This window comes from Parabacteroides sp. AF21-43, from assembly GCF_003635435.1.
In the GTDB taxonomy this organism is placed as follows: Bacteria; Bacteroidota; Bacteroidia; order Bacteroidales; family Tannerellaceae; genus Parabacteroides; species Parabacteroides distasonis.
The window spans coordinates 1-57,125 of the sequence record NZ_QTMG01000035.1 but is presented as its reverse complement, the minus strand read 5'-3'; the positions used below and the strand labels follow the sequence as shown (position 1 = coordinate 57,125).

The window sequence follows — 57,125 nt, the reverse complement described above, 5'->3', positions numbered from 1 at the left end:
CTTGAGAATCGAATTTTCCGGGAGATTATACATATAGTTCCGTAAAACGAGAAAAAATATTCGCAAGTAGTTATTCCATAACAAGATAACGGAATATGCCCTTTCATTCTGGCGAAAATTATTCATCCTAATTCATATTCTTAAGGCTAAAACCTGTAATTCACCCGTATGTGAAGGCTATTTCTATCGTATGCGATGGGGATTACTACCGTATGTATCACCTAACGCATACGGTTGCGTCGGCTAACGCATATATTCGCGTGGGCAAACACCACCTTTCTCACCGGAAAAGCGACCTTTTACCTATAAATAAGAGACAAAAAGGCCCTTTTCACCTATTACTTCTCTCTGGTTAGACTTCTCCAAAGAAGAGGTATGTCACACAAACAGCCTTGTTTCGCGCAAACTGTCATGATTATCGCCGCTTCGCTTACCATCCATCCGCAAGGGCTACAATAGAATAATCGACATAGAAAAGCCCCGCAGGATAACTGAAGCGCACCCCAAAAGTCGCTGAGAAGACCTTGTTGGTTCCAGTATAAAAAGGCTTTCCTAGTGATTAGTTATTCACTTCCCAAGCCGTCAGTTAGCGGCTAGGTATAGCCGCCAGTTATTCACTCGACAAGCCGTCAGTTATTCACTTCAGCAGCCAATGAGAGGGCCCGTTTCTTGGTTATCAGGGCCTGTAAAGCACATGTTTCCCGTATTTTCAAAAAACACTCAAATCTCACAAAAGTGAAACTTTTGGCACACCAGCCCTGCCTCCTTTTAAAAAAAAGCGTATCTTTACCGCAAAGGATGAGATAGGATCATCCGTTTAATCATTTAATCATTTAATCATTTAAACCTATAAGCACTATGGGAAAATTTATCAATCCCTTCACCGATTTCGGCTTTCACCGGATATTCGGGCAGGAGGTACACAAGGAGTTACTAATCGATTTCCTGAACCAGTTGTTCTTCGGAGAGCACTACATTGAGGATATCACGTTCCTTAACCCGATTCAGACCCCCGAGACGCTGGATGACAGGGGAATCGTTTTTGACGTGCATTGCAAGGACAGCAACGGAAACCTATTCGTCGTTGAGATGCAAACCGGGGCACAACCCTATTTCCACGACAGGGGACTGTACTATCTGGCGAGGGCCATCAGTAACCAAGGACAAAAAGGGAAGGACTGGAAATTCGTGTTACAACCCGTATACGGGGTATTCCTACTTAATTACAAGATGGACGTGAACTCAAAGTTCCGGACCGATGTTATATTGGCGGACCGGGAAACCGGAAGGATGTTTAGCGACAGGATACGGCAAGTCTATCTCGAGCTACCTTACTTCCAAAAAGAACCGGACGAGTGCGAGAATGATTTTGAACGTTGGATTTATTTATTGAAGCATATGGACACTTTAGAGAGAATGCCGTTCAAGGCAAAAAAGGCGGTCTTCGATAAGTTGCTGGAAGTAGCCGACGTGGCAAACCTCAGCAAGGAAGAACGCATACAATACGACGAGGCTCTGAAACGATACAGGGATTATAAGAATACGATCGATTACGCAGAGGAGAAAGGGATATTGAAAGGGAAAGAATCTACGGCCCGCAACATGAAAGCGGATGGATTATCCCCCTCAATTATCCAAAAATACACTGGGCTCTCCCTTGAGGATATAGAGAAACTATAAAATAAACCCTCCAGCCCTATTCTCGCTAACCGAATGGTTAGAAGAACAAAGGCTGGAGGGCTTGTTTAATATCTATAAGGAAAGAGATCCTTAGATTCTCTCCAATGCAGCTGTAATAAACTCCCAGATCTTCTGTACGGAATGAATATTCACTCGTTCGTCCGGTGAGTGCGGATATTCCAAATCCGGTCCGATAGAAACCATATCCATATCCGGATAAGCACCTTGGATGATACCGCATTCCAATCCGGCATGCATCACCTTCACCTCAGGTTCCTTACCAAATAAATCCAGATAGGTAGATTTCATCAAGTTCAAGATCGGGGAATTGATATTAGGCTGCCAGCCATTATAATGACCGGACTCCTCCACCTTAGCCCCTGCCAAAGCGAATACACTTTCCAGACTTGAGCAAACAGAATCCCTGCGAGACTCGGATGAGCTACGCACCAAGATCTTCACCTCGATCAACTCATCAGATGTCTTCACGATCGCCAAGTTAGAGGAAGACTCAACCGTACCCGGGAAATCATGCAACATGCTAATCACACCATTCTGGCAACCTTCGATCGCATTGATCAAATCATCCTGTATCTCCTCCGGAATCAACGTAGACGGCAATTCAACCATCTCCGCAACGAAATCGATCTTATCCTCCACACCCATATACTCCGTACGGAACATATCTTGGTAATCAGCCACTAGCTCCCAAAGAGACTCCACGTTATCACCCGGAATCGTTATCACGGCAAAAGCCTCACGAGGGATAGCGTTAGGCAAGGAACCACCCGCCACAGAAGACAAACGAGCGCCATAATCGCATACCGCCTCTTTCAAGAAACGGAAGATCAACTTATTCGCGTTCGCACGCCCTAAATGAATATCCACACCGGAATGACCACCTTTCAAGCCAGCCAAGCTAACCTTGACAGCCACGTCACCTTCCGGAATATAAGTATCCTCCTTAAATTGGAAAGAGACATTCACGTTAGCGCCACCTGCGCAACCTACGAACAACTCCCCTTCCTTCTCGGAATCACAATTCAATAAAATATCACCCTTTAAGAAATGCGGCTTCAAGCCGAAAGCGCCGTCCATTCCCTGCTCCTCATCAATCGTAAACAGGGCCTCGATCGGTCCGTGACGCAAGCTATTGTCCGCCAACACGGCCATCGCCAGAGCGGCGCCCATGCCATTGTCCGCCCCCAAAGTCGTCTCACGGGCCGTCACCCAATCACCGTCTATGTAAGCGTCGATCGGATCTTTCTCGAAATCATGCTTTACGGAAGAGTTTTTTTGGGGAACCATATCCAGATGAGACTGCAATGTCACGGTCTTACGACCTTCCATTCCGGGCGTAGCCGGCTTACGGATCAATACGTTACCCACCTCATCTTGCAGGGTTTCCAGTCCCAATCCTTTACCAAAGGATATCATAAAACGGGTTACTGCCTCCATATGTCCGGTCGGACGGGGGATTTGCGTAAGGTCATAAAAATAACCCCATACATGCTTCGGAGATAGATCTTTGATTTCTGCTGACATAGATGTTAATAATTTAGTTCAGTTCATATTTAATACATATCTTGTATTCATCACGAAACAGCGACCGGAATCTCTTTGTTCTCCCGGTTGGTGAGCGGCAAAGCCACCACGCCGAACAATCCGCACAATCCCGTCCATACCGTCTGTACCGTATGAACGACCAAGGCGAACGCCGCCGCGTCATTCTCGTTCACGCCAAAACAAACCAAGGTAGCGATCACCATGAAATGCCACGGTCCGATACCGCCTTGAACAGGCACCGCCACGCCGATACTACTCATCGTAAACGTGATCAGCCCGACCACGATACCCAAGTCCTTGGTAAAGTCGAAAGCATAGAACGTAATATAAAAGTAACAGAAATAACCTCCCCAAATCAATAACGTCTCTATCACGAAACGCATCTTATGCTCCATGTACCAGATACTCTTCATACCGGTCCATACATTCTTCAACATGCCTTTGGCTTTCTGTACCAGCGTAAAGTTACTCATATAAGTGAATACAAACCAAATTACAGCGACAAAAATTATCACCGCCACGTAAATCCATATCGAATTAAACATGGACTGGAACCCTTCGAGCAAAGCCGGGTTCTTGGCGAAGAAACTCGTAAAGAAGCTTATATTAAATATGAATATCATCAAGGTTATCAAACCGACCATGATCGTATCGCTCACACGGTCGATCAACAGCGTACCTAACAGCTTGGTAAACGAGATCTTATCGTATTTCGTGATCATGCCGCAACGCCATACCTCGCCGACACGGGGCAACACCAGATTCACCGCGTAATTACCCAGCACGGCGTAAATCACGTTACTCATCTTGAAGCGCTCGCCCAAGGAACTGATCAGCAATCCCCACCGTAAGCCACGGACGATATTGGCGAACAAGCCGAACAATAAAGAAACCAGAATAATATCATAACGAACCCCCTCCTTGACTACTCGCCAAATCTCAGTGATATCCATTTTCCGATACAAAAACCAAAGGAGTAAACAGCCGAAGGCTAAAGGTAGAATTATCTTCAGAAACGTACGTAGAATGCTCTTAAAATCCATTAGGTATAGGGAACTTTAAATTATTTATTGTACTTTTGTGCATCCGCAAAGATAAGCATAATATTTAAAAACAAACACATTACACCGAAAAGTGGATGAGATTAGTTAAGCCAAAAAAAGCATTAGGGCAACATTTCCTAAAGGATCTGCAAATAGCACAGCGCATTGCGGACACACTCGATACTTTCAAATCCCTGCCGGTCTTGGAAATCGGACCGGGAATGGGAGTCCTTACCCAGTTCTTGCTGGAGGCGGGACATGATTTGACCGTTGTCGAGTTGGACATGGAATCCGTAGATTACCTGAACCAGAATTTCCCCGATCTGAAAGGGCGTATCATCGCCGAGGATTTCCTAAAATTGGATCTCTCGAAGCTATTTCCGGGGCAGTTTTGTGTGATCGGTAATTACCCCTATAATATCTCCAGCCAGATATTCTTCAAGGTCCTCGATTATAAGGACCAGATTCCCTGCTGCTCGGGGATGTTACAAAAAGAGGTAGCGGAACGCCTAGCGGCGGGTCCCGGTAGCAAGACGTACGGGATATTGAGCGTACTGTTGCAAGCTTGGTACGACGTGGAATACCTCTTTACCGTCAGTGAGAAAGTATTCGATCCGCCTCCAAAAGTGAAAAGCGCCGTATTGAAAATTACCCGTAACGACCGTAAGGAGCTGGGATGCGACGAGAAGTTATTCAAGACTGTAGTAAAGACCTCATTCAACCAACGAAGGAAAACGCTTCGTAATTCCATGAAACCCCTATTGGGTAAAGATTGCCCGGATTACGCCTTGCCGATATTCGACAAGCGCCCGGAACAGTTATCCGTGGAGCAATTCGTGGAACTGACCTTGATCAGCCAAAAGCATTTGGAGAAGTAGGCTGGTGATGTCCTATAATAATATAAGAGTCCAATGATCGAACTGACGAAAGATTACATCGAGAACCTGAAAAGCATCATCGAGGCCAAAGATGACGCGAAGGCACAGGAGGTACTTCATGAACTATATCCTGCCGATATAGCCGAGCTTTATCAAGAACTGAACTTGCAAGAGGCCATTTATCTCTATCTATTGATGGATGGCGACAAAGCGGCGGATGTCTTGATGGAGCTGGATGAGGAAGACCGTCATAAATTATTGAAGGAACTTCCCAATGAGCTTATCGCCAAGCGTTTCGTCGATAACATGGAAACGGATGATGCCGTTGACTTGATGCGTGAGTTGGACGAGGATACCCAAGAGGAGATCCTTTCGCATATCGAGGACGTAGAGCAGGCCGGTGATATCGTGGACTTGTTGAAATACGACGAGGACACCGCCGGCGGTTTGATGGGTACCGAGATGATCGTGGTGAACGAGAATTGGAGTATGCCCAAATGTATCGACGAGATGCGCAAGCAAGCGGAGGAGATGAGCGAGATCTATTATGTATATGTAGTGGATGACGACGAGCGCTTGAAAGGTGTGCTCCCCTTGCAGAAACTGATTACCCACCCATCCGTCTCCAAGATCAAGCATGTCATGAAAAAAGACCCGATCTCCGTTCGCGACAGCGACAGTATCGAGGAGGTTACGGAGACGATCGAGAAATACGACTTGGTAGCCTTGCCCGTAGTCGATAGTATCGGACGTCTGGTAGGACGTATCACGATCGACGACGTTATGGATGAGGTACGCGAGCAACACGAGCGTGATTACCAGTTGGCATCTGGTATCTCGCAAGACGTGGAAACCTCGGATAATGTATTCACCCAAACCGCCGCCCGCCTACCTTGGCTGCTGATCGGCATGATCGGAGGATTGGGAAACTCCGTTATCCTCGGTGGTTTCGAGAGCAGTTTCGCCACTAACCCGAAGATGGCGCTATTTATCCCGCTGATCGGTGGTACCGGTGGAAACGTAGGCATACAATCTTCCGCTATCGTGGTACAGGGCTTGGCAAACAATACCTTGAAGGAAGGGAATATCGTACCGCAAATCCTAAAAGAGTCTGTAGTCTCGTTAATCAATGCCAGCATTATCAGTCTGGTCGTGTTCATTTACAATTTCTTCATGCTGGGAGACCGGGGGATTACGGCCTCCGTATCTTTAAGCCTATTCGCCGTCGTAATGTTCGCCAGTATATTCGGCACGCTAGTTCCCATGACCTTAGATAAGATGAAGATAGATCCGGCCTTGGCGACCGGACCGTTTATCACCATTACCAACGATATTATCGGTATGATGATTTATATGTTCATTACTTCCGCGTTAGCTTGATGCCACGGGTGGGCGAACCCCGCCCCTATTATGTTAAAATAATATGTTATAGAACATATCTACGAAATAGCTGTTATCTTTGTAGCGGTTATCAAAAAAGGTAGAAAAACTATGCTAACAGAAGCATTTTACATTCTCTTCTTCTATTTCACGGGAGAGTTTATCAGCTACTTTATCGACGGTTTCATACCGGGTAGCGTAATTGGGATGGTGCTATTGTTCTTAGCCCTTGCGTTCAAGAAAGTAAAACCTGAAAAGGTGAAACGTCTTTCCACGGTTCTTACCCAAAACATGGGATTATTCTTCGTTCCTGCCGGTGTAGGGCTTATGAATTCCTTCGGGATCATCTCCGAGTATTGGGCAGTCCTGCTGATCGCTTCCGTAGTAAGTACAATTTTAGTCATCGCCAGCGTAGCGTTGGTGCAACAAAAACTGGAAAAGGGAAAATAGACCATGGATAATCTGGCGCATTCCGAGATTTTCGCTCTTACCTTGGTAATTGGTACCTACCTGACTTCCTTGGCTCTTTACAAGAAAGTCCATATCAGTCTTTTGCATCCTTTGCTTACGACCATCTTCGTGATTATCGTGGTACTGGAAGTCCTAGGCATTCAATATGAGTCGTTCCAGCAAAGCAGTCATTTGATCCATTTTATGCTGGGGCCTTCCGTAGTGGCCCTTGGCTATGTGTTATATGAGCAAATCCAATATCTAAAGGGAAATGTCGTTTCGATCTTGACTTCCGTATTTGTCGGGGCCATTGTCGGAATCGTAAGCGTAATCATCATCGGTAAATTGATGGGAGCCGACCAAGCGTTGATCGCCACGCTCCAGCCGAAATCCGTCACCACCCCGATCGCTATGGGGATAGCGGAGAAAGCGGGCGGCATACCTTCACTTACCGCCGTCATCGTCGTAGCGGTAGGAATCTTTGGCAGTATAGTGGGCCCTATCGTGATGAGGGTACTGGGAATAGATAGCCATATCGCTAAAGGACTGGCGTTAGGGGCTTCCTCCCATGGAGTAGGAACAGCAGCGGCCATTCAAATCGGGGCCATCGAAGGAGCATTAAGCGGACTGGCGATTGGCTTGATGGGTATCATGACAGCGGTCTTGGTTCCGGTTATTCGGTTGATTTGCAACTATTTTTCCATATAAATACGCAAAACTTTTTGCTACTTTAGCAGGAATGTACTACTTTTGCACCCGAAAAACGTTACGGATTACTCTATAACATATATAAATAAAGAAAATAAATATGATCAATTCACAAGACATTAAGAAAGGAACTTGTATCCGTTTGGACGGAAAACTCTATTTCTGCGTCGATTTCCTTCACGTAAAACCGGGTAAAGGTAATACCATCATGCGTACCACATTGAAAGATGTTGTAAAAGGCGGTCAGATCGAGCGTCGTTTCAATATCGGTGAGAAGTTGGAAGATGTACGCGTAGAACGTCGCCCGTATCAGTTCACTTATACGGAAGGCGAGCATTATCATTTCATGAACCAAGAGACATTCGATGACGTGATCATCGACAAAAACTTGATCAACGGCGTTGATTTCATGAAAGAGGGAGAAATTGTAGACGTTGTTTCTGATGCATCTACCGATACGGTTCTTTTCGCCGACATGCCTACAAAAGTTCAATTAAAAGTTACTTATACAGAACCGGGTATTAAAGGTGACACTGCTACTAACACCTTGAAACCGGCAACCGTAGAGACTGGTGCGGAAGTTCGCGTTCCGTTGTTCATCAACGAGGGCGAGGTTATCGAGATCAATACGACTGATGGTTCTTACGTAGGCCGTATCCGCGAGTAATCCGGGTCTTGTCAAAATATACGGTTCCCGCTTGATAAGCAGGCGGGAACTATTTTTTTAACCAAATCATAAACCTTTCCCGACTATGAAAGAAAAGACAGGAAAACTTTCCATCAAGGAATGGGCCGAAGAAGACAGGCCCCGTGAGAAAATGCTTCAAAAAGGCGCTTCCGTATTAAGCGATGCCGAATTGATCGCCATACTGATCGGATCCGGCAACAATGAGGAGACGGCCGTACAACTCTCTCAACGGATACTTCACTCCGTAAACAACAATCTGAATACATTGGGTAAACGTTCCATCAAAGAATTAACTTCCGGCTTTAAAGGTATCGGAGAGGCGAAGGCGGTCACGATCTGCGCCGCTATGGAACTAGGGAAACGGCGGGAAACCTCAGAGGCGTCTCCTCAAGATGCTATCCGAAGCAGCAAAGACTCCTATCTCCTATTCCGTACCCAACTATGCGATTTACCTTATGAGGAACTCTGGATCGCTCTAACCAATCCCTTAAATAAGGTGATACAAAAGGTAAAAATCAGTCAGGGCGGAGTAAACCAGACTTCCGTGGATATCCGTTTGGTATTAAAAGCGGCGATCAACGCCTTGGCCTCCGGTATAATCCTATGCCATAATCATCCATCCGGCAGCCTCCGCCCCAGTACGCACGACGATGCCTTGACCGAGCGTATCCAAAAGGCGGCGAAGCTGATGGATATTAGGATACTGGACCATATCATCCTGTCCGATAGCGGTTATTATAGCTATGCGGATGAAGGAAGGCTGGTCCGGTGAAACAAATTCTCTTTTCCCCCGGTTTAGTATATAGAAGTATTAATGTATATTCGCGTATAAAACAAAAGAAGATGAACAACGAATTTCTCCAAACAGAAGAAGCGATCGTCGCTATGCTGAAGACGGTATACGACCCGGAAATACCCGTAAACGTATACGATCTTGGGCTTATATATAAGGTAGATATCGATGAGGAAAAAAATGTACGCATCGATATGACCCTCACCGCCCCGAACTGTCCGGCGGCCGATTTCATATTGGAAGATGTCCGTATGAAGGTAGAAGCGGTCGATGGGGTGAACAATGTAGAGGTAAACCTCGTCTTCGAGCCGGAATGGGACAAGGACATGATGACGGAGGAGGCTAAACTGGAATTAGGTTTTCTATGAAAATATATTTCGCCTCAGACGCACATCTGGGAGCCCGTTTCCACAAGGACCCTTTAGCCATCGAAAAGAAACTGGTACGTTGGCTGGATAGCATCAAGGAAGACGCTTCCGCCATTTGGTTTCTGGGAGATCTATTCGACTATTGGTACGAATACAAATACGTCGTGCCGAAAGGCCATGTACGTTTTCTGGGGAAATTGGCCGAGTTAGCGGACAGAGGCATAGAAATACATATCTTTATCGGTAACCATGACATCTGGATGTTCGACTACTTGCCGAAAGAGATAGGCGCCATCATCCATCGGGATACCTTGACAGTCGATTTATTGGGGAAACGTTTCTTCCTCGGGCATGGCGATGAGGTAGATTTCCGGAGTAAGGCATTCCGTCTGATCAGGGCCATTTTCCGAAACAAGTTCTGCCAATGGCTATACGCGGGAATACATCCCCGCTGGACGTTCGGGTTCGCTTTAGGTTGGTCGCTCAACAGCCGGAAGAGTGGACTGGAAAAGCAAGAGGCTAAAAAGTATCAAGGGGAAGACGCTGAATATATGGTTGTTTTCGCCAAGGAATATCTAAAGACGCATCCCGATATAAACTTCTTCATTTTCGGCCATCGCCACATCATGTTGGACTTGATGTTAAGCCGTACCTCCCGTATTCTCATAGCCGGGGATTGGATGCAATTCTTCTCTTATATCGTATGGGATGGCGAGAATCTGTATATGGATCAGTTTCTGGAAGAGACGGACGGACAATCTTATCCCAACACATAAGACAGCGTTGTCTTAACACCTTAGACAGTACTGTCGAAGCACCTTAGACAGCGTTGTATGATGTGCTCATACAACGCTGTCCGGATTCTCCGCTTACTTTACCGGGATATAACCAACCTTCTTCACCGTCGCTTGTCCTTCGGCAGACATCACATAATCGATGAACGGTCGCACCTTTGAGGCATTCTTCGTCTCATAGTAGTAGAACAACGGACGGACAACCGGATAGGTCTTATTCCTTGCGTTCTCCAACGAAGGCTCCACGTAGGATTTTCCGGCATCATACGATACATGGATCGGCTTCACTTCTTTATTCAAATAAGCAAGACCTACATAGCCAATGGCTCCTTTCGTCTGGCTTACGCTTTGGATAATGGCACCTGTAGCCGGCATGCTCAAGATACCGTTCATATAGTTCTTATTTTTCAACACGCTCTCCTTGAAGAACTCGTAGGTTCCGGAAGAAGTCTCGCGGGAATAGGCCACGATCTTCATATCCGCACCACCCACTTCTTTCCAATTCTTGATCTTGCCGGTAAAAATGCCTTCCAATTGCTCCCGGGTCAGATTGGATACCTTGTTGGAAGGATGCACGACAACAGCCAGAGCGTCATAGGCGATCACCTCCTCTTTCGTCTTCTTTCCGGCTTCTTGCAACTTCATGCGCTCGTCGAATTTCATCTTACGGGAAGCCATCGCTATATCCGTAGTGCCTTCCATCAAAGCGGAGATCCCCACGCCGGAGCCACCACCCGTCACCGTTATCTTAGCAGCTTTGTTCTTATTCATGAAATTCTCGGCTTCAGTCTGGGTAAGAGGCAAACAAGTATCGCTACCCTTTATCTTCTGGGCAAACACATTCGTAGCAAACAAACACGCTGCCATGGCAGCTAATAAAATCGTCTTCTTCATTACTTTGTATTTATCTTTTATTTACGATACAAAATAAATACTTCGGTATTTCAATGGGATGAAACAGATATTACAATCCTATGAATTAAAACTTATATTGAAGACGGACTGTCAATACATTATCCTTCCAGTCGTTCTCGTAGCCCTTCACGAGGTTACTTTTCTCATTGAAGTTAAACTCGTAGTAAGCTTGTAGACGGATATGTTTATTGAAATTATAGATACCGCCGATACCTATCGTGCTTTGAGCCAAATCGGTTTTTGAGGTGAAGCTATTTTCCGCCCCGACCTCATTTCCACTCACCTTCGTATTCGGATCGTAAACGTCATATTTCAATACGGCGGAGAAAGGAGAGGCACCTATATCCTGTACCAAATAAAAGAAGTAACCAAGGAAAGGGCGCTTGAACAAAGAATTTTCCGGCAAATTCTCCGGTCGGGTACTGTAGTTAGGGCTTTTACTGCTTCCGGCAATACCGGGTTGGGTACCGATCAAACCTTCCGCACGGAAAGTGGTCTTTCCTAAAGATGAAAGAAAACTAAACTGTCCATCCAAACCTAAATACTGGCGCTTCATATAAGTACCCGTCTCTCCCATATCCCTCTTAACGAAATGATTGCCACGCATCTCATACGCCTCGGTAGTCGGGTTGTAGACAAAACCATGGTAATAGGAGAAACCGGCTCCCCATTTTCCCCAGTCGCCTATCGCCTTCTCGGCACCCAGACGCCCGATGAAATCTTTCCGGCTATCCGTCTCCCGGTTGATACTGTTTCCGGCAAACAGACCGGCATCCAATCGCAAGAAACTCAATGGGCTGGTAGTCTTGGTACGTAAGGTAAGCATCGCTCCCAAGTCACGCTCATCCGGGAAGAAATACTGGATAATAGTCGCTCTCTCCGGAGATTCGAGAGAACTCGTGGAATAACAGACCTCATAACCGAAAGGACGGTTGAACACACCAGCCATCAACTGGCTACGCTTCGTCCAAGGGTCCTTGATACCGATATACAGATCACGGAAACTTACTCCCTTATCATTCACCTCGATCTGGACAGCACCTGTTCCGATCCCATCATTGTACTCGAACTTCATACGGCCCCGGCGGATACCGATCCGGTTAAACCCTTTATCCAAGTTCTCGTTCTTATCGCCCACCTTCAAGGTAGCGTCCTCCTGTCCATATTGGTATTGTCCTTGGATATAAGCGGAAACATTGAATTTGCTTAGCTTCTGGACTACCTTATCCAAGGTAGTCACTTCCGTAGCCAAGGAATCGATACGTTTTTCCACCGACTGATCCACCTCCTGCGCTCCCATACTGAATGGAAGCAGCACTAACATGAGCGCTATAACTTTTCCTAATTTCATTCCTAACTATAAAAACTATATTTGCGTCGCAAAGTTACAACGCTCCTGTTTCACACCCGTTTCACATACATTACAATCCTGTTACAGACGTCTTGCCTAATTATTCAGGGACGAATTTACATAAAATAATCGGTTCGTTCCATACATTGCACATGACTAGAATATTTGCGCGATAATTCTGGTCCATTTCGCACATTTATTGGGATATTGTGCTACCTTTGCCTCGATTATTGAAACACTATATTTATTTTTTTAATGAAGACATTAACAATCGGAGACCTAAAGGCTCGTATTCCAATCATCCAAGGTGGAATGGGCGTAGGCATCTCTCTTTCCGGCTTAGCCTCGGCCGTCGCAAATGAAGGTGGGATCGGCGTTATCTCCGCAGCCGGTCTCGGACTTTTATATAAGAAATTGTCACCCAGCAATTATACGGAAGCTGGGAATCTTGGGTTAGCGGAAGAGATCCGCAAGGCCCGGGAAAAAGCGAAAGGTATCATCGGCGTAAACGTAATGGTAGCTCTTTCCGACTTCGCTGAACTGGTGAAGACCAGTATAGCGGAAAAGGTAGACATCATTTTCAGCGGTGCTGGACTGCCTTTGGACTTGCCTTCTTTCCTCAAGAAAGATAGCGTCACCAAGCTGGTTCCCATCGTTTCCAGCGCACGTGCCGTACGTATCATCTGCGAGAAATGGAAGAATAACTATGATTATCTTCCGGATGCGGTGGTACTAGAAGGCCCGAAAGCGGGTGGACATCTGGGATATAAGGAAAACCAGTTGGAAGACCAGCATTTCTCATTGGAAGAATTATTACCTCAAGTCGTAGAGGAAGTCTCTCATTTCGAGCAGAAATACGACAAAAAGATCCCGGTAATCGCGGCAGGAGGCATTTATACGGGTGAAGATATCAAACGCATGATAGACCTTGGAGCATCAGGCGTTCAGTTAGGAACCCGGTTCGTTACCACCACGGAATGCGATGCCTCGGAAGCCTTCAAACAGACCTATATACAGGCCGAGGAGAAGGACATAGAGATCATCAAAAGTCCCGTCGGCATGCCCGGACGAGCCATCCATTGCAGTTTCCTTGAGAAAGTAAAGGCGGGAATCAAGCAACCGAAAGCTTGTCCCTTCAACTGTATCAAGACGTGCGATATATCACGCAGCCCGTATTGTATCGTCACCGCCTTATACAACGCCTTCAATGGGAATTTCGAGAATGGATACGCTTTCGCCGGCAGTAACGCTTGGCGAGCGAATAAGATCACTTCGGTACGAGAAACCATTACCGAGTTGATGAATGAATGGAAAGCGAAATTATAAGCACAAAAAAAGCCTCCGGGAACGGGGGCTTTTTTTTATATTCGAAGGTAAGTATCTCCATTATTGCTCGGCTAACCAAGCAGCCAGCTCATCCCGGTTCGCAGCGGCATCTTGCACGCCGGCTTGGGCAGCTTGATCGAAATATTGCATAGCGGTCGTATAATCCTTCTTCATCGCATAAGCGACACCTAGGTTATTCCATGCTTCCGGCAAATTAATACCTTGCAAACGACTGATGGCCGGATCGTAAGCACCAGTCTCAATCTCAAGGGCCGCCGTATTTAATTGAGCGATCGGGTCGGTCGGATAAAGACGAACGGCGATATCGAATACCTCCTTGAACTGATCGCTACCTTTATCATAAGAATTGGCTACCAAGAACATCTCATTCAAACTTAAATATTGAGGTTTCGTCTTGATCACTTGCTTGGCCTCGTTCACGTCGAACGGACGTGCGATATAAGCCAAGGTATAATCAATACGTCTTAAAGGAGGATAGTATTTATCCAATAATATCTTATACGTCCGACCTCCGTTCAAGGCATGTAGTTTAGCCTTGCGCTTGTTTATATCTTGAATATCCAAGATCTCCAGAATCTCCTTCTTATTCGCCAAATCCGATTTCGTAACCTCTTGACGTAATCCGATCCAATCCTCACCCATCCAATTTACTTTCATCAAGGAAGGGTCCATCTTCTCCTTATCTTTCATGTAAGCGACAAAAGCCTTGGCACGGCTCTCGGACAATCTCATATTATAATCGTAGCCACCTTCCGGGGAAGCGTATCCGGTAACCTTAAATTCGGTAAAGCTAAGATTCTTATCGTTACGGACTTCCGTTACAATCTTATTCACCTCATTCAGCACGGTAGCGTTATCCTTGAAATCACGTAACAATACGGACTTGCCTACCTCAAAGTTTAAATAAGCGGAATGCGTCTCGCTCCGTTGTTTCACTGGCTCTACCGGAGGAGTAACATAGCTAAGCTCATAAACGGGAGGGGCTAACGGAGGCAATACACGGCTCATCACCCCATAGATGTCATTTGAGACCTCACAAGAAGCGCATCCCGTGGTATTCTCATCCACCATCAAAGTAGCGTTTCGCATCCATCCCGCATAGGGTACGGACAATTCCACCGGAATCAATTCCGGCCCCTTCTTCGTCTGACGGATAATCAAGCTAGGAGTTTGGGGAAATTCATAACTATTGAAACCCAACTCACGGTTCAACGCCTTCATACGTGCCCGCCCGGTAATCACGATCGGGTTAAACTGGTAAGACTGCGATTTATCCACCGATTGCAATACCGGTGTCAGGATGACCATCTCTTGGGATTTCAAACGCAGATTGCTCAGATTGGTCGTAAAATTCATCATAAGCTGGCTTCCGTCCTTCTTTGCGCTTACATTCTCGAAACTAACAGTTCCCCGCACACCGTTCTGTGCCTGTAGGCTCACACCTCCGAGGAACAATAAAGCGATACATATACTCAATAAATGTCTCATATCTCTCTAGATCGTTTTTTAGTGGATAAAATAAATGATAGAAAGGGCCGCTTTCGTTACACCCCAATAGTTCGAGTTCTTGGTCTCGATCTTGGAGCCACATTCCCCGCAATTATACTTATCATAATGTACACGGGCATAACCGGCGCCGATAGCGGCTTCTATACTCCAACGCTTATTCAGTATCCATTGATGTCCCAACGTAAGTCCGCCACCGTACAAATAACCATCATAACGATGGTCCTTCAAATTAGGGAATATGCCAAAGGGTAATTTAATCCCGGCGATATTATACTGTCCGCCCAACGCATGCACGCCAATAAACGTACCGTTGAATTTCTCGCAAGTCCAATAACGCACTTCCGGCATGACAAGCCAATGCTTCAGTTTCTTACCGTCATTGAACTTGAAAGGATTATATCCCGCCGAGACATCCAATGTAACCTTTTTGCTTAAGCCCACCTCGAATCCTAAGTTCGGAGTCGTAGTCGCGTCGTAGAGAAGATTGTTCTTCAACGCGAAATGTTGTGCGCTCATAGATAAGGAAAATAACAATGCTAATCCAAGTAAAAATGCTTTCTTCATTTCTTATAAGCTTAATGATTTGAAGAAGAAACAGGAATAAACGGGTTTTAGTTTTCGATAAGCGTTAATAAGATATGATCATTAAATTTAATTATATTAATAGTAAAGGGAATGCGGAAGGCGCTTTTATCGCTTATCCACATTCCCTTTAACTTACTTATAAATATACGATTACTGTTTAATGTCGCCTAATTCGACCAGCTTATTGACAATCGCATAGATCGTAAGACCGCTGGCACTATGAATTTGAAGTTTCCGAGCGATATTACGGCGGTGGGTGATGACCGTATGCGTAGAAAGAAACAAACGATCCGCTATCTCCCGGTTTGTCATTCCCTTCACGACGCAGACTACGATCTCTTTTTCCCTCGAGCTTAACGATTGTTGCTCGTCATCCCCTTCCGGCTCGTCATCCGGAAGTACCTCGGCGTTCAACCGTTCCAATTTGTGCTTGATCTCATCAGGGCTATCGTATATGTTAATTTGTTCATCATAAGAACGCAATAACACACTGTCTGAGACAGAATATAATAAAGCGATACATTTCATCTCGGCACAGCCGCTTTCCTCCTTCAAATGTTGCAACGTGAAATAGCCGGGCAAAGCCGGATTCACGATCAACACATCCGGTTTGTGCATACGAAGCGAGTCGAAAAGAGATTCCACCGAATGAATCTCCACCATCTGGATACGGAAACCCGGTAACCGTTTCAACAGGTTCTCCAGTCCGCTCCTTATGATAACAGAAGGTTCGGCTATCGCAATCTTTAGATTTGTACTCATCGATTCATGCTTATAATTGTTTTTCCAAAGCCAATATGGCCGGTACAAACAAATAATCCTCCACACGGGTATGTGAAGCCAAGTCTTCCTCCGTGGCAAAAATATCGAACAAGACACTATTCAGCATATTCGTACCCGCTCCCGGATAGTATTTGATCAGGATATTTTTCAACTCCGTGATCTTCATCTCGATCTGATCATGACGCTTACGGAAGATCGTAATATTGTATTTCGGATCTCTCTTTCCTTCCAACAAATTACGGACATAAGGGAAAACAGCACGTTCCTCATAAGACATATGTTTATTTACCTCCTCCGCATACTCATCGAAAAACTTCGTGATCACAAAAGCGACATCCTCCGGGCACCCGGATATAGCGTCTACCAATTTACGACGGATATGTGGCAAGCGGAAGTTCAAGAAGTAATCATGGGCATTATGCAAATAGCGGATCAAGTTCTCGATCGACAGGCATTTGCTGATATTCTCGACAGGCGTATTCACTTCCTCGACCAAGAAATTCACGACCGTCAGGAAAGTACAAGCATCCACCCCATTCTGCCGGCAAACCTCCCCGATATTCTTCTCTCCGAACCCGAGCGCTATACCAAAGCGGCTCATGACTAAAACCATCGGATAGTTCTCGCAGATCAGATCACTCATTTTATCGGTTTCCCGGTACATTCCATTTTTATACATAGGCTTCTTTCTAACTTGTCTTGGTGTTTGAATAGCCAAATATACTCCTTTTTCTTCCATATCTCGTACATTTATTATTATTTCACAAAGGCTTAAAGGACGACTCCGTCGGCACGACCGCTATACACTCAGTCTCTATCAACCATCCGGGACGGCAAACGGGGGCCAAGACTATCAAATGTGGCAAATCCGGGTAATGCGCCTCAAAATACTTCTTAACCACCGCATAATCAGCCATATCTCTCAAATAGGTGATCGCCTGCGTAATATCACGAGTAGTAGCGTCCGCCTCTTTCAGCAACACGCTGATATTTTCCATCATCCGCTCGGTTTGTTTTACGATATCGCCCGGATAGACAATCTCTCCCCGGTTATCTATACTCGCCGTACCCGAGATGAAGACCTGTTTACGATCCCCATACGTAACAGCCGTACCCCGCTCGAAGGTTACTCCATATTCATAAGTAGGATTCAAGTGCGTGGGAGCGTAAAGGAACTGAATCTGTCCCGGCTCCAACCCATCCACCGCATAACTGTCCATCTGTACCAACACCGAGGGATCGGCATGACGTCCCTCGATACCCGTACTAGCGATATAATGCGTCTTCTCCGTAAGATTCTGCGTGATAAAAACTTCTTTCCGGGCTTTCACCACACCGGCGTAATTCACGTCTACGTTTTGCACAAAGAACCAAGTACGGACACAATGAGAGGCCAACGCACAACGCTGCCCCATCAATTGCATCACATAGTCATTCAATAAAAGCCGGGTCTGGTATTCCGAATTGGCCGCCTTATTGAAGGCACCTCCCCCCCAGAGGTGCCTATAACCGTTATGCGACGCTTCCAGCAAACCGGAATCGTGCGTTTGTACCGACATGCCCGTTTGCAAATAAGTCCACATAGCGATCTTTGTTCCATTCAAAGGCGGTTGCTGCACGATAGAGAGCGGACAAAAGGCGCTCTCGCACTCCCACTCCATCACGTTATCCGTCTGATTAGCCGCGTCACTTAAAAAATAACGGCGGAAAACGGCGGTAGCGTCATTCGATAGCTCTTCCTTCACGACAGTCACATAAACCCGCAAAAGGTTTTGTAATTGCTCCACGAAAGACAAACAAGGGTCTGTAATCGATACCATCACCTGATATTCCGTTGTTCCACCTTTGCCCGTGAATGAAGAGATCTGAACCTCTACCGCTTTATCCGTATCTATTTTTCTCGTATAATTCATCATTTTCTTTCTTATCAATTATCCAATGCCCCTCCTAAGATCCAACCTTGGATCAAAGCAAGGACCTCCTGTTTCCCAGAACTATTGAACATATCCTTATGTACCGGATTATCCTCCAATATATCCAGCAAGAAACTATCGTTTATATCACCCGGGGTCACGTAGTTCTTACCCTCTTCCGAAAGGGGCGCCTTGACATTCACTAAGGATTTATAGGCTACATCGTCCCTAAGATCCAGCTGACCGGCCAATCCCGATCCCCCGCCATGACAAGACAGGCAATTCAAGTCGAACACCTGCGCTTGTACACGTTTGAAGCTCGCTAAATCCAATTCGCCCACAGACAAATCAAGCGGTTCGTCCGAATCATCCACCGGAGACGCATAATAGGAGTAAACCAACCGCAATCCCCTACTAATCACAGCGACCTCTATACTCCTCGTATCCGGAGTGACATTATTCAATCGGAGTTTTAGTCTTTTGCCGTCTTCCGCCGGCTTACTGATACGCTGGGTTTGCAAAGGTTTCGACTTATCCTCGCCAAAAGCGCATAACGAGAGCATATTCTCCTTCGGCCAAGCTTTCAGGCCAGTGAAAGAAAGTGACACGGTAGCGGTTCGCCCGGAATCAACCGTCTCATCCGGATAAATCTTACCCTCATCACAACCCAGCCCGAATAACAGGAATAAGGCATACATTATATATAGACTATATAGTTTCATACCCAAAGATTAGAACGTGAACTGCAACATAGCCGTAGCGGAGTGACGAGCCAATCCAATAGCGTCCTCATCCCGGTCATTCTGCGTAGCATGACCGCTACGACCTAAATATTGATACATAACCTGTAGTTTCAAATTATTATTAAAGAAATAATAATTCAAACCAGCGGCGGGCATATTTAACAAACCACCCTCATCCGTAGCGTTTCGATCATAGAAATCATATCGCAAAGCACCCTGTAATTTCGGAGTGATGAAATAGCCCAATTGAGCGTAAGCTCCCCAGAAATTCTTATCCGGCTTTTGCATGATCTTGGTAAAATGCATATTCATATAATAACCTTCGGCTGCTACATACCAGCGGTTCTTGATCCATGCGAACTCAACGCCCACACGGGTGTCGCTACTGGTCAAGAACTCAGCCTCCGCATTATAAGAGGCAGATACGGCGATAGACATCTTATCGTCGTTCAGATTCTCCGGCGAGCCTTGAGACGTTGGCATCTCCCCCTTCGGCATAAAGGCCAGACGACCCGCATATAACAGCGAAGGCAACCATTTATGATCATCGCAGTTTGTCTTAGTCGCCAAATTCACGTCGATACCCGTACCATTAAAAATACCGACTTGATAATTCCATTTATCATGGATCAAACCATGTACCTGTACACCCAAGTCGAATCCCGTGGACATATTCGGTATAACATAATTCACGTCGTAAGGAAGCAATACGGATTGGGAAGCGGAATAAGGCAGTACCGGAAACAACGTCTCCCCCAAAGTACTTAAATAGCCATGCATAAACGGTGTCTTGAACTTACCGACACGGATACGAAACGATTCCTTGATCGCTACGTCGAACCAAGCCTGTTGCAATAAGGCCCCTCCACTCTTAGCGGCATTCAGCGATAAATTGAAAGTAACCCGTCCAAAAGCCTTACCCGTAAAACCGAGAATAGCGTTAGGGATCGCGAAACCAGAGTTCGCTACGCTCTTGGCATAATGGCTTTCCAGCCCTTGGTCGTCATACCGGTTGTAGCAAGCGCTTGCCTGTACCAACGCATAGGGCTTAAACAAAAAGTCACCGGCCTTGGTAGAAAAGGAAAAGCCCTTCTTTCCCGCTAGTGAAACCACATCGTTCTCTACATATTTATCATCCATCTCTTTCTTTGTATCTTGAGCTTTCACGGAGAAAACACCCGCTGATAGAAGCACCACAAGCAACGTCCTATATATTTTTTTCATTTCGATTCTATGCGTTATTTATTCATAAACTTTGTAGGAATTTAATCAAAGCGGCCCGCTCGTCTTTTGTCATGCGAGAGAATAGGGTACGCGACGCAGCCCCTTCCCCACCATGCCACATAATAGCCTCCGTCAGGTTCCGGGCACGGCCATCATGTAAATAATAGGTATGGCCGTTTACGACCTCTTGTAATCCCAATCCCCATAACGGGGTAGTCCTCCATTCATTACCGTTGGCCAAGCCACTGGGATAATCATCCCCTAGCTCAACCCCCATATCATGCAATAAAAAGTCCGAATAAGGATGGATCACCTGATTACCTAATTGAGGCAATTCCGTATTATTCAAAAGGACAGATCCGCGAGGGCGTGTCTTCAAGGAAGTCACATGGCATAAATGACATTTCGCTTGATAGAAAAGTTGCTCTCCTTGAAGAACCGTAGGATCATCCACATTCCGACGGGCGGGTACCCCCAAGGTCTGGAGGTATAAATCCACATCTTCCATATCTTCCGTAGAGACCTGCGCCCCGGTCATGGCAAAACCCATCATATTACTCTGTCCTTCTCCTACCTCATGCGGGAAACGATCGTTCGTTACACCGAGGTCGGAAGAGAATCCCAATTCCACCGTTAAGTCGGCATGATTCGCCTTATTACCAGAGATACCGATCTGCTTCTTTCCCTTTTCCGTCACATAGTTTATACGTCCACTAATACCATATTCCGGATAATTGCTTTTAGCAGCGATCTGCTTTAGCATATCCAAGTCGAGCGCCATCATCTGCCCCATTCCGACATGCCGTAAGGGTTGACGTACGGAAATCCGTAAATCCGACATCGGGATACTATCAGCATACCATTCCTTTATCTCATAATGAGGGGTGACCAACTCATATTCCTCCCCATCGGGGAACGTATATTTTTGGGAAGTAGTAGTAATCTTAACCCTTCCCTCCGGTTTCGTTCCGTATATCGCTTGATCATGTAGTACCCGGCCGTAATCTTGAAAATAGCCGCCACTTTTACGTGATATATAAATAAGCATGGATGAGAAGCCGGGGCCGGACCCTCCATCGGCTATAGCCGGACGGGTCCGCCCGGTACTTTTATGACAGGAACCGCAAGAATATCCGGCATAAAGCGGCCCTAGTCCTCCACCATCCACATTCTCAACACCGCGAGCATCGTCGTACAATCCATCACCACGATTAAATCGCGTCTCTAATTCGCCCGTAACCCAGTTTGCCTGCGTATCGTACGCATCCGGGGCATTGGAGAAAATGGTTGAGATACCCGCGGACAATTCCTTCTCGGAAGCTACCTGCCCATTGGGTTTCTTAACCTGCCAATTTTCCAAGTCCTCGGATTCGCAACTACACAGCAGACTACCGGATAAAGCGAATAATAGAAGTAATCTTCGTTTCATCGTATCGGCTTGTCCGATTAGTTCGTGAACTTAGACTTAACAACGCCCAAACCTGTCGTTAAATCAGCGCAAGCTTCTGTAGCTGTATTGATATGCTCCGTATCCCCTAGATTGTTACGGAAAGGATAGCCGATCGCATTGATAGCGTCGATTGTCTTATCAATTTGAACTACCATCAAACTATCCAACGTAGGATTAATCATTTTAGTCAACGCATGCAAGCTACTCTCGGAAGCGGATTTCTCATCCAAATCACGACCGCCGAAATAAGCGTTCTTGATACTTACGATATTGTTCTTATAGTCGTCCAAGGAATTCCAGCTATACCAAGACTCTACAGCCAAGACACCGGGGTTATTCGGGTCAGTAGCGTCTTTATTACTTCCATTCCATGCGGTCACCGGGTCAGTTATCTTAGCGGAACCTACTTCATTGGAGATTCCAGCCATACCATTATTTCCATTCAGCATAAGCTCAATCGCCTGATACACATTACCAATGGAATAGGCAGAACCGTCATGTTTCTTCATAGCCTCCGCATAAGAAGAAGGAACATCCGAAGTTCCTAAGCCTTTCAACCAACCATTGTATAAGTCTTGAGTATCAGATAACATACGTTCGGACACTAACTTCAAATACTCCAATTCATTCTTTGCGAACGGGCTTGTTTCCAGATCACGAGGCTCGCCGTCTAAGAATAACATCTTTTCCGCCGTATGGAATCCACGTAAATTTTGAGGACCATCTTCCGCATCTTCGTCTACAGCTCCTGAAATCTTGCTGAATTCTCCTGTAGCTATAATCTCCTCTATACCGTTCTTATCCAAAGGCCAGCTATCCAAGCTCGGGTCGAGCTGTGCCAAATCCGCCACACCGAACAAGAATGCCTCACTTTGTTCCCAAGGTACACGAACCGCACGCCAAGCGTCGCAGGCATCCGCTAAATCATTCTTAGAACCAGACGCGATGAACTTGTCTACCGCATTTTTATAGGCGGTCATCTTTGTCAACATGTCCTTATAGGTAGGCAAAGCTACCTCATCAACGAAAGTAGCGACAACCGCACTCATCTGATCTTCTGTTGGTTTTGCACCCGAATCCGCAGGAAGATTCTTAAAGTCATAAGTTACAACATCGGGGTCCTTGCCCGGATCATCGTTGTCTCCACAAGAAGTGAAGCTCAAAGCCACACCCATCAACATCATGGGTAATAAAAGTACTTTTTTCATATTCTTACATATATATTTGTTAATAGTCTATTATCTTGATAAGAACCAGCCGATATAAGCGATACCGACAGAAACCATATTCTGGCTATTATAATCACCCTTACCTACAATACGGTGCGCATAATCCGCCTTTACGACCAGATTAGGCAATGCGTAATAGTTAAGGCCAGCCGTAATCACGCTCTTTTGAAGACGTCTATCCGCCAGTTTATTACTGCCTTTCTCCACGGATTGCATCGGATTATAATATTCGTAGCGAACGAAAGGATAAATTCTAGGGGCTTTCCGACTAAAGAAGGAACCTACATTATAGCCAACCTCAGCCGCATAACTGACAGCGGTCTCCGCCACGGTTGAATTAGGATATCCGGAAGCTGAAGATGAGTTATTGTTTACCTTTGTCAAAGCGTTGCTGTTGCCCAGATGGCCGTAAACGATATTACCTCTGGCGATCAAATTATTGTTCGGACTTTTATATTGAGCGTCCGCCGTCACGATAGTAAGCGGATATTTCTCACCTTGGTTACGCAGCGGTTTGCTACTATTCTTAGAGGGTTGGTTATAATAAAAAGAAGCGCCCACACGTAAGCCTTTAAATTTCTTCACTCCATTATAGTTGACACGAGCCACAAAGGCAGGATGCGTAAATTGAGTTTCCTCGAAAGCGCCTTGCGTACCTTTGCCAACCCAGTTCTCCATACGGAAACCTTGTGGGTCCAGACCGGAAACGACTTGTAACTCGTAATCGAAATTTCCTAAATCACCAAATAGAGCCACACCCGTCTCATGCCAAGTAGAAGGTAATATGGTAGTCTCTCCTTCCGGACGATATACACCGAAAAAGTTCAAGGGTTCATGATGTGCGTTGGTCAAGCCTACCGGTACGATCATATGTCCAAAACGGAAGTTTAAATGCTTGTTCATCAGATAAGAGATATGGAACTGCTCCAAGGCGACCTCGCCACCTTTCTCGATCTCGGTCTCATATTCTCCATTCTCCTCGTACCACTCCACTTCCCGTGCGGCGCCTGTTCCTCCATACTCAAACTCAATCTCGGAACTCAGTACCCATTTGGGAGAGAACTTATAATCAAAAGCTAAAATAAAACGAGGGATAGAGACAGTAGCCCGATTCATATGTGATGTACCTTGAGGTGTCACCCAATTCCAATCATAATCCATATAACTGGCAGCCATCTCACCATATCCTCCAAAACGGAATTTAGAAAAACCGTCGGCATACATCTCCGATGCCTTTACGGTAGAGCTCATATTACTCTCTTGAGCATGTAGAGCGGTAAAGGAAAGTAATCCAATCGCTAATAAATTTGTTAACGTTCTCATTGCGTTTTATAATTTTTGGCAAAACTACAGGGGCTGAGAATTTGCTACAATCGCCCGAAGTAGGTAAAATAAGACCCTAATTACCTACTCATAGGTATCCCGGAAGAATATTTTCAGGACGTCACACCCAATAGGCCCCATTATTGACCCGCAAGACAACTTGATAGTTAATTTTGGAAAATACGGTTTTGTATTATTTCAGAGGTAAGCGTTAGTTATTACAAGCGAGAAGATCATTAGTTCTAAAAATCGATCTCCATGAAAAGATATATAACAATTAATAGGTATGAGCTCTCCTTTTTTACATATATATAGGTATTGCGCACCCTTATAGGCCGACGTATCTTTGCAATGTCAAAAAGAATGTAACACTATTAGTATATCGCAAACCAAAGCCTTCTGCTAATTTTATGTAAGCATATAAGATGATTAACACCGTAGTGTCGGGAAGTTTTTATTGGTTATTTCCGGCATCACATAAAAAGGGCCTCCCTGTGAAGAGAGGCTCTTTTTGTGTTCAGCTATCCGGTTCATTGATGATGTATTGATAGAGATCCGAGTCTCCGGCCTTATTCATGATCTTATGCTTTTCCAGCTGAAATTTTAACTGGTCTAAACCGAGAGGGCCGAATCCCGAAATCTTCAACAAAGAATCGAGCCCTTTCTTCCTAGCGTAGCGCAATAGGTCCTCCATAGTCTCCAGTTCCAATTTTTGGAGGCATTTACGGATGTAGGGAGACAGGGTTAGGCTTGTGACCGGTAGGGAGATCCGTTTGGCCGCATCCGTGGGGATATCGAACGATGATTTCGGAGCATCGAGACTCAAGCCACTTTTGAGGACTGCTTTATAGAGCGTTCTCAGCTCATATTCCATGTTTCGCTTCTCAAGTCGCAGGCGCTCTATCTCTAGGTCTTGACAGCTGATCGTTTTCTTATATTCGGCTAAGAATCCGGTGTTTTCCTGCAAGCGGAGTACTATGTTCTTATATCGGTAGCACATCCTATCGTAAGATATATCGCAGCGTTTGGCTACGTCCAGTATTTTTGCCCCAGAGGTTATTTCCGTGAATATATACCGATCTTGCTTATCATCTATAAATGTGGATAGTTCGGCGATGATTTGTTTAAGTAGGGGAGAGATGTTCTTTAAGGATCGTAGGCAGAAAAGGTAATCGTCGTACTGGGCGATAATCTCGTCGGCTTCCTCCTCCTTGTCTTGAATGACCAGTTGCAAGTATAGTTTTTGAATCCCTAGATGTTCGATATGGGCAATGAAATCACGTAGGTTCTCAGGATCTACCATACGTGTACCGGTTCTCGTATGGAAAGAGGTTATCTTTCGGGATTTTACCCAATCTTCAATCTCCTCGTACGGGAAACCGGTAATACGGGCGGCTTCTTCTATGGATATGAGTTCTGGCATAAGCATAAGATTGTATTACGAATAAAGTTGTTTTTGTTTAGTTAAAATGCGGAATTTGGAACCGACCAATAACGGTAAGTAGATCAGGTATTCTTTTCGCATCTCAATTAAGAAATAAGAGCCATCATGGGACACTCCCGTAATGTCACTATATCTCCGCACGATACCATGTATCTGGAATTCCCTCTCATTACAATAAAACCCTAACTCTGGAAAATACTTGCTGAAACAAGCGGAGTAGTAAATAAAGAGATTCTGGATCTCATCAATATTACAAGCGTCCATAAGCCATTCACTTTACATGATTAATTATTAGATTTACAAGATCCGGACATGTTTTAGAAAAGATGTCCTTCGTAAAGACGAGCGCTATATGGCTTTTGTTAAGTAGTGGTCCTTTCTTATAAAATAAAGGAAGGGCGAGGACTGAACATTTATGTAGACGAAGGTTCGGCTAAGACCCAACTCCCAATAAAGTCAGCCACACGCCCCCTTTATCTGTATACAAAATATATCCATACTATATTAGCATAGATAACACGTATATCCAGTAAAGGGTTGCGGGGCCTTCTTCGTGCATAGGGAGATTTAAGAAAATTAGCCGATTTTCGTCCTACAGCACAAATATCACACGCAACACGAGGCTCTTAATTAAAAAGCCTTTTCTTGTCGCAAATATACGTATTAATAATATTTCAACCTAAGATAATCCATATGTTTTTTAGTTTATCATTGTTTGATACCAATTATTCGCTTTGACTTATCCAGTCATGCAAATGTATAATATTTTATTTGATTTTCAAACTCCAATACCTCACTTCCAAAGCAAGCTAACTTACTTTTTTCGCCCAATTTTGTCTCCAGTTGTAGAGACGCAGCGTGCTGCGTCTCATCCCCTCAAAATGGTAACTTAAAATAATACGCCAATAACCACCAAAGTCTGCGCCTTCACGAGACAATATACCCATAGAACGCAATTTTGCGATTTGTTTTTCTACAGCACGGGAACTTATACCTAATTTTATAAGCCATAGCTTCGGCTGACATAGAAAGGTCGGAAATGACAAGGTCGATGATCTTCTGTGCTGTTCTACCTATATTTTTAGGCTTATCCGCAGTGTCTCCGAACTCACTCTCCGAACTTTTCTTCATTTACAAGAATGTTTGCTGGCATCCACTTGGGTAGGAAGTGAATCCCATGTCATGTGCATACCCTTCAATATCAATATTACCCACTCTTGTATAGGCAGTGCGTGTTCCGTCTTGGTAATAATAATATACAATAAGGTATACAAATGGCACAAATATATAAATTGTTTAATATCAACACCTTAAAAACACGATTGTGATTTTTGAAAAACACGTACGTGTTTCTGTAAAAAGTCGTACATGTTTTTCGGGAAACGCGTACGACTTTTTACAGCATCATTCGATAAGGAGCAAGAGCGTACATGAAAATATACGATAAGCCCCCCTTTTAACCAGAGCCAAAAAGCATTTCTTCCTAAGCTCCATCTCATTGATATTTTGGTGTAGTTACCCTGATTCTGAAATAATTTGGTTATTTTTGTATATAATTAATGTCCATAGAACATGCCATGAATAAGAAATTGCAGATACACAACAGCACGGCTGAATTCTTGATTTTCCAAATAGAAAATAAAGAAGAAGGTATAGAAGTCTTATATCAAGACGAAAGCCTTTGGCTGACGCAGGATGCTATTGCCGTATTGTTCGATAAAAGCCGTTCCACTATCACGGAACATCTACAAAATATATTTCAAAGCCAAGAATTACAAGAAGACTCAGTCTGTCGGAAATTCCGACGAACTGCTTCCGATGGCAAAAGCTACGCAACTAAATATTACAAGTTTGCCATTCGCGGCTATGTCGTTGATAAGAAAAGATTTGAGAAATACCGTATCATTCAAGACCGTCTATTCCAATCCGATTTTGATAAATACCAGACAGATAACCTTCTTGATTTTGATAACGAAATAGAGTCATAATACAAACTCTTTATAGAACATCTAAATAATAAACAACATGAAATCAACACTTATCGTAGGGATCGGTGCCTCGCTTCTTACAGCCGGTATCGCAAAAGCCCAACAGAGACAAGACATTACACCTAGAACGCCAAACGTATTGTTCATCTATGCGGATGACTTGGGATATGGAGACTTGGAATGCTACGACGGCACGCAAGTGAAAACCCCGAATATCAACCGGCTCGCCAAGAACGGTATCCGCTTCACCAACGCTCACGCGACCGCCTCTACCAGTACGCCCTCCCGATATTCCATGCTAACCGGAGAGTACGCATGGCGCCGCCCGGGAACGGACATCGCCGCGGGAAACGCCGGAATGATCATACGACCGGAGCGTTATACGATAGCCGATATGTTCAAGAACGCAGGATACGCCACGGCCGCTATCGGCAAATGGCACCTTGGCCTAGGAGACAAAGCGGGAGAGCAAGACTGGAACGCCCCACTCCCCACCGCCCTTGGCGATCTGGGATTTGATTATTCCTATATCATGGCGGCGACGGCAGACCGCGTCCCCTGCGTATTCATCGAGAACGGGCAGGTGGCGAACTACGATCCGGATGCCCCGATCTATGTCAGTTACCAGCAGAACTTTCCCGGAGAGCCGACCGGAAAAGATAATCCGGAATTATTATACAACCAGAAGCCTAGTTTCGGGCACGACCAATCCATCGTAAACGGAATCAGCCGTATCGGTTACATGAAAGGTGGCGGCAAGGCGCTTTGGAAAGACGAGAATATCGCCGATTCTATCGTGACACACGCCATCGATTTTATCAAGGAGAATAAAGAGAAGCCTTTCTTCATGTATTTCGCCACGAACGACGTGCATGTACCCCGCTTCCCGCACGACCGTTTCCGGGGAAAGAACCCGATGGGCGTGAGGGGCGACGCTATCGAGCAATTCGACTGGAGCGTAGGCCAATTGATGAAAACATTGGATGAGATGGGATTGACGGAAAACACCTTGATCATCTTGTCAAGCGATAACGGACCTGTCGTAGATGATGGTTACGCGGACCGGGCCGTGGAGCTACTAGGCGATCATAAACCCGCCGGACCGCTTAGAGGTAATAAATACAGTGCCTTCGAAGGGGGAACCCGTATCCCGGCTATCGTACATTGGCCAAAGGAGATCAAGCAAGCCGCCGTATCAGATGCGCTAGTGAGCCAGATCGACTGGTTCGCCTCCCTTGCCTCACTGACGAATTCCCGTCTTCCGGAAGGAAGCGCGCCGGATAGCTATGATTATCTGGATACTTGGATCGGGAAAAGCAAGGAAGACCGCCCGTGGGTAATCGAGCAAGCGCTTAATAAGGCACTTTCCGTCCGTACGAAAGATTGGAAATATATCGAGCCGAGTGTAGGTTCCGCTATCATGGAATATGAGAAGATTGAGACCGGATATTCCCCCGAGCCTCAGTTATACGACATGACGAAGGTCTACGAGGAAGGAAACAAGGCCTTGCAACATCCGGAGATCGTTTTCCAATTGCAGGGAATCTTAAAAGGAGTTCGGGATCACACAATCAAGGCTAAATAATGGAAAGAAGAAACTTCATTAAATCATCCCTCGGAATCGGTCTGGGTGCGACACTTCCGGGGATGACGCATAGCAAAAGCGGGAAAGAGGCAGAGACCGCCGTCTCTCCCGCCATGCCCGTAAAGAGCGGTAAGCCGCATATCATCTTGATCATGACCGATCAACAACGGGGCGACGCCCTCGGCTGCATGGGAAACAAGGCGGTGATCTCACCGAATATCGACCGGCTGGCGCAAGAAGGCTCGTTGTTCGTGAGCGGATATTCCTCCGCTCCAAGTAGTACTCCGGGACGGGCCGGTTTATTGACCGGGATGTCTCCTTGGCATCATGGTATGCTGGGATACGGACGCATGGCCTTGAAGTATCGTTACGAGATGCCTCAGATGATGCGGAATCTGGGGTATTATACCTTCGGGATCGGTAAGATGCATTGGTTTCCGCAGAAAGCGCTTCACGGATTCCACGCGACCTTGATCGACGAGAGTGGCCGGGTGGAAAGTCCCGATTTCATCAGCGATTACCGGGAATGGTTTCAATTGCAGGCACCCGGCAAAGACCCGGATCTTACGGGTATCGGCTGGAACGACCATGCCGCCGGTGTCTATAAGTTAGACGAACGGCTTCATCCTACGGCTTGGACCGGACAGACCGCTTGCGAGTTGATCCGGAACTACGACAACGACAAGCCCTTATTCCTCAAGGTATCATTCGCCCGCCCGCATAGTCCTTATGATCCGCCTCAACGTTATCTGGATATGTATAAGGACGCGGATATCCCGAAACCCCATATAGGAGATTGGTGCGGACAATACGCCGAGCCGAAAGATCCTCTCCAAGGAGCATCGGATGCCCCATTCGGTAATTTCGGGGATGCGTATGCCATAAACTCCCGTCGCCATTATTACGCCAATATCACCTTTATCGACGATCAAGTAGGGCAAATCATCCAGACCCTAAAAGACAAAGGTATGTACGACAATGCCCTGATTTGTTTCACGGCGGATCATGGCGATATGTTGGGCGATCATTATCATTGGCGGAAAACCTATCCGTACGAGGGTTCGGCCCATATTCCTTATATCGTAAAATGGCCCGCCGGTATATCCAAATCCATACCGGACGGAAGCAGCATAGAACAACCTGTAGAACTGAGAGACTTCTTGCCTACCTTTATCGATATCGCCGGCGGGTCGGTTCCTCCCGATATGGACGGGCGGTCTTTACTCAAGCTGATCCAAGGCCAGCAGGAACAATGGCGCCCCTATATAGACATGGAGCATGCCACTTGCTATAGCGACGATAATTACTGGGCAGCCCTTACCGATGGGAAGATTAAGTATATCTGGAATTTCCACAACGGAAGCGAGCAGTTGTTCGATTTACGGGAAGACCCGGGAGAGACACATAACCTTAGTGAGGACGCAGCCTATCAGAATAAGTTGTCCGAATTACGCAAGATGATGGTAGAGCATCTGTCCGAGCGAGGAGACTCATTCGTGAAAGACGGTAAATTGATGACTCTCGATACGACCCTATTGTACAGTCCCAATTTCCCGAAATAAGGGACGAGCGAGCCTCGTCCCTACAGTATCTTACGTTTTTTACCTTTTTTTTATCGCGGAATGGATGTATCTTTGCCCAAGAAACTAGAAGAGACTCAACTTAATGCTAGGAATCGTTAGTAAAGGAATCATTATAGGTGTATTGGTTTCGGCCCCCATGGGCCCCATCGGTATGCTCTGTATACAAAGAACACTAAATAAAGGACGTTGGCACGGGTTCGTCACCGGATTAGGGGCCGCTCTATCCGACGTGATTTATGCGGCACTGACTTGTCTGGGCATGGGAGTTGTGGTCAACTTCGTGGAGGCGAACCAAGCGCCCCTGCAATTGATCGGAAGTATCGTTCTCGGCATTTTCGGGTATTATATCTTCCAAAGCAACCCGACTAGGAACCTAAAGAAACACCGAGAAAAAAAATTATCGTTCACCCAAGACTTTATTACAGCTTTTCTACTTACCTTTAGCAACGTGTTAATCGTCTTGCTCTATATCGGATTATTCGCCCGGTTTGGTTTCGTGCTGCCTGAACATTCGTTTTGGCTGCTGGTATTGGGCATTGTTTGCATAGGGTTAGGGGCCGTTCTTTGGTGGTTCGGCATAACATATATTATTGGAAAACTGAGAAAATGGTTCAACGTTAGAGGCATTTGGTTACTGAACCGGATCGTGGGCTCTGTCATTATCGTATTGTCTATTATCGGTGCCCTATCGGTTTTATTGACCTCCTACTTACAATGGCCTTTACTTCAAATCTATAGTTAAAATGAAAAGACTGAAAGTTCCTGTTATCCCCGTTCTGGATGTACTCGATATAACATCCATAGAACCGATTCTTGAGGTGCAATCCCAACGTGAGTTCCTCACCCATGCCAATTGGCATGAGTATCCATATAAGCCGATCACCGCTTTTAATATAGCTCGGACAGAGAAAAATCTATATATACGATATAGCGTGCAGGGTAATTCGCTAAAGGCGTCTTATGAGATGGACAATTCCTCGGTCCATAAGGATAGTTGCGTGGAGTTCTTCATGAAAAAGGAAGGTGACTCGCATTATATGAATTTCGAGTTTAATTGTATCGGGACTTGCGATGCCGCCCGCCGTACCTCACGGGATATCAAGACGTCGCTTTCGCAAGAAGAGTATAAAAGCATCATAAGACTCCCATCCGTGAGAAGAAGGGCATTCGAGGAGATTAAAGGTATTCATACATGGAACTTGATCGTAGTCATACCACTCAAGTTGATGGGGTTAGATCCTAGTAATCTGCCGGAGAAAATACTAGGGAACTTCTATAAATGCGCCGATGAGACAATGAATCCGCATTTCGTAAGTTGGAGTCCGATCGACCTTCCCGAGCCTAATTTCCATTGTCCTGAATTCTTCGGGGAGATCTACCTGTAGTATAGACGTAGCGTGCTGCATGCAGCACGCTACGTCTATACCGGCAAGCCTATGACTTATTGTTCTTACCTAGTTTCAGCTCAATGACGAACGCTATTATCAAGCCGATTCCCCCGAACAAAAGAACCGAAGCCCCATAAGCCGTACCCGCTACCTCATGCCTGTACCAACCATCATCATAATAAGAATTTGTCGCCATACACATATTAATAATAAAGCCTACCAACAAACCTAATCCGATTCCCGCCAAAAGGCACCCGGCCTTTAAGCTACTGAACGAGAAGTTTCGCATGTAGTTAGGCAGTCCCAATTTACCATCGAAAGCAGAGGCATCCAGTTTATCACCGATCTTCTCGATAATCGCCAAACGTTCCCTCTTGCGAACAAACAACTCAAATAATCCGTAAATACCTGCACAAACGATTCCGACAACTAGCGGAACAGAAATAAAATCCATCATAACTGTATAATTTTAATTGATTCATTCATATTGTTTGCTAATTTGACGCAACAGTTTCCCATAGGTTACACCTCCGGGCTGAAAAATATTTTTTATTTTTGTTACCGCAAGTTGTAACCTATTTACCCGGCTTGCGTCCATTAAGTACAATGGAATTGTATACCGATACATATTACATACAAAGGATACAAGCGGGGGACGTGGCATGTTTCGCTTGCCTTTTGGACAAGTATAGCCGTCCGATTCACTCGTTGATCCTCAAAGTGGTACGAAGCCAAGAGGAGGCTGAGGAGTTGGCGCAAGATACGTTTATGAAGGTATTCAAAAACCTCGCCTCATTCAAAGGGGATTGTAGTTTCTCCACATGGATTTACCGGATCGCTTACAACACGGCGATCTCGTCGGTCAGGAAGAAGAGATATGAGTTTCTACCGATTGAGGAGACTACACTTGAAAACGTATCGGAGGAGGAGGTTACGAACCTGTTCGGACAAACCGAATCCACGGAACAGGTTCAAAGATTGGAAGTCGCCCTTGAACAACTTCTACCGGACGAACGGGCCTTGATCTTGCTCTTTTATTGGAAAGAAAAAACAATAGAAGAACTGGTCTCTATCACCGGCTTGACCGCCTCGAATATTAAAGTCAAGCTACATCGCATCCGAAAAAAATTGTTTGTATTATTAAATGAAATGGATCATGAGTAAGATAAACACAAATAAGGAACAACCCGATTTATTGGGGGATTTATTCAAACGCATACCGGAGGAGGAGCTTCCCGCCTCGTTCCGTTCGAACGTAATGCGACAAATCATGCTTGAGTCCGCAAAGGCGAAGAAACGTGACGAACGGTTCAGCCTGTTAGCGGCGATCGTGGCCTCGCTTATCATGATTTCCCTTGCGATCGTATCTTTCGTATATATGGAGATACCCAAGATAGCCGTCCCCACAATAAGCACATCGGCCTTGGCTTTCTATTTATACATAGGGGCCATCACGCTCATACTTCTATTGGCGGATTATAAATTGAGGAATCTATTTCACAAGAAAGGATAAGCACGAAGCGAGCTCCGTCCGTATACGAGGAATCTATGGACAAGGAACCATTCAGCCGCTCGGCGATCAAAAGACAGATAGAAAGTCCTAAACCCGCACCGGGTTTGTAATCATCCAGCTTCTCAAAGCGATTGAATACCGCAGCTTGTTTTTCAAGGGGAATACCGGCACCCGTATCCGTAACGGCTATGTATACCTTTTCCCGATCCGGCGCAAGTTGGAACGATAGGTTAATCTCACCTTTCTCCGTAAATTTAGCGGCGTTTGTCAACAGGTTTGTCAACAGTTGTTGCAGGCGCAGATTATCTACATGTACCACGATTGGTTCCCCAGCGGGAGAAAAAGTCAATTTAACCCCATCCGGCATCCGGTAGCGTACACTCTCCAATGCCATTTGGCAACACTCCAAAAGCGGATAATCCTTGATATTGAAATGAAGGTCTCCAGTCTCCATCCGGGATAAATCCAATACGTCGTTTACCAGATTCAACATCAAATCCGTATTATTCCGGATGATAGACGAATATTCCTCCCGCTCTTTCGCATCGGTAGAAGGTTCCACCAGCAAACTGGAGAAACCTACGATCGCATTTAACGGGGTCCGGATCTCATGGCTCATATTAGCGAGAAAAGCGCTTTTCATCAGGCTGGCCTCTTCCGCACGGGCTTTCTCCCTCATCAATCGTCTTTGGGATTCCAAAAGCAAGTCTTTCTCTCGCTGTAATTGGTTTTTCAAGGATCGTAGATGGCGGTAGTATAAAAACGAGATATAGAGGAGGATCGATAACACGACCGATATAGATAAGATAAACACCAACAAATCTTGTTTCCGGGCGATACGTAACCCGGCTTCCTTCAGTTCCGTTTCTTTCAATTCCTTTTCATGCAACTCATGCAAGGTTCGCAATTGATTCACCTGCCGGAGAAAAGAAGTTCCCCGCCTTTTCGTCAGCGTTCTATAAAGTTCATCATATAGAGCCATAACCTCCTCGAGTCGGCCCTGCTCCTTTAAGATATCCGCCTTGAACTGAATATCTTCGGGTAATCGCTCTGTCTCCAACACTTCATTTATATAACGCAGTGCCAACGGGATATCTCCAGCCGCCTTATAATAACGAGCCTTAACCGCTAGATAAGTATTGATTGCATAGTCCTCCTCTACCAAACTATTGCCGACATAGGAAGAGGCTTTATCCAACGCTTTCTTGGCATTTGCCAAATCTCCTTTCGAAAGATAAAAGCTCGTGTAAAAAGAATAAAGCAGCCAATACTCCCGCTCTAGTAGCAAAACATCACCTTTTTCTTGATTAATCTCATATTGCTCATCCAGCAGGGCTTTATATTGTTCCAAGATTCGTTCCGTCAACGTATATTGTTTCGTTCGGACACTACTTTCCAATTGATAAGAAGTTAACCGGATTTTAGTATCCATGATATCGGGAACATCTTTTATATCCTTCAATAAATCCAAACCTTCCTGAAAAGAGACTACGGCATCGCTATCCCTACGGATACGTTGGTAAATCAGCCCCAAAGTCTCCGAACAGCGAAGCAAGCCGTATTTATGATTCAGATTGCTCGCCAACCGATACAGATTCATCGCCTCACTCATTGCCAACTCATAATTCCCTAGCCAAAGGAGATCTTGACTGGAATAACTCTTCACCTCAAACAAGACATACGGATATTCATGGCGGGCCTTCGCCATAGAATCTACGATATTACAACAATAGACCAAACTATCACGCTTAGACTGATTGTAATAATACTCGGCCATACCTTTCAATCCCCTATATGCGATAGATATGGAATCCACCGCCATCGCGTTCTCATAAAGACGTTGATAATAATCTTTCATTTTGGGATCTTGCCGATAAAGCAAAGCCAACCGCTGCAATATAGGTAAAGTAGACGCTATCGTCGGGCAGCCCGGTAATACCCTCTCCAAGCTGTCGATCTCTGTTAAACGATCCTTGCCGGGAGGAGGCGTGGAAGATTTCATCGAGCCGCAAAATACAAGGGAGATCATAATAACCACCCCTATACGTATAGATATCCTGTTATTGAATAGATTCATCAGTCTCATATAGGGGTTTCAATTAAATTCGTTGAATGTATAAAGACAAACCGGGCACCGCCCTTATAAGAGACATCTACGGATAAAGAACCTTTAAGCTGTTCCGAGATGATCTGGCAAACAGAAAGTCCCAAACCGGTACCTTGAACAAAGTCGTCTAATTTCTCAAAACGCTCGAATATCTTCTTACACTTATCCTCAGGGATTCCACAGCCCGTATCCGTAACGAAGAAACGAACCTCACCTTTGCTCTCATCCACGGCAAATGAGAGATTAATCTCTCCCTCGGAAGTGAATTTAGCGGCATTCGACAACAAATTTGTCAACAACTGCTGCAAACGCAAGGCATCCGTATTCAAGGTATAAGATTCAAGCGAGGGAGTAAACGTCAATCGGACCCCGGGCTTCACCCGATGGCGAATCGAATCCAACGCCCTCTGGCAACAGGCGACCAGATCGTTTGGCTTCACGCTGAACTTGATCTTGCCGGATTCCAAACGGGATAAATCCAGGACATCGTTCACCAGATTCAATAGCAACTCGGAACTATGGTTCACCTCCCCGGCAAACCGGATCTTCTCCTCCTCGCTATACTCGCTACTCGCCAATAATTCCGAGAACCCGACAATGGCGTTCAACGGCGTACGCACCTCATGGCTGATATTGGCGATAAAGGCGCTTTTCTTCTTGTTCGCCGCCTCCGCCTCTTTCGTCACGACCCGCAGTTGCTTCTCCGAAGCGATCAAGGAGTCTTTCTCCTGAAGCAACTCATTTCTCAACCTCTTAGTATGCATATAAATACGCCACAACATATAGAGTAGGCCCATCAAGACCAATAGAAGACCGATAGATACGACAATCTGCTTCTGCTTCAAAGCTTCTTGCTCCGATTTCAGCTTCAACTCCCGATCTTGCTTTTCCAGGTCATTCAAGTCATTCAATACACGGAGTTGCTCGATTTGCCGGTCGAAGGCATCCGTGTTGATCGTCTCCGTCTTATTAATGATCTCCTCATAGATAGCGATCGCCTCTCGCAATTGACCGGACGATTGCAATATCGCTTTCTTCATCTCCAACTTATCCAGATCACGATTGATCTTTAAAGCCAGATTGACAGCGGACAACGCATGCCTATAATCTTTCTCCTTCCAATAATAAAATGATTTTGTCCGCAGATATTGAGCCTCCACCCTATCCCCAAAAGAACTATCCAAATAAGCGGTCGCCTGATCCAAATACGCCTGTGCCTTTCCCGAATTCCCTTTCATGGTATACAGCTCGCAATAATAGCAACTCATCAAGCAACGATGACGTTTTACCGGAAAAATCTTTCCCTCCCCATTATACTTCCTTTCCAAGGAATCCAATAAATGATCATACTGTTTCAAGAGCGCCTCCGACTCGGACAAACGTCCTAATAGCAGGGTAGATTCCAACATATTAGACAAATACATAATCCGGAAAGCAGGATTCGCCTTCTCCCCTTTCAATAAGTGCAGGCCTTTCCCGAAGATCTCTACCGCGTCACTGTCTTTCTTAATCCGCTGGTACACCATCCCTAGATCGCGATAAGCCCGTAGCAGGCCGTAATCGTTCTTACTTTCCCGGGCCAAATCCAGATATTGCATGGCCTTGTCCATAGCCAGCTCATAATTGCCGGACCATAGATAATCCTGACAAACCAAGCTACCGGATAAAAACAACCCTCTGGGACTCTCATGCCTTTTTGAGGCCAACGAATCCAATTGCCCCACCCAATATAATAGGCTATCCCTATTTTCTACATTATAATAATAACGACTCAAGCCAGCCATCGCATCGTATACGATCCCGATGGAATCCAAAGGCATCGCGATATCGATTATCTCTTTCAACGCTGGCACCTCCTCCGGCAATTGCCAGTACAAGCCGATTAATTCTTTAAGAAGGGGTATCTTATCCTGAGGTTTTTGGATACGTGATAAAGATTGGCGTATGCTATCCGCACGAAATTTACTCACGGCATTCTGCGCACTTGTGCCCACCGCAAACAAAATCCACACTATTCCTATAAAAGTATTGACGCTGGACTTTCTTAAAAATCCTCTACTCATTGATTTATCGCTTACAATTCGCAAACTTACAAAATAAATATCAATAAAAATCAACAGTTTTCCGTAATTACAGCCAACACGGCCCAAATGAATGTTTTTACCCCTCAAAACTCTTGTCAATCAGAAAAAAAGCATTACCTTTGCCCCGATTTTTGAGAGATGACAACATAAAGTCTAACTTACTAATTAAAACAAACTTAGTATTAACAATTAAAGAATGGAAAATTTAAAAAACATCCAGCCGGTTGAAGATTTCAACTGGGACGCTTTCGAGCAAGGCGAGACTTACACCGAAGTAAGCAAGGACGATCTTGTAAAAACGTATGACGAGACCCTGAACACGGTAAAAGACAAAGAAGTGGTTATGGGTACCGTTACTTCTATGAACAAACGTGAGGTTGTTGTAAACATCGGTTTCAAATCTGACGGTGTTGTTCCTATGTCCGAGTTCCGTTATAACCCGGATTTAAAGATTGGTGACGAGGTAGAGGTTTACATCGAGAGCCAAGAAGACAAAAAAGGACAATTGATCCTTTCACACAAGAAAGCACGCGCTACACGTTCTTGGGATCGTGTTAACGAGGCTCTTGAAAAAGACGAAATTATCAAAGGTTACATCAAATGTCGTACGAAGGGCGGTATGATTGTTGACGTATTCGGTATCGAAGCGTTCTTGCCGGGTTCTCAGATCGATGTGAAGCCGATCCGCGACTACGATGTATTTGTAGGTAAGACTATGGAATTCAAGATTGTTAAGATCAATCAAGAATTCAAGAATGTTGTTGTATCTCACAAGGCTCTTATCGAGGCTGAGTTGGAACAACAGAAGAAAGATATCATCTCCAAATTGGAGAAAGGACAGGTATTGGAAGGAACTGTCAAAAACATCACTTCTTACGGTGTATTCATCGACTTGGGTGGCGTAGACGGTTTGATCCACATCACAGACCTTTCTTGGGGACGTGTTTCTCATCCGGAAGAAATCGTTCAGCTTGACCAGAAGATCAATGTTGTTATCTTGGACTTCGACGACGAGAAGAAACGTATCGCTCTTGGCTTGAAGCAATTGACTCCGCACCCATGGGATGCTTTGGATACGAACTTGAAGGTTGGTGACAAGGTTAAGGGTAAAGTTGTCGTTATGGCTGACTATGGCGCATTCATCGAGATCGCTCCGGGCGTAGAAGGTTTGATCCACGTTTCAGAGATGTCTTGGACACAGCACTTGCGTTCCGCTCAAGACTTCATGAAGGTTGGTGACGAGATCGAGGCCGTAATCTTGACTTTGGATCGTGACGAGCGTAAGATGTCTCTTGGTATCAAGCAATTGAAGGCTGATCCTTGGGAAAACATCGAGGAGCGCTTCCCGGTAGGTTCTCGTCATGCGGCTAAGGTTCGTAACTTCACAAACTTCGGTGTATTCGTAGAAATCGAGGAAGGTGTTGACGGCTTGATCCACATCTCTGACTTGTCTTGGACGAAGAAGATCAAACATCCGTCTGAATTCACTCAGATCGGAGCAGAGATCGAGGTTCAAGTATTGGAAATCGATAAGGAAAACCGTCGCTTAAGCTTAGGCCACAAGCAATTGGAAGAGAATCCTTGGGATGTATTCGAGACAATCTTCACGGTTGGTTCTATCCACGAAGGTACAATCATCGAAGTATTGGATAAGGGTGCCGTTATCTCTTTGCCTTACGGCGTAGAAGGTTTCGCTACTCCGAAGCATCTTGTAAAAGAAGATGGTTCTCAAGCTCAAGTAGATGAGAAACTTTCATTCAAGGTAATCGAGTTCAACAAGGAAGCTAAACGTATCATCCTTTCTCACAGCCGCATCTTTGAAGATGAGCAAAAAGGCGCTAAGGCAACTTCTGAAAAGAAGGCATCCTCAAAACGTGGTGGTAAAAAAGAAGAGGAATCTGGAATGGTAACCGGTCCGGTTGAAAAGACTACATTAGGTGACATCGAGGAATTGGCTGCTTTGAAAGAAAAACTTTCTGGTAAGTAATTGATTCTTCTTTGAGATATAATAAAAGGAGATATCTGATTCAGGTATCTCCTTTTTCTATGTTATTCCTACTGCGGCTTATTTAAGAAAAGCATTCTTCCGTGACACGTGTCTCACATGGCTCGGAAATACCCAACAAATCATTGATCTCCTTTCTTTTCTCTAAATCCGTAAAATAAGCCTCTACAACTTTATAAATATCAAAACCTCCCGTAGAACCGGCTGCCAAGTTTAGTGACTCGACTAATTTACCTGTAGCTTTATGAATCTCAGCTTGTTTCAGCAAATGAAATTCATTCCCGTGAATTAATTGATTCTTTCCCATGATGTTCCAATTTTAGGTTATACAATATATTACAAAGGATTTCTATTCCTGTCCTAAAGATACAAATATCTTATATATGACCTAATACTTTTATCTATTTTTAAATCGGTTCATCTATTTTATCAGTCGAAAGAGAAAGTATATCTCTACATTCCATTAATTTTGCCAGAAAACTAAAATGAAAAAGTTAGTAATATTCGATCTTGACGGAACATTATTAAATACGATCGCGGATTTAGCCCATAGCACGAACCATGCGTTGCGGCAAAACGGCTTTCCGACACATGACGTAAAGGAGTATAACTTCTTCGTAGGAAACGGCATCAACAAATTATTCGAACGTGCGTTACCCGAAGGTGAAAAGACGGAAGAGAATATACTAAAGGTAAGGGAAGAGTTCTTGAAGCATTACGATCTGCATAACACAGATCGCAGCGTTCCCTACCCCGGTATCCCTGAGTTATTAGCCTTGTTGCAGGAAAGAGGGATAAAACTGGCGGTCGCTTCTAATAAATATCAAGCCGCTACCCGTAAGCTCATCGCCCATTTCTTCCCTTCCATACAATTTACGGAGGTTCTCGGACAGCGTGAAGGAGTAAAGGCGAAGCCAGATCCCAGTATCGTCAATGAGATCGTAGAACGAGCGAGCATATCCAAAGAGTACGCTCTTTATGTCGGTGACTCGGACGTAGACATGCAAACCGCCATCAACAGCAAAGTGACCTCCTGTGGGGTAACATGGGGCTTTCGCCCTCGTACGGAATTAGAGAAATACGCACCCGATCATATAGCGGAAAAGGCAGAAGATATACTCAAGTTTATCTAAAAGACGACCTAAGCCTGTCGTGCGAGGCAATCCTTCCCGTTCTTGTCTCGCACGCTTGTCCTTAACCTGAATTACTAATATTTCCTAACACATATTCCATCCAGCTCGCACAGCCCTTAGAATACAAGTTATCCCTAACATCACCTCAACCGTACTTGCAAAAAAGTATTAGACCTACAAACAAAAACATCCAATAGCGGTTATTTTTCAAGGTATCATTTAAACCAAACTTTAAAAAACGCCAAAACGAGACCTATATTTCTGTAATATTATACCAAACAACCACTAGATAAATATAGTAAAAGACGAAGTTATAATTTTACATAAGAAACATAGACAAAAAGAATGTCGGGAAATATTAAAAAAATAGTTGAGCCGAATAGTGGTATTGATTATTCTTTGGAGAAGGACTTCAAGATCTTTACACTTTCCAAAGAACTCCCTATTACCACTTACCCTTCTTATATAAGATTAGGGATTGTCATCTATTGTGTAAAAGGAAACGCTAAAATTGATATCTATTCCAACAAGCACATTATAACCCCTAAAGAGCTCATCATCATCTTGCCGGGGCAATTGGTCGCATTAACGGACGTTAGCGTAGATTTCCAAATCAGATATTTCACGATCACGGAATCCTTTTATACTGATATATTAAGCGGTATCAGTCGTTTCTCGCCACATTTCTTTTTCTATATGAGGCAACATTACTATTTCAAGATGGAAGACGTGGAAACTCTTTCCTTTGTAGACTTCTTTGAATTACTTATAAGAAAAGCCGTCGATCCGGAAAACCAGTATCGAAGAGAGTCGGTTATACTCTTACTTCGCATATTATTCCTTGATATATATAACCATTATAAAGTCAATTCTTTAGACAGTACGGCAACGATAGATGTACACAAGAAAGAACTGACCCACAAATTCTTTCAATTGGTCATGAGTAATTACAAAGTGAACAGAAGCGTGACGTTCTACGCGAACTCTCTATGCATCACCCCTAAATACTTGACCATGGTTGTTAAGGAGGTAAGCGGCAAATCCGCCAAAGATTGGATTACGGAATATATGATCCTAGAATTAAAAGGATTACTCACCAACTCTACCTTGAATATCCAAGAGATTGTTGAGAAGACGCAGTTCTCGAACCAATCTTCGTTGGGACGCTTCTTTCGGAGGCACACGGGCTTATCGCCTTTGCAATACAGAAAAAAATATTTAACAACAGAGCAAAGAACAAACTTCTCAAAAAATAATACGATATGAATAAAAGTCAGCTAATCGAGGAATTATCGAAAAGAGTCGGTAATGACAAAGAAGAAATCCGGTACATATTGGAAGAACTGAATAACATCATCTTAGAGAAAACGAGAGCCGGAGAAAAGGTATGTATACAGGGTTTCGGTGTTTATACTCCCCGCTTGCAGACAAGCAGGTTGGCTAGAAACCCGAAAAGCGGAGAGACTTTAATGTTGATCCCCAGAACCATTGTCCATTTTAAGTGTGCGCCCAATTTGGTAAAAGAGATCAATAAATGAAAAATAAAGGGTCGGCTCCATCAGGAACCGGCCCTTTCGTTATACCTATTAATGACATACCAAAGACAACATTCTATAATCTACATCAATATTTGTCGAGCATATTTCACGCAAGTGCCTACCTCTTTCACGGAGTCAGACCAAGGCTTGATATCATATTCCAGTTCTATATCGCAATAGATAGGCCATTTCTCTTGTTTGATCAACAAGAGTACGTCTTCCAACGGCATCTCCCCTTGTCCCCATACTTGATTCGTATTCGGCTGGTCCCCTGTCGTAGGCCCCGTCTTGTCTTTCAAGTGGATACTATAGATCCGATCATGATATTTCTTGATCATCTCATTCGGGTGGATACCTGTAGAGCCAAAGAAGTGGCCCGCGTCAAAATTCAACATAATAGAAGGAGAGACCGCTAAGATCGGATCGCAACTAAACCCTTCTTCGGCATATTGCATATGATTATGGAAAGCCATATACATCCCATGCTTCTCGGCAAATGGAGCGACTCTTTTCGCCGTCTCCAAATTAATCTCGTCCGTCACGGCTTTAGCGCCCATGGCCTTGGCTACCTTGAACGCATAATCGATTTCCTCGTCCGAACCCATACGGGAAGGTTCCATCTTCACGATATGCGCCGATATTCCTGCTTCGTTCAATAACTTACGGGCACCTTCTACCTTTGATAGATCCAACCCGAGACGCCACGCTTTCACCTCTTCCTTATATTTATCGATCTCAGCCTGCTGCTCCGGAGTAAACTTCGGGGGACCCATCCGACGAGGAGCCGCAGGTTTCTCACCCGGTTTCGCCGCGGGTTGAGAAGCTTGCTGACGGAAGAATTTCATCATCGGATTCTCCGGAGCTCCTAAATAAGCTTCCAGATCACCTCCCATCAACTCGATGGAACTGATATTCGCCTCTTGGCAATACTTGATGATATTCTCCAATCCACCCGGCATGGAACGCCAACTATAAGTGATCGTGCCGATTTGCACGCCACCGAACTTCGAGTTAACCTTGCCTGCCTCCGCCGCCGTATCAACCGGAGCGGGAGCCGCCACACTCTTCCCCGTACAAGAGAAAGCACTCGGAAGGAAAGACGCGGCCGCCAAAGCAGCGACCGATCTTCCTAGAAACTCACGTCTGGACTGACCATTGTTCACATCTTTACTCATAACTATTCAGTTTATACATAAATATCAACTCTTAGAAGAAAGGCCCTTACAGACTTCAACCTTTACGATATTCATCGTAAGAAAAAATATATAGTAAAACACAACTTCGCTTCCTCGCTTCCTCGTGCGAAACAACGAGAGCGAATATAGGGAGGAGCAGTAAACCATGAGTTAACGAACGCTAAACAAGGCATTAACCTAGGGCTAATTTAAGGCAAATTTCATATCCGCACAAAGCATAATTCACGCAATAACAGCGACATAAATAAATCAAGAAATATTTATAAAAATCTTCGATAAGTCAGAGGCATAGCACCTGCCTCCCTATTCGAAAGGATCGCTATCAGTGGGGTGCATACATTTGTCACTGTAATGCCAGAGGAGTGCCACACGGATGGCACAGGCATGCCATAACGGTGGCACGGTCTTGCCACAACGATGGCACAGGTGTGACAATAGCGATGGCACAGTCCTGCCAATGAGCAGGCACACTATAATATTACTGGGGAGATTGCTGACTCATCAGCGAAGACGGTACGACCTGCTCAAAAGAAGAGGGGAAAGCCTCGCCATACATCTCTTGGTATAAAGCGCAAAAGCGGTCGTACACGTAACGGGCCAATTTGAAGTTGTTCTGGTAAATCAAGGCTTTGATCTTATAGAGCAAAGCCTCCTCGTTGCAAGGATCGTTCAGAAGGATCTGGTCTGCTATCTGGATCACCCGATCCGCCTCATCCTCGATCGAGTAAGTGTCGATAAAGCGAGACAAGACATCCACCGTACTATTACAGATATAACTTTTAAAATCATCCATCCAATCAAACGATTCCCCTTTGAACACTTCTCCTTTGCTGATAATATCATAGAAATATTCAAAGTCCGGCTGAGTCCGTACCCGTTTATCTTTCAGCCAATCCAAACAAGCCAAATAATCGCAATAGACATCTTCCGAAAGCTGGAGAATATATCGATTCGCGTTAAATAGAACCTCGACCGTATCGATACGTTCCAATATCTTCCGGAGTTTCAATATAGATACGCTTCGAAGGCTCTTCGTACTTTTCGAGGGGTTGTCATTCCCCCAAATCATCCGTGTCAAGTCCTTGCTCGATATCCCGAAACCTCCACGGGAAGAGTGAAGCATAATCAAGATAAACAGCTGTTTTAATTTGGGGGTAAATAGAGAGGTTATATCATTTCCATCCCGGTCCAACACATAGAACTCTCCAAACAATCGGATATAATTGCGTAGAACCGGAACCTCCTCGATCTCCTCCGGCATCTCTCGCGAAGAACGATCCGGTTCCTCGATTCCTTCCTCGATTCCCTCCTCCACAACCGTTCCCGCATCAGCCTCATCCTGCCTTGGCTTTTCTTTCACCTTCCGATAGCCTAGATAAGCAATCGAGACCAGAACCATCAAAATCAACCCAATTCCAAGGACATCCAACCAAGTAATCGCATTCGATATATGTAAATCTAATAACTGGTTGCTCAATCCCAATATCTCCTTATCGCTCAACACACGAGACCAAATACAAAGATTATCCAGCACACCCACGAAGTTCGAGGACTGGCTGAAATTCACGAAACCGACATATAAGCTATCACTACCCAGATAAGCCGGACGACCAAAAGAGATCGCATCCAGTTTTCCATTTACGAATATAGCCTGCTCCCCATTCCGCTTATTATACCGCCATACGACATTATACCATTTGCCCGGCTCGATCTCCGTGTTACCAACCAGATCGTTGTTAAAGAATCCCATATACGGTTTCCGATTCCGTATCAACAGATGCAACGCTTGTTGATAAGTACTATTCTTAGCTCCCAGAATACAATAATCCTCCTTCTCCGGCAGGTACTTAGGTATTTTCAACCAAACGCCGACAGTGAAATCATGATCCCGCATATGAAGTTCCGAAGCGGTCGGCAAATCCACACGGGCCTGATTCTCCAAGGAAGCGACCTGCCCCCGTATAGGGTCCTGAATAAACTCGACATTCCTAGATACCGTGAGATTATGATTGGACGAACCATCTTTCTCATCGCCCTCAAACGGTAAATAAATCTCTATATCCTCGTCAATCCGCAAAGGTCTAGCCTTAAAATCGCCGGCGAAAGCCTTCCTTTGGGTACCGGAGACATAAACCGTAGCCGGCTCTATCCGATAGCCCGGAGAGATCGGGGAAAGCATCAACTCGGCTCCGGGCTCTAGCGGAAAGCAATATTTACCCGTCGTATAATTAGACATCCCATCCCAATTCACGTAGTTAAGCAGCTCATTGTTATTCGTAACCGCGCCGTAAATGATATCGAAATTCCGGAAAGTAACCAACGAGACATCCAACCATGCGTAATACTTATCTACTAACACAAAATTGGGAACCCTTCCATCCCGGATCCACGCTCTTTTAAACGATTCTATTAAATAGGGTGTCTGCCGGGCTAAAGCCGAGATATCATTACTATTTCCCCGGGAAGTCTCCAAGAACTTATATCCGGTAAATAAAGACAAATTCTTTTTCAGCCGCTCATCAAAACTCTCAACCCCTTCCGGTTGATTTCCCCAATCAGCGTCCGTATGCTCCACAAAATCCCTCATATTATGCAACCATGAAGGACTGTTCAAATGTTTCTGAACCTCGAAAACGACCAGTCGCTTTCCGGAACTCAACATATCCTTCAGGGATGGCCATCCGTTTTTCGTATCATACTCAAGTACATACTCCATCAAGCCTATTTCCTTAAAAGAGGATTCCAGCTCCATCTCTACATAGAAATCGAGGAAAAGCGTCATAACCTTAGTGGAGTCCGCATCCAAGGCCGTCTTAATGGCTTCCAATGATTCACTAAAAGGAGTAAACGTACCATCAGGTTTCCTTAGTAACAATACATTTGTCTCCGTATCCCGCTTCAAATAGAAATAAAAGCCTTCGATCTGCTTCCGCAATAACTCGTCCAAAGAAAGTTTTTCCGGGGAATTGGAGGATAGACAAGAATAATTAGATAGGATGTAGACGCTCTCGTTATATAAAAGACCGGCCTCTACATCCTCTTGACGTTGAGAAACCAGACGTTGTGCCGAAAGTAATTCCGGCAGGGTGATTATAAGGCTAACAATTAAACATATATAACGAAACCACGCTATCATCGTATACAATATCTTAATTATAAGATCATCCAAAAATAAAGCTTTAATATGACATGACAATGTTTTTAGATTATTATCTTCGCATCAAAATAAAGCGAAGTCATATGGACATACTAGAAATAACGCGAAAGCAAGATCCTCTCTATCCTACCTTTGAGCAAATATATACGGCAAGTTTCCCTCTATTTGAGCAGCGAACAGAAGAACAACAAGAACAGGCCTTCCAATCTCCCAACTATCATCTAGAGGTTTATCTGAAAGATAACCTCTTTATTGGCTTTATCTCATACTGGGATTTTAGCACCTATGTATATATCGAACATTTCGCCATTCATGAGAACTTCAGAGGACAAGGCTATGGCAGCTTATTACTGGAGGATTTTAATAAACGCCTGAATAAGATCATTTTATTAGAGATCGATCCTATCATGGACGAGGTATCAGCTAACCGGTTAAAGTTCTACAAGAAATGTGGTTTCTTTGAAAACAGTTACGACCACCTCCATCCTCCTTATAGAAACGCCTATCAAGGACATGCGTTAATCATCCTGACAACAGAGAGGCCAATTACTGAAGATGAGTATATCCAATTCTGTTCCGACTTGCGGAATATCGTCATGGCAAATTAAGATATAAATATCAAAGCCCCGATCGTTTCTTCGATCAGGACTTTATTTAATATCACCAGAAGCCGGAAACAGGAACTAAGGAGGACAACACCCTTCTTTTCGTAAATTTTCGCATACATCCCGAATAACCGCATATGGCTTTTTATCATAGCCACTGTCAAAAAACTTTTCCATGGCTTCGACTGTATCCAGATAAAGCCATGCTCCTTTCTTCAAGCAAATCAATCTTACGAAACGTGCCTCTATCAGTTTCTCTAACTTCATATAGGCTAAAGTATCATAAAAATATTTCACCAAACGTCTCGCCTCGTCATACTCAAAGGCTTTCGGCAAATTATTTTTCATATCACTCTCCCATTGTTCCAACCGATATACCCCCCGCTTTATATCTTTCAATTTACGTAAAGCCAATTTCATATCCTCCTTCGCGTATTGCGAGATAAAGAACAGATACATATCCGAGGTATTTTTAGTGGTAGCCTGTCTTAAAGCATAAAGAGACAAAAGCACACTTAATACACTAACCACCAAAGCTGTTATATTCCATATATCTTCCATGATTTATCATTTAAAGAGTTTATAAGCCTTTATTCCCCAATCCGTACACCTCCAATGATCACCCTCGCAATCAAATATACAAACCCCGCCTGTCGGGACCTTAATATCATGTGTCGCACAGAAATCCTCATAATTCCCCAGAATATAGGGGGAGAAACGCATCACTCCATTGGAAGAGACTAGTAACCAAGTCTCACCATCAGGGATACTAGCCGCCAAATCCTGCCAGCCGCTTATCAGTTTCTCTACATCTACGTTCCATCCTAACGGTACCACGGCCTTCTCATTCCATTGGGCGATCACGGAAAGTCCCCTCTCCACGATCCGATCTTCCGTTAGGTCTTTCCGGCCCATTCCCTCCTTTTCTAAATAGAGAGATCCCAAACGTTTTATTACATGATCTTCTACCATATTCTCATCCGGCCCATAATCAATCTCTTTAAGACGTAAGTCTTGAATGATAGGCAAATCCACATTCATTTCCTCCAAGATATAATTAGCGGTCTCCAATGTGCGTTTTAAGGGGGCCGAAATCACCTTGTCGATCACAATCCCCTTCTCACGTAAATAACGTCCCGCAGATCTAGCTCGTTCCTCCTCTACCAGAGGCAAATCAGTTCTAGCTCCAACCCGAGTCGGAGTCTCTCCCGCACGAAACGTATTACCATGCCGTACGATCACAAGTTTTCTACATTTTTCCATGGTTGTATTAATTTAAAGTCATCTACTATTTTTTGATATTCAGGTAACAAATCTATCAAGCAATCCCAACGTTTTTTACTTGCTCCTCCGGGAAAAAACGATTCCTCCGAGCCAATCTTTTGATAACCATTTCTGGTGTCGCATCGATGCACACCATATGAATCCGATATCCAAGACTCTTTATCTTCTTATACAAATCCACATGTTCTCTCAACGCATTACTATGTTCAAATAAAATAGGCCACCCATTCCTCAATCCCAACAAAAGAAGACGGTAACCTAAAAAACGAGCAGGAAGTTCCCAACGTAAGAACGCTTTCTCCCTATCTAGCGAGCAATCCGCTTGATACCCGGATAATGCCCCCATAATAGCGTCGAAAGCGATATGCAAACAAGGTCCATTCTCTGATAGCCATTCCTCCGCCCAATACGATTTACCGGATGCGGGTATACCACATATATTCAAGAGTAAGGGTGATTCCGATGTCCGCATATCCACCTTTTGGCTGTCTACCCAACAGTCAAAATCCATCCATACCGGACCAGCATCACAGCCAGAAGGTAGAACCTCCTCCAAAGTATGGTAGGGAGATAAAATAGAATCTACGATTCCATCTAAGTCACGAAAGATCGAACTCTCCATACTTCTCAAGTATTTCCTCAACCCGTTTGACATCTTCCGGGGAATCAACCCCGCTTGTTGTCTCACGTCCCCGATAATCGACGTCTACGACCCTCATTTTGATGCCATTCTCTAAGAAGCGCATCTGTTCCAATCCTTCTATATAAGAGCGTTCATACACAGACGGAGGTAATGAGAAATAAGACTCGAGGGCTCGACCGCTATACGCATATAAACCCACATGCCGCCTGACAGGGCTTTTAGGCAAAAGATCCCTAGCCTGATCCTCCTTACGGATAGCGGGTATGGTTTGTTTCGAAAAAGCTAAGGCATATCCCAGCCGATCCACCAATACCGTCGTGCCGGAATAAGGGGTTTCCTTTTTCATCGCCAGTAATTGATCGTATTCGCTCCATCCCAACAAGACCGAGGCGGTAAGGACCTCCGCCTTCTCCTTTCTCCATGTATCGATCAGATCTTGCAAGATCCAAGGAGGACACGTGGGATTATCGCCTTGCAGATTTATTATCAGTCCGGGATTGGTGTCCTGTTTCCTTACCGCCTCATAGCAACGTTCCGTACCACTTTTACAATTCGTGGAAGTCATCATCACCGGAATCTCCCGGGATTCGCAAAACGAGACGATGCGCTCATCATCCGTAGCTACCAAATAAGAACAAGACTCATTTTTGCGACATACAAAATCCGCTATATCTGAGACCCATTTTATCATCTCTATACCTTTAATCTTAACCAAAGGCTTACCCGGCAACCGGCTTGAATCATACCGAGCCGGTATTACAATCAGTACTTTTTCCATAATCACTTCATTTAATAGATTAACATTCTAAACCGTTTAATTTTATAATATGTAATACAATCAGAGTATTGAGGGTCCTTTGTATGATCATCCGCCGCACGGCAAACCACGTGCATATCCTCACCTACGATACATAACGAAGGATAATTTCTTGAATATAATTCATTCCCTTGGCAAGCGATCATCCCAGCCATACACCAGTCCACACAATTCTTCGAGAATAATAATTGTAAACGATGCCTCTCATTATTCGGGAGTCCATACCGGGAAGTCTCAGGTAATGAGCTTATCGTCCGCATAGAATCGAAAGATTGATTGGATGCCATCCAATACAATCGGGATATTTCATCATACACTATAAAGAATTTCAAATGGCCACCGGGAAAGGGCAAGAAAAGCAAGATCTGTCCGGAAGGAGCCTCTTGAAAACCGGTTACCATCTGGGCGTTCTCATCTTCCCTCACTTTTAATAAACAAGCGTATCCAATCCCTCCGGTATGCGCACGAAGAAACATATGGAACGTTTTCCCCTCCGGATCATACCAAATATGATGTTTATCCTTTATTTGAACCACTTGAGCCTCCAGCCATCCAGTGGGCGCATTAAAACGACCGGGAGCCAATTCCAGCGGCTTATTGGTCAATGACTCGTAAAAAGGAATGCCAACCCCTTCCGGGAAATGTACCTTATCCCTGAAAACAAAAGGATCGGAACGTCGCCAAGAAGACGCATCCAGTAAATCATCGTGAATAGAGCAAGATAGCAAGGTAGGGCTCAAACCCGCCACATTCCAGCCTTCTATCTCCGAGTTATAAAAACGCTGTTCCATCGCCAAGTAAACCCGCTCGTTAGCGAAAAGAACATTACAGGCAGAAGAATGCCATTTCTCACCTTGGGAGAGAAACGAGGGAACGCTCCACGTATTCCCATCATCTTCCGAGCATATAATACATAAATCGCCTGCGTTTCCTATGATATATATCTTTTCCCCTATACAAAAAGGGCGGGCATGCCAAAAATTAAAATCCGAGATAAAACACCAACTAGCGCCTTGGTCGTCCGATACAAAAATCTTACCGATACCTAACCGTCTTGTCCTTTCCGTGTACAGCTGCGAAGAAGCATAGATTTCTTTTACCCCCTTGCCGCCCAAGTCGAAAGTCACGACCAAGCGTCCCGTCGAAGTCACGGTGATTCCGGGAGTATAACAATAAATGTCTTCCGGACTAATTGATTTATAGATCAATGTTTCTTGAGTAGATATAAGCATAGCACGAGATTTAAGAGTACAAAAAAAGGTCACGACATTTCTTCACAGAAGTTCTCGTGACCTGAGCTTTTAATTTATTACTTTAGTATTAATACCCCCGCATGTTCTACCATCGCGGTGTACTTGAAGAATCTATCTCCGCACGGGAATTTCAGAATTATAAATATCTTCTTAAAGGAAGAGATGGGGGATTCCCCCATCTCTTGACCTATCTATTTGTTTAATTATTTAACAACCACTTTAACAGCTTCCTCACCATCAACAGCTACAGCTACGATACCGGCAGGTACGGCAATTGTTGCGTTATCAGATGTAAGAACTGTCTCAGCGACTACCTTACCTAAGATGTTAGAGATAACTACTGATTTACCAGCAGCGCCTTGGATAGTTACAGTACCATTACCAGCTACTACAGATACACCTTCAACATTGTTGATGTTATCATTAGATGTAACCATATCTTCTTCATCCTTCTGAGCGACATTAAAGATTAATGCGCCATCACCATTGGTCTTTGCGGAAGAGAACTGTGAATTGATATCTGTCAGTACCAAACAACCATTATGCATTTTCAACCATGCGGCAGCATATGTCGGAGCGATAGCACGATCAGCGTCACCATTTACGGTTCTATAATTTCGATCTTTCTCGCCATAAACATTAGACTCGAACAAGAATGCGTTCTCTGCACCTTCTTCTGTTACGGCACCAGCCTTATCCGGGTTAATATAACGGAATGACCAAGTTACATTCTTATGTTTGTCACCAACCAAGTCTACGATGAAGTTTTCCAGCTTAGCTTTCTTATAGTTAGCGATGATTGTCGCCGTATCTAACTTAGCCGGTTCTACATTCTCGAAACCATTTGTCAATACGAACAAGCTGTCACCAGCATGGATAGCCTTAACAAAACCTACACGGGTATAGCTGCTATTAGCACTAGAATTCGTTGTGAACATATAAGGATTAACCTTAGCCTCTCTATCGATGAACGCTTGGGCAGAGTCTGAGAAGTTAACCAAGTATTTGCCATAAGCGAAGCCAGCACGACCATGTTGAGCATGAACACACTTAGAAGGATCTGTTGTAATGTTACCGTTAGCGTCAACGTGAGGACCAGCCTCTGTACAAGGAACTGTCTCAACACCCTCTTGGTCGTCACGAGCCACGGAGATCAAATATTGAGGTTTGATATTTCCAAGACCACGATTCAACCAAGCCGTATCAATACGGAACGCTAATTTACCCTCAGCCTTATCCTTATTCCAGATACCAGCGTAATCAACAGTTTCCGTAGTCAAGTTCGGGTTCCACTCATCCATTAAGTACTCATTACGAACGCTCTCAACGAATGTCAAGCTATCAGGACCGTCATTTACATTCTCACCAAGAGCGGCGTTGTTGAAGCGACGGTACAAAGGAGAATCATCCATTGCTACGGCGAAAGCAGATGTACGAATCTCTTGATTGCTATAGAATTTATCATCCAAAGAGCCACGAGTCAAATCCAACGTGTTGTCGTCAACAGAGACCTTCACTGAAGCGTAATTTCTAGAGGCATATTGAGCAGCTCCTACTTTCTTCAACGCAATCTTACCATTAACATTCTGATAAGTATAGTAGTCTACCTTACTATTATCATCTACCAATCGTTGGCCGTCTTTATCATACATCGCTACAGCAACAATATCAGAAGAACCCGGATAAGCCAAATAAGAGGTTCCACCAACCGTCACATAAGTAGCAGATCCTCCCTCCGGAGTATATTGCTCCTCGATAGTCATTGCATCTGCGACAGCCATACCCTTACACCATTCTGGATACCATGCCTGTGCTTGCGCCTGTGTCATAGATGTATTACGCAAATTAGCCTCAACCAAAGTATAATATTCTTTTCCTTCGATATCATTATTCTCTTTCAAGAAATAATCAGTAGGATAAGTCTTCATCATATACTTCTTCGTTGTCCCGTCATAAGTCAAATAACGACCTTTTCCGTCCGTGATACGGTAAACATTTCTTACCAAACCATCGCCATAACCATACTTATCGTCTTTAACAACCACTTGTAAGCGGAAACTTGCTTTAGCTCCAGTCTCATCTACACGTACAATAGAATCCTTCCCTGACGGAACATTAAGATATTTATCTAATGCCAATCCATGCAAATAGTTAAACAGATAAGTTTGAACCTTAGCTTCATTTTCTGATACATACTTATATCCCAGTTTAGCATCCTTTACAAGATCCTCGTCAACTTTAATAAAGCTAACCGTATCCTTTTGGTTTCCATTAAAATAGAATACCTCATTAGCACTACCCTCTACTGCGAATAATTGCATATCAGAAGGAATTTGATAAGAAGTCTTATAGCTATCATCAGAGAACTCACGGTTCGTAATTGAGATCGGCGCAATAGAAGATGTACCTTTCTTCTCTACTACCCATTGAGCAGCCGGCATATGCTTGAACTCTTGGTTACGAGCTTGAGCAGCCCAACCGAAATAACCAGCCAAATTAGCGAATACATAAGAACCTACCTTTTCTGTATTGTAAGAACCACCAGCCTTATACTGGATCAAGTATACACCAGAAGGAATCGTAGTTAATGTAAGGCTACTATAGTCAGCAGAAGTCTTAACCGTAATATTCTGTGAAGCAGCGGTAGGAGTACCACCATCCGTCTCATTCGTATTCAGTGTCAACACATTCGTACCGTCCAATTTAGCCATGTAGATGTACTTGTCAGATCTTGTCGTTACAGTTTTTCCTTGATTAGACCAATAAGAATTATTATTATTGTCTTTGATATCCTTCGCAAACTGCTCGTCAGTTTGACCCGATGCTTTCACTAATTTATCCGCAACTTCCGCTACTTGAACATAGAGTTTGTCTTCTTTCACATTATAAGTGAACTTGAACTTATAAGAACCAGTCAAGCGATTGTCTGCGTTTAATACGTCATAGGTATATTTCAACAACTGACCGCTAGTCTCAGTTCCTTCATAATAAGCCGTATCGACAACTACATACAATTGTTTGTCATCCGCCTTTTTGTCCTTAGCTTTCAATTGAACATAACCACTACCAGCACTAACCGCTTGAAGTCCTGTCGCCGTCAAATGATTCGCCTTGCCTTTTGACACTTCAGGGTCCATATTCAACGCAAAATAATTATCTTTAGAATCAACAGACCACATCAATGTATTTAAATCATCTGCACTTATTGGAATAGGAGTGCTTATTACATCTTCTGTAACAGCCAAAGCAGCTGACAAATCCGCAATCTTACCTTTGTTCAGGGCACCCGTATTATCAAAGAAAACGATTGAGTCCGATTTGAAGTAAGAATACATGTGGTTACTAGCATCGAATGCCCATTCAGAAACCGTACCACTGCCTAATGTCACATCACCAGAAAGACCGTTGGTCGCCGTTTTCGCCAAAGTAGGATCAACAGCCAATGTCATTCCTGTCACCTTATTTACGAAGGTGTAGACAACAGCTCCAGAAGTAGTCTTTGTTGAAACTTTCCAAGTACCGGCAACAACTTCACTCAAATCGTTAGTGCTAAGTGAGCCGTACACAAGTTTGCCATAATCAGCAGAAGTCTTATCTGTCTCAGCGGACAAATAATTGCTTCCGCTCTTCAGCAAATAAGATTTGCCATTCTCCATCGCAGCATTGACAGAGAACGCAGATGCCAGCATTACACCGGCAAGAAGCGTAGAAATCTTTTTGTTCATAATAAATAAATTAATATTAATACTAGTGTTTATTAAGATAATCAACCTGTTAGACTAATTGAAAATCGTCGTTTGCTATTAAAAACGACTAGTCTAAACGATCGTCTAAATCTTGCGTTTTTTGAGCGTCGAAACGGGAGGTTCGTTGAAGGAATCGCTTGTTTCGTGAAGGATAACCTATCCTATTGATAAGAAAGAGAATAAGCGATAAAAAAATCGTCTGGAAGGGTTGCAAGTATCGAAGAAACGCGTACCTTTGCAAATGACTAAAAGAATCGATCGTTTAAACTAGTCGTTTCATCTAATGAAAAATATTTACTAATCATACAAACTTTACTCTTCTATACTAATGTACGCACGTACATTTTATATCTATATCAAAATATAACACTTTGACATTTTGTATTCTTAACTCCCGGAGAATCGACTTTTTCAGGCTCACCCGATAAATAGTGAGGATAATCTCGCAATGTACTTTTATCTACACTTCAATTTGTTTATCACACGTTTCACGTCGGCCAACTTGCTTTATGTCAGTGATATGTTGTAAAGGATGTGAAAGGGAGCGCAGAGATGCCTACGAAGAGTTGTTACCGTTGAGCCTTTCTATTTAATACAAACATTATCGGCAGTAGCTTGCTCTATCTGCCCATGAAATCGTTTCACGGTTGTGATACAATCTTTTCACCTATGCGAAACGATTGTATCACGTAGGTGAAAAGATCTCTTCACGAATGTGAAATGATCAGATCATGTAGTGCCTGGCCATACTATCCCTTGGTGGAATATACATTCAGGAAAATTATCCCCACGATTTATCGGCTGATCCGGTATTTGAAGTAGTTACATTATGCCTCTCAAAAAACACGTACGAGTTTTCTTAAAAGCTAAAACGATGCCTATCCTATTAAAAAAGTAGTATCTTTACAACCGGAAGACAGGGTGCCCCGTCTTATTATACTATTATTCATTATTAATCACTGAAACCTATAAACACTATGGGAAAATTTATCAATCCCTTCACCGATTTCGGCTTCAAGCACATATTCGGTAGGGAAATGGACAAGGACATACTAATCGAGTTCCTGAACGACCTCCTCGAAGGGGAGCATACGATCATGGACTTGAGAATCATGAACAATGAGCGATTGCCCGAGACAGAGCAAGGAAGGAAAGTCATCTTCGATATCCATTGCGAGACCGACAAGGGCGAACGGATCATAATCGAGATGCAGAACAGGGAACAGCCCCACTTCAAGGACAGGGCCTTGTATTACCTCTCGCACTCGGTGGTGGAACAGGGTATAAAGGGAACATGGGACTATGAGCTGGCGGCCGTGTACGGAGTATTCTTCTT

At 44.4% G+C, this 57,125-nt stretch carries 51 protein-coding genes and 1 pseudogene; 23 read left to right on the top strand and 29 right to left on the bottom strand.

Annotation, left to right across the window (positions count from 1 at the left end; genetic code table 11):
- Positions 1-858: 858 nt before the first annotated feature.
- Positions 859-1,680: an Rpn family recombination-promoting nuclease/putative transposase gene (locus tag DWX84_RS19160; RefSeq protein WP_048927934.1), complete on the top strand. Its 822-nt coding sequence runs from the start codon at positions 859-861 to the stop codon at positions 1,678-1,680.
- Positions 1,681-1,770: 90 nt separating this feature from the next.
- On the opposite strand, the gene DWX84_RS19155 is transcribed toward DWX84_RS19160, so the two are convergent.
- Together DWX84_RS19155 and DWX84_RS19150 are read right to left on the bottom strand one after the other, a co-directional pair.
- Positions 1,771-3,225, bottom strand: coding sequence for an aminoacyl-histidine dipeptidase (locus DWX84_RS19155; RefSeq protein WP_048927933.1), 1,455 nt, complete (start codon positions 3,223-3,225; stop codon positions 1,771-1,773).
- 50 nt (positions 3,226-3,275) lie between these two features.
- Positions 3,276-4,289 (bottom strand): lysylphosphatidylglycerol synthase transmembrane domain-containing protein, encoded by a 1,014-nt coding sequence (locus DWX84_RS19150; RefSeq protein ID WP_005866766.1) that lies wholly within the window; start codon positions 4,287-4,289, stop codon positions 3,276-3,278.
- Between the two features lie 95 nt (positions 4,290-4,384).
- Here DWX84_RS19150 and rsmA point away from each other — a divergent pair, with 95 nt between their 5' ends.
- From rsmA to DWX84_RS19110, 8 genes are all read left to right on the top strand, one after another.
- Entirely contained in the window at positions 4,385-5,167 is a 783-nt protein-coding gene (rsmA, locus tag DWX84_RS19145) for a 16S rRNA (adenine(1518)-N(6)/adenine(1519)-N(6))-dimethyltransferase RsmA (RefSeq protein WP_048927932.1), read from the top strand.
- A gap of 33 nt (positions 5,168-5,200) precedes the next feature.
- Positions 5,201-6,547, top strand: a complete 1,347-nt coding sequence (gene mgtE / locus DWX84_RS19140) for a magnesium transporter (protein WP_005861206.1) — start codon at positions 5,201-5,203, stop codon at positions 6,545-6,547.
- Between the two features lie 111 nt (positions 6,548-6,658).
- The gene (locus DWX84_RS19135; protein ID WP_005861203.1) at positions 6,659-6,997 is read left to right on the top strand and encodes a CidA/LrgA family protein; all 339 of its coding nucleotides are present in this window, start codon (positions 6,659-6,661) and stop codon (positions 6,995-6,997) included.
- Between the two features lie 3 nt (positions 6,998-7,000).
- Positions 7,001-7,705, top strand: a complete 705-nt coding sequence (locus DWX84_RS19130) for an LrgB family protein (RefSeq protein WP_005861201.1) — start codon at positions 7,001-7,003, stop codon at positions 7,703-7,705.
- A 100-nt stretch (positions 7,706-7,805) separates the two neighbouring features.
- Complete coding sequence (gene efp / locus DWX84_RS19125; RefSeq protein WP_005861200.1) at positions 7,806-8,372, top strand: elongation factor P; 567 nt, start codon at positions 7,806-7,808, stop codon at positions 8,370-8,372.
- 85 nt (positions 8,373-8,457) lie between these two features.
- Complete coding sequence (gene radC, locus DWX84_RS19120) at positions 8,458-9,165, top strand: DNA repair protein RadC (protein WP_005866762.1); 708 nt, start codon at positions 8,458-8,460, stop codon at positions 9,163-9,165.
- 71 nt (positions 9,166-9,236) lie between these two features.
- A complete protein-coding gene (locus DWX84_RS19115) occupies positions 9,237-9,554 on the top strand; it encodes a metal-sulfur cluster assembly factor (protein ID WP_005861198.1) in 318 nt (105 codons plus the stop codon).
- Positions 9,551-10,330: a UDP-2,3-diacylglucosamine diphosphatase gene (locus tag DWX84_RS19110; protein ID WP_005861197.1), complete on the top strand. Its 780-nt coding sequence runs from the start codon at positions 9,551-9,553 to the stop codon at positions 10,328-10,330. Before DWX84_RS19115 ends, DWX84_RS19110 begins: the two co-directional genes overlap by 4 nt.
- A gap of 93 nt (positions 10,331-10,423) precedes the next feature.
- On the opposite strand, the gene DWX84_RS19105 is transcribed toward DWX84_RS19110, so the two are convergent.
- The gene (locus DWX84_RS19105; RefSeq protein WP_005861193.1) at positions 10,424-11,242 is read right to left on the bottom strand and encodes a PstS family phosphate ABC transporter substrate-binding protein; all 819 of its coding nucleotides are present in this window, start codon (positions 11,240-11,242) and stop codon (positions 10,424-10,426) included.
- A gap of 85 nt (positions 11,243-11,327) precedes the next feature.
- Positions 11,328-12,614, bottom strand: coding sequence for a hypothetical protein (locus tag DWX84_RS19100; RefSeq protein ID WP_048927931.1), 1,287 nt, complete (start codon positions 12,612-12,614; stop codon positions 11,328-11,330).
- Between the two features lie 255 nt (positions 12,615-12,869).
- Between DWX84_RS19100 and DWX84_RS19095 the strand changes: the two genes are divergently transcribed.
- Positions 12,870-13,940, top strand: a complete 1,071-nt coding sequence (locus tag DWX84_RS19095) for a nitronate monooxygenase family protein (RefSeq protein WP_048927930.1) — start codon at positions 12,870-12,872, stop codon at positions 13,938-13,940.
- A gap of 60 nt (positions 13,941-14,000) precedes the next feature.
- On the opposite strand, the gene DWX84_RS19090 is transcribed toward DWX84_RS19095, so the two are convergent.
- From DWX84_RS19090 to DWX84_RS22250, 13 genes and pseudogenes are all read right to left on the bottom strand, one after another.
- On the bottom strand, positions 14,001-15,449 hold the full coding sequence (locus DWX84_RS19090) for a DUF3868 domain-containing protein (protein ID WP_048927929.1): 1,449 nt from the start codon (positions 15,447-15,449) through the stop codon (positions 14,001-14,003).
- Positions 15,450-15,467: 18 nt separating this feature from the next.
- On the bottom strand, positions 15,468-16,034 hold the full coding sequence (locus DWX84_RS19085) for a DUF3575 domain-containing protein (RefSeq protein WP_005861186.1): 567 nt from the start codon (positions 16,032-16,034) through the stop codon (positions 15,468-15,470).
- A 171-nt stretch (positions 16,035-16,205) separates the two neighbouring features.
- On the bottom strand, positions 16,206-16,817 hold the full coding sequence (locus DWX84_RS19080; protein WP_005861184.1) for a response regulator transcription factor: 612 nt from the start codon (positions 16,815-16,817) through the stop codon (positions 16,206-16,208).
- Positions 16,818-16,827: 10 nt separating this feature from the next.
- Positions 16,828-17,517, bottom strand: coding sequence for a hemerythrin domain-containing protein (locus tag DWX84_RS19075; protein ID WP_010185248.1), 690 nt, complete (start codon positions 17,515-17,517; stop codon positions 16,828-16,830).
- 82 nt (positions 17,518-17,599) lie between these two features.
- Positions 17,600-18,754, bottom strand: coding sequence for a Rid family hydrolase (locus tag DWX84_RS19070; protein WP_083434130.1), 1,155 nt, complete (start codon positions 18,752-18,754; stop codon positions 17,600-17,602).
- Between the two features lie 11 nt (positions 18,755-18,765).
- Entirely contained in the window at positions 18,766-19,473 is a 708-nt protein-coding gene (locus DWX84_RS19065; protein WP_048927928.1) for a hypothetical protein, read from the bottom strand.
- 9 nt (positions 19,474-19,482) lie between these two features.
- Complete coding sequence (locus DWX84_RS19060; RefSeq protein WP_005866751.1) at positions 19,483-20,718, bottom strand: porin; 1,236 nt, start codon at positions 20,716-20,718, stop codon at positions 19,483-19,485.
- 22 nt (positions 20,719-20,740) lie between these two features.
- A complete protein-coding gene (locus tag DWX84_RS19055) occupies positions 20,741-22,147 on the bottom strand; it encodes a di-heme oxidoredictase family protein (RefSeq protein WP_005866749.1) in 1,407 nt (468 codons plus the stop codon).
- Between the two features lie 17 nt (positions 22,148-22,164).
- Positions 22,165-23,376 (bottom strand): imelysin family protein, encoded by a 1,212-nt coding sequence (locus tag DWX84_RS19050; RefSeq protein ID WP_008778472.1) that lies wholly within the window; start codon positions 23,374-23,376, stop codon positions 22,165-22,167.
- A gap of 30 nt (positions 23,377-23,406) precedes the next feature.
- Positions 23,407-24,720 (bottom strand): porin, encoded by a 1,314-nt coding sequence (locus DWX84_RS19045; RefSeq protein WP_005861166.1) that lies wholly within the window; start codon positions 24,718-24,720, stop codon positions 23,407-23,409.
- Between the two features lie 517 nt (positions 24,721-25,237).
- Positions 25,238-26,143 (bottom strand): transcriptional regulator, encoded by a 906-nt coding sequence (locus DWX84_RS19040; RefSeq protein ID WP_048927927.1) that lies wholly within the window; start codon positions 26,141-26,143, stop codon positions 25,238-25,240.
- Between the two features lie 15 nt (positions 26,144-26,158).
- Positions 26,159-26,428, bottom strand: coding sequence for a hypothetical protein (locus tag DWX84_RS19035; protein ID WP_005861164.1), 270 nt, complete (start codon positions 26,426-26,428; stop codon positions 26,159-26,161).
- 623 nt (positions 26,429-27,051) lie between these two features.
- Positions 27,052-27,289: pseudogene (locus DWX84_RS22250) on the bottom strand (HTH domain-containing protein); the annotation flags it as partial.
- A 452-nt stretch (positions 27,290-27,741) separates the two neighbouring features.
- Between DWX84_RS22250 and DWX84_RS19015 the strand changes: the two are divergent.
- From DWX84_RS19015 to DWX84_RS18995, 5 genes are all read left to right on the top strand, one after another.
- Positions 27,742-28,152, top strand: coding sequence for a phosphoribosylaminoimidazolesuccinocarboxamide synthase (locus tag DWX84_RS19015; RefSeq protein WP_009276445.1), 411 nt, complete (start codon positions 27,742-27,744; stop codon positions 28,150-28,152).
- A gap of 37 nt (positions 28,153-28,189) precedes the next feature.
- A complete protein-coding gene (locus DWX84_RS19010) occupies positions 28,190-29,737 on the top strand; it encodes an arylsulfatase (RefSeq protein WP_022192541.1) in 1,548 nt (515 codons plus the stop codon).
- Complete coding sequence (locus DWX84_RS19005) at positions 29,737-31,299, top strand: arylsulfatase (protein ID WP_005861155.1); 1,563 nt, start codon at positions 29,737-29,739, stop codon at positions 31,297-31,299. The genes DWX84_RS19010 and DWX84_RS19005 overlap by 1 nt, the downstream gene beginning before the upstream one ends.
- Before the next feature lie 103 nt (positions 31,300-31,402).
- Complete coding sequence (locus DWX84_RS19000) at positions 31,403-32,062, top strand: LysE family translocator (RefSeq protein WP_005861153.1); 660 nt, start codon at positions 31,403-31,405, stop codon at positions 32,060-32,062.
- 1 nt (position 32,063) lies between these two features.
- Positions 32,064-32,705 (top strand): carbohydrate-binding family 9-like protein, encoded by a 642-nt coding sequence (locus DWX84_RS18995; protein ID WP_005861151.1) that lies wholly within the window; start codon positions 32,064-32,066, stop codon positions 32,703-32,705.
- A gap of 49 nt (positions 32,706-32,754) precedes the next feature.
- Here DWX84_RS18995 and DWX84_RS18990 read toward each other — a convergent pair whose 3' ends face one another.
- Positions 32,755-33,165, bottom strand: coding sequence for a DUF6249 domain-containing protein (locus DWX84_RS18990; protein ID WP_008773906.1), 411 nt, complete (start codon positions 33,163-33,165; stop codon positions 32,755-32,757).
- 149 nt (positions 33,166-33,314) lie between these two features.
- On the opposite strand from DWX84_RS18990, the gene DWX84_RS18985 reads away from it, so the two are divergent.
- Positions 33,315-33,872 carry an RNA polymerase sigma factor gene (locus tag DWX84_RS18985; RefSeq protein ID WP_008773907.1) on the top strand — a complete coding sequence of 186 codons (558 nt, stop codon included), beginning with the start codon at positions 33,315-33,317 and terminating at the stop codon, positions 33,870-33,872.
- The gene (locus DWX84_RS18980) at positions 33,865-34,221 is read left to right on the top strand and encodes a hypothetical protein (protein ID WP_005866723.1); all 357 of its coding nucleotides are present in this window, start codon (positions 33,865-33,867) and stop codon (positions 34,219-34,221) included. Before DWX84_RS18985 ends, DWX84_RS18980 begins: the two co-directional genes overlap by 8 nt.
- Here the strand turns inward: DWX84_RS18980 and DWX84_RS18975 are convergent.
- Complete coding sequence (locus DWX84_RS18975; RefSeq protein WP_048927925.1) at positions 34,166-36,307, bottom strand: sensor histidine kinase KdpD; 2,142 nt, start codon at positions 36,305-36,307, stop codon at positions 34,166-34,168. The genes DWX84_RS18980 and DWX84_RS18975 overlap by 56 nt on opposite strands.
- Positions 36,304-38,391: a HAMP domain-containing sensor histidine kinase gene (locus DWX84_RS21980; RefSeq protein WP_229103483.1), complete on the bottom strand. Its 2,088-nt coding sequence runs from the start codon at positions 38,389-38,391 to the stop codon at positions 36,304-36,306. Before DWX84_RS21980 ends, DWX84_RS18975 begins: the two co-directional genes overlap by 4 nt.
- Positions 38,392-38,608: 217 nt before the next feature.
- Between DWX84_RS21980 and rpsA the strand changes: the two genes are divergently transcribed.
- Positions 38,609-40,399, top strand: a complete 1,791-nt coding sequence (gene rpsA / locus DWX84_RS18960; RefSeq protein WP_005861137.1) for a 30S ribosomal protein S1 — start codon at positions 38,609-38,611, stop codon at positions 40,397-40,399.
- A gap of 82 nt (positions 40,400-40,481) precedes the next feature.
- On the opposite strand, the gene DWX84_RS18955 is transcribed toward rpsA, so the two are convergent.
- A complete protein-coding gene (locus DWX84_RS18955) occupies positions 40,482-40,724 on the bottom strand; it encodes a hypothetical protein (protein ID WP_005861135.1) in 243 nt (80 codons plus the stop codon).
- A gap of 178 nt (positions 40,725-40,902) precedes the next feature.
- Between DWX84_RS18955 and DWX84_RS18950 the strand changes: the two genes are divergently transcribed.
- The 3 genes from DWX84_RS18950 to DWX84_RS18940 all read left to right on the top strand — a co-directional run bounded on the left by DWX84_RS18950 (position 40,903) and on the right by DWX84_RS18940 (position 43,088).
- Positions 40,903-41,550, top strand: a complete 648-nt coding sequence (locus DWX84_RS18950; protein WP_036615292.1) for an HAD family hydrolase — start codon at positions 40,903-40,905, stop codon at positions 41,548-41,550.
- Between the two features lie 345 nt (positions 41,551-41,895).
- The gene (locus DWX84_RS18945) at positions 41,896-42,816 is read left to right on the top strand and encodes a helix-turn-helix domain-containing protein (protein ID WP_005866714.1); all 921 of its coding nucleotides are present in this window, start codon (positions 41,896-41,898) and stop codon (positions 42,814-42,816) included.
- Entirely contained in the window at positions 42,813-43,088 is a 276-nt protein-coding gene (locus DWX84_RS18940) for an HU family DNA-binding protein (RefSeq protein ID WP_005866712.1), read from the top strand. Before DWX84_RS18945 ends, DWX84_RS18940 begins: the two co-directional genes overlap by 4 nt.
- 80 nt (positions 43,089-43,168) lie before the next feature.
- Here the strand turns inward: DWX84_RS18940 and DWX84_RS18935 are convergent, their stop codons facing one another.
- Together DWX84_RS18935 and DWX84_RS18930 are read right to left on the bottom strand one after the other, a co-directional pair.
- A complete protein-coding gene (locus DWX84_RS18935; RefSeq protein WP_005866710.1) occupies positions 43,169-44,263 on the bottom strand; it encodes a sugar phosphate isomerase/epimerase in 1,095 nt (364 codons plus the stop codon).
- A 499-nt stretch (positions 44,264-44,762) separates the two neighbouring features.
- Positions 44,763-47,453 carry a LamG-like jellyroll fold domain-containing protein gene (locus DWX84_RS18930; RefSeq protein ID WP_048927924.1) on the bottom strand — a complete coding sequence of 897 codons (2,691 nt, stop codon included), beginning with the start codon at positions 47,451-47,453 and terminating at the stop codon, positions 44,763-44,765.
- A gap of 71 nt (positions 47,454-47,524) precedes the next feature.
- Between DWX84_RS18930 and DWX84_RS18925 the strand changes: the two genes are divergently transcribed.
- The gene (locus DWX84_RS18925; protein ID WP_048927923.1) at positions 47,525-48,049 is read left to right on the top strand and encodes a GNAT family N-acetyltransferase; all 525 of its coding nucleotides are present in this window, start codon (positions 47,525-47,527) and stop codon (positions 48,047-48,049) included.
- 75 nt (positions 48,050-48,124) lie between these two features.
- Here DWX84_RS18925 and DWX84_RS18920 read toward each other — a convergent pair whose 3' ends face one another.
- The 6 genes from DWX84_RS18920 to DWX84_RS18895 all read right to left on the bottom strand — a co-directional run bounded on the left by DWX84_RS18920 (position 48,125) and on the right by DWX84_RS18895 (position 55,768).
- A complete protein-coding gene (locus DWX84_RS18920) occupies positions 48,125-48,607 on the bottom strand; it encodes a hypothetical protein (RefSeq protein ID WP_005861117.1) in 483 nt (160 codons plus the stop codon).
- A gap of 6 nt (positions 48,608-48,613) precedes the next feature.
- Entirely contained in the window at positions 48,614-49,309 is a 696-nt protein-coding gene (locus tag DWX84_RS18915) for a histidine phosphatase family protein (RefSeq protein ID WP_048927922.1), read from the bottom strand.
- A 55-nt stretch (positions 49,310-49,364) separates the two neighbouring features.
- Positions 49,365-49,952 carry an AAA family ATPase gene (locus DWX84_RS18910; RefSeq protein ID WP_229103485.1) on the bottom strand — a complete coding sequence of 196 codons (588 nt, stop codon included), beginning with the start codon at positions 49,950-49,952 and terminating at the stop codon, positions 49,365-49,367.
- Positions 49,930-50,751, bottom strand: a complete 822-nt coding sequence (locus DWX84_RS18905) for a manno-octulosonate cytidylyltransferase (RefSeq protein ID WP_048927921.1) — start codon at positions 50,749-50,751, stop codon at positions 49,930-49,932. The genes DWX84_RS18910 and DWX84_RS18905 overlap by 23 nt, the downstream gene beginning before the upstream one ends.
- Positions 50,752-50,762: 11 nt before the next feature.
- Complete coding sequence (locus tag DWX84_RS18900; RefSeq protein WP_048927920.1) at positions 50,763-52,022, bottom strand: sialidase family protein; 1,260 nt, start codon at positions 52,020-52,022, stop codon at positions 50,763-50,765.
- Positions 52,023-52,246: 224 nt separating this feature from the next.
- Positions 52,247-55,768: a DUF6383 domain-containing protein gene (locus DWX84_RS18895; protein ID WP_048927919.1), complete on the bottom strand. Its 3,522-nt coding sequence runs from the start codon at positions 55,766-55,768 to the stop codon at positions 52,247-52,249.
- A gap of 998 nt (positions 55,769-56,766) precedes the next feature.
- Between DWX84_RS18895 and DWX84_RS18890 the strand changes: the two genes are divergently transcribed.
- Positions 56,767-57,125, top strand: a 359-nt coding sequence (locus DWX84_RS18890; protein ID WP_122377596.1) for an Rpn family recombination-promoting nuclease/putative transposase, incomplete at its 3' end; no start/stop codon positions are given.

Excerpts from the sequence above, each read along its gene's own strand:
- DWX84_RS19130 (WP_005861201.1), top strand. The coding sequence starts at position 7,001 with ATGGATAATCTGGCGCATTCCGAGATTTTCGCTCTTACCTTGGTAATT.
- DWX84_RS19070 (WP_083434130.1), bottom strand. The coding sequence starts at position 18,754 with ATGATGAATTATACGAGAAAAATAGATACGGATAAAGCGGTAGAGGTT.
- DWX84_RS19035 (WP_005861164.1), bottom strand. The coding sequence starts at position 26,428 with ATGGACGCTTGTAATATTGATGAGATCCAGAATCTCTTTATTTACTAC.
- mgtE (WP_005861206.1), top strand. The coding sequence starts at position 5,201 with ATGATCGAACTGACGAAAGATTACATCGAGAACCTGAAAAGCATCATC.
- rpsA (WP_005861137.1), top strand. The coding sequence starts at position 38,609 with ATGGAAAATTTAAAAAACATCCAGCCGGTTGAAGATTTCAACTGGGAC.
- DWX84_RS18980 (WP_005866723.1), top strand. The coding sequence starts at position 33,865 with ATGAGTAAGATAAACACAAATAAGGAACAACCCGATTTATTGGGGGAT.
- DWX84_RS19050 (WP_008778472.1), bottom strand. The coding sequence starts at position 23,376 with ATGAAAAAAGTACTTTTATTACCCATGATGTTGATGGGTGTGGCTTTG.
- DWX84_RS19005 (WP_005861155.1), top strand. The coding sequence starts at position 29,737 with ATGGAAAGAAGAAACTTCATTAAATCATCCCTCGGAATCGGTCTGGGT.
- DWX84_RS18990 (WP_008773906.1), bottom strand. The coding sequence starts at position 33,165 with ATGATGGATTTTATTTCTGTTCCGCTAGTTGTCGGAATCGTTTGTGCA.
- DWX84_RS18900 (WP_048927920.1), bottom strand. The coding sequence starts at position 52,022 with ATGCTTATATCTACTCAAGAAACATTGATCTATAAATCAATTAGTCCG.
- DWX84_RS19000 (WP_005861153.1), top strand. The coding sequence starts at position 31,403 with ATGCTAGGAATCGTTAGTAAAGGAATCATTATAGGTGTATTGGTTTCG.
- radC (WP_005866762.1), top strand. The coding sequence starts at position 8,458 with ATGAAAGAAAAGACAGGAAAACTTTCCATCAAGGAATGGGCCGAAGAA.
- DWX84_RS18905 (WP_048927921.1), bottom strand. The coding sequence starts at position 50,751 with ATGGAAAAAGTACTGATTGTAATACCGGCTCGGTATGATTCAAGCCGG.
- DWX84_RS19105 (WP_005861193.1), bottom strand. The coding sequence starts at position 11,242 with ATGAAGAAGACGATTTTATTAGCTGCCATGGCAGCGTGTTTGTTTGCT.
- DWX84_RS19080 (WP_005861184.1), bottom strand. The coding sequence starts at position 16,817 with ATGAGTACAAATCTAAAGATTGCGATAGCCGAACCTTCTGTTATCATA.
- DWX84_RS19135 (WP_005861203.1), top strand. The coding sequence starts at position 6,659 with ATGCTAACAGAAGCATTTTACATTCTCTTCTTCTATTTCACGGGAGAG.
- DWX84_RS19095 (WP_048927930.1), top strand. The coding sequence starts at position 12,870 with ATGAAGACATTAACAATCGGAGACCTAAAGGCTCGTATTCCAATCATC.
- DWX84_RS19110 (WP_005861197.1), top strand. The coding sequence starts at position 9,551 with ATGAAAATATATTTCGCCTCAGACGCACATCTGGGAGCCCGTTTCCAC.
- DWX84_RS18945 (WP_005866714.1), top strand. The coding sequence starts at position 41,896 with ATGTCGGGAAATATTAAAAAAATAGTTGAGCCGAATAGTGGTATTGAT.
- DWX84_RS19065 (WP_048927928.1), bottom strand. The coding sequence starts at position 19,473 with ATGAAACTATATAGTCTATATATAATGTATGCCTTATTCCTGTTATTC.
- rsmA (WP_048927932.1), top strand. The coding sequence starts at position 4,385 with ATGAGATTAGTTAAGCCAAAAAAAGCATTAGGGCAACATTTCCTAAAG.
- DWX84_RS18895 (WP_048927919.1), bottom strand. The coding sequence starts at position 55,768 with ATGAACAAAAAGATTTCTACGCTTCTTGCCGGTGTAATGCTGGCATCT.
- DWX84_RS19155 (WP_048927933.1), bottom strand. The coding sequence starts at position 3,225 with ATGTCAGCAGAAATCAAAGATCTATCTCCGAAGCATGTATGGGGTTAT.
- DWX84_RS19150 (WP_005866766.1), bottom strand. The coding sequence starts at position 4,289 with ATGGATTTTAAGAGCATTCTACGTACGTTTCTGAAGATAATTCTACCT.
- DWX84_RS19010 (WP_022192541.1), top strand. The coding sequence starts at position 28,190 with ATGAAATCAACACTTATCGTAGGGATCGGTGCCTCGCTTCTTACAGCC.
- DWX84_RS19100 (WP_048927931.1), bottom strand. The coding sequence starts at position 12,614 with ATGAAATTAGGAAAAGTTATAGCGCTCATGTTAGTGCTGCTTCCATTC.
- DWX84_RS18985 (WP_008773907.1), top strand. The coding sequence starts at position 33,315 with ATGGAATTGTATACCGATACATATTACATACAAAGGATACAAGCGGGG.
- DWX84_RS19060 (WP_005866751.1), bottom strand. The coding sequence starts at position 20,718 with ATGAAAAAAATATATAGGACGTTGCTTGTGGTGCTTCTATCAGCGGGT.
- DWX84_RS18955 (WP_005861135.1), bottom strand. The coding sequence starts at position 40,724 with ATGGGAAAGAATCAATTAATTCACGGGAATGAATTTCATTTGCTGAAA.
- DWX84_RS19045 (WP_005861166.1), bottom strand. The coding sequence starts at position 24,720 with ATGAGAACGTTAACAAATTTATTAGCGATTGGATTACTTTCCTTTACC.
- DWX84_RS19055 (WP_005866749.1), bottom strand. The coding sequence starts at position 22,147 with ATGAAACGAAGATTACTTCTATTATTCGCTTTATCCGGTAGTCTGCTG.
- DWX84_RS21980 (WP_229103483.1), bottom strand. The coding sequence starts at position 38,391 with ATGAGTAGAGGATTTTTAAGAAAGTCCAGCGTCAATACTTTTATAGGA.
- DWX84_RS19160 (WP_048927934.1), top strand. The coding sequence starts at position 859 with ATGGGAAAATTTATCAATCCCTTCACCGATTTCGGCTTTCACCGGATA.
- DWX84_RS19015 (WP_009276445.1), top strand. The coding sequence starts at position 27,742 with ATGAATAAGAAATTGCAGATACACAACAGCACGGCTGAATTCTTGATT.
- DWX84_RS18940 (WP_005866712.1), top strand. The coding sequence starts at position 42,813 with ATGAATAAAAGTCAGCTAATCGAGGAATTATCGAAAAGAGTCGGTAAT.
- DWX84_RS18920 (WP_005861117.1), bottom strand. The coding sequence starts at position 48,607 with ATGGAAGATATATGGAATATAACAGCTTTGGTGGTTAGTGTATTAAGT.
- efp (WP_005861200.1), top strand. The coding sequence starts at position 7,806 with ATGATCAATTCACAAGACATTAAGAAAGGAACTTGTATCCGTTTGGAC.
- DWX84_RS19115 (WP_005861198.1), top strand. The coding sequence starts at position 9,237 with ATGAACAACGAATTTCTCCAAACAGAAGAAGCGATCGTCGCTATGCTG.
- DWX84_RS18915 (WP_048927922.1), bottom strand. The coding sequence starts at position 49,309 with ATGGAAAAATGTAGAAAACTTGTGATCGTACGGCATGGTAATACGTTT.
- DWX84_RS18995 (WP_005861151.1), top strand. The coding sequence starts at position 32,064 with ATGAAAAGACTGAAAGTTCCTGTTATCCCCGTTCTGGATGTACTCGAT.
- DWX84_RS19075 (WP_010185248.1), bottom strand. The coding sequence starts at position 17,517 with ATGTATAAAAATGGAATGTACCGGGAAACCGATAAAATGAGTGATCTG.
- DWX84_RS19040 (WP_048927927.1), bottom strand. The coding sequence starts at position 26,143 with ATGCCAGAACTCATATCCATAGAAGAAGCCGCCCGTATTACCGGTTTC.
- DWX84_RS18935 (WP_005866710.1), bottom strand. The coding sequence starts at position 44,263 with ATGAGTAAAGATGTGAACAATGGTCAGTCCAGACGTGAGTTTCTAGGA.
- DWX84_RS18910 (WP_229103485.1), bottom strand. The coding sequence starts at position 49,952 with ATGGAGAGTTCGATCTTTCGTGACTTAGATGGAATCGTAGATTCTATT.
- DWX84_RS18950 (WP_036615292.1), top strand. The coding sequence starts at position 40,903 with ATGAAAAAGTTAGTAATATTCGATCTTGACGGAACATTATTAAATACG.
- DWX84_RS18975 (WP_048927925.1), bottom strand. The coding sequence starts at position 36,307 with ATGAGACTGATGAATCTATTCAATAACAGGATATCTATACGTATAGGG.
- DWX84_RS19090 (WP_048927929.1), bottom strand. The coding sequence starts at position 15,449 with ATGAGACATTTATTGAGTATATGTATCGCTTTATTGTTCCTCGGAGGT.
- DWX84_RS18925 (WP_048927923.1), top strand. The coding sequence starts at position 47,525 with ATGGACATACTAGAAATAACGCGAAAGCAAGATCCTCTCTATCCTACC.
- DWX84_RS19085 (WP_005861186.1), bottom strand. The coding sequence starts at position 16,034 with ATGAAGAAAGCATTTTTACTTGGATTAGCATTGTTATTTTCCTTATCT.